The sequence below is a fragment of the Lysinibacillus sp. FSL R7-0073 genome (assembly GCF_038009065.1).
In the GTDB taxonomy this organism is placed as follows: Bacteria; Bacillota; Bacilli; order Bacillales_A; family Planococcaceae; genus Lysinibacillus; species Lysinibacillus fusiformis.
Genome location: NZ_JBBPAS010000001.1, coordinates 3,283,004 through 3,340,674 on the forward strand (window position 1 = coordinate 3,283,004; position 57,671 = coordinate 3,340,674).

A 57,671-nucleotide genomic window follows, 5' to 3' on the forward strand; every position below is an offset into this window, starting at 1 on the left:
ATGGACTTTTGGGCTAGCCTGGAACATAAAATTTATTATAAATATAATAAAGAAGTGCCCGAACATATTCGTGTTGAATTAAAAGAAGCCGCACTACAAGCTGCTGAGTTAGATCGAAAAATGGAGCGCCTCAATAAAGAGATTAATATATTAAAGGAAAATGAGGCCGAGCCCACTTTATTAGACAGTACACCTATATCACAGCTTGCTAAATATTTTGCACAACTTCCAAACCTGAATAATAATGATTAGACACTTTTAGATTTTGTTGAACAAAAAATCCACCTTGCTCCAGCAAAAATGTCTGCTTGGAAGCAAAGTGGATTTTCGTTCATATTTAAGCCTTGTCTTTTGATTTCGTCACAATAAAGAAAGATAAAATAAGGGCACAAATGGCAAAAACTAAAGTTGTTATATATACATAGCTTACACCATTAGCAATGGTCCCCTTTAAAAAGCTTATTTCTTCTAGACTAAAGCCACCTTTTGCAAATTCACCATTTAGCTGAATTTCTCCTTTACCTAATGAAGCCATTTTTTCACTCGTTGCAAGGTTAAAAACCATCCCAAATAGGGCTGCACCTACCGCTTGACTAAATGTATTAGTGAAGGAGTTGAGGCCAATTGAAATACCCAGTTGCTTGGGATTAGCCACCTTTTGAATGGAAATCATCAGCATTGGCATAATAAAGCCCATACCAAGCCCGATTAATGAAGAGCCAAGATACACGCTTATATCACTAGAGCCTGAAGATAGTTTAGCAAGCATAATCGTTCCCGTAACTAATAAAATCGTCCCCATTTGGATAATTCGTTTATTCGTAAAACGTCCGATTAAATAGCCTGCTGCAATAGAATTCATCGTCCAAAAAATAGACATGGGTGTTAGAAGTAGGCCTGCTTGTGTGGCATTTTTCCCTAGAACACTTTGCGCATATATCGGAATATAGACCGTCACACCAATGACAATTGACATGGTACTTAATGTTAGTGAATTAATCACCATGAGACGACCATTTTTAAACAATGTTAATGGAATAATCGGCTCTTCTGCACGTAGCTCTACCCATATAAAAACGCCTAAAAATACCGCTGCAACGGCATACATAATGAGCGATTGACTCGATAACCATGCTTGTGTTTTACTGTTTTCAATAATTACATATAATAGCGAAACCATTCCGATCGTAAATAGGCCTGCACCTAAATAATCAATTTTCCGCTTCACTGCTTCAATCTGTTCTTTGTAATGTTTAACAATTAGATAAATAGAAGCTAAACCAAATGGTACATTAATGAAAAATATAAAGTGCCATGACACCTGGTCAACAATAAAACCTCCAAATAGTGGACCAACTACGCCTGATACGCCCCATACCATACTTAAATAGCTTTGTCCTTTAGCACGTGCTTTTTCAGTCGTAAATAGTTCACCAACCATCGTTAATGTAATTGGTAAAATCGAGCCTGCACCAATCCCTTGGATCGCACGAAAGACAATTAATTGTTCCATCGATTGTGCTAATCCACATAACATGGAACCCATTAAAAAAATAATGATACCTGTAATAATCATCCGTTTACGCCCAAATAAATCGGCTAGCTTACCAAAAATAATCGCAGCGATAGCAGATGCTAATAAATAAGCGGAATAAATCCAACTTATTAAATCTACGCCTAATAAATCTGCTGTTATACTTGGAATAGCTGTACTAACAATCGTTCCTTCAATTGCCGCAAGCGCTGTTACAAGTAATAGTGCAATAAATACTTTATTCATCGTGTCACCTATTCCTTTCCTGCATGACATACACTAACAAATTTAACCTAAAAATAAAAGAGGATGGGATAATTTTTACAAAAAACATCGAATGATAATAAAAAATTGATCTATAATCTATCGACACCCTACTATAGAACTGCATAAAAAAGCAGCAAGTTCATCAAATCACACTTGCTGCTTTTATCTATTAGTTAAATCGTTGAGCAATCATATCATAAATAAAACGAGCTTGATCGTATTCTGGCTGTAAGGTAAAGGCTTGTTTTAAATGATACATCGCATCTTCTGTTTGCTCTGTAGACACGGCATACAATACACCTAAATTATAGTGGGCATCTGCATTGTTCCAGTCCTGTTCAATTAAAAGATCCAGTTCCTTCTTCCCTTGCTCAAACATCTCTAATGCACATAGCACAATTGCATAGGCTAAACGGATCTGTGTATCTTCGGGAGCAATTTCCACGGCTCTTTGTAAATAAGGCAATGCTAATTTTTGATTCTCCATACGCTCAAAGCATTTCCCCATCATATAGTACACATCTGCGCCTTCGATATGATGCTTAAGTGCTTGTTCATAAAGCTTGACAGCCTCAGCATAGCGTTCTGCATTGTAATAGAGGTTTGCTAAGCCATAATAAGCTGTTGCTGCTGTCTCATCCACCGTAATAGCCTTTTGGAAAAAACGCTCTGCACGTTCTGTATCCTCTAATACTGCTAATAAATTGCCGAAGTTTACATAACCAATAGCATTTTCAGGCTCAGCTTCTATTGCCTTTGTAAATAGTTGTGCAGCCTCTTCATATCGCTTATCTTGAAACGCTTGAATGCCCTGTTCATTATAATTCATTATTTCTTCACCTCTATGTAGCGAAAGACTGCTTCCATGAAGCCATGTGGCAATAAAAGCAGTCTTAGGCGCAAGTTATCCAACATATGTTAGTTTTTCATTACTTTTAAAGACTTCATCTATCGTTCCGCCACCAATACATTCTTCTCCATCATAGAGAACAACTGCTTGTCCTGGAGTGATAGCACGGACAGGCTCTGCAAATGTAATATGAGTACGACCATCTGCTAATACTTCAACTTCTACTGGTGTATCCGTTTGACGATAGCGGAATTTCGCAGTACAAGAAAATTTCCCAGGCAATTTTTTTGTCGAAGTATAGTTCATTTTTACAGCAGATAATGAAGTAGAATATAAATGCTCATTGTCAAAACCTTGTCCAACAAGTAGAACATTACGCTCTAAATCTTTCCCTAACACAAACCATGGCTCACCGTCTCCACCAATACCAAGACCATGTCGTTGCCCAAGTGTATAATACATTAAACCGTCATGTTTTCCCATGACAACGCCATCCATTGTTTCCATATTGCCCGGTTGAGCTGGCAAAAATTGACTCAAAAATTCTTTGAAATTACGTTCTCCAATAAAACAAATCCCTGTAGAATCTTTTTTCTTCGCTGTTGCCAATCCTGCTTCTTCAGCAATTTTACGCACTTCTTTTTTCTCAATATCGCCAATTGGGAACATCACATGAGCCAATTGCTCCTGTGATAGTTGATTTAAAAAGTATGTTTGGTCTTTGTTATTATCCACACCGCGTAACATTTTTACTTCTCCAACACCGCTACGATCAATACGTGCATAATGACCTGTTGCTAAGTAATCAGCGCCGAGGCTCATCGCATGCTCTAAAAACGCTTTAAATTTAATCTCTTTGTTGCACATTACATCAGGATTTGGTGTACGTCCTGCTTTATATTCTTCTAAAAAGTATGTGAAAACTTTATCCCAGTATTGTTTCTCAAAATTTACAGCATAGTAGGGGATGCCGATTTGATTACATACTTTTATGACATCATCATAATCTTCTGTTGCTGTACAAACACCATTTTCGTCAGTATCATCCCAGTTTTTCATAAAGATCCCGATTACTTCATAACCTTGTTGTTTTAACAAATATGCAGCCACCGACGAATCTACCCCACCAGACATGCCGACAACAACGCGAATTTGAGAGGGGTCACGTGTTTCTTTCATTGTGGTCACCTTTTCTTTTATCTATTTACAGTTAATGCTTCATAAATTTTAGAAACCTAACATGTTCTTCACAAATTATCTTTTAGCTAGTTTTTTCACTATTTGTGCTGTTTTTTCAGCTGCGTCACGTATATTTTTTTCCGTTAAATCCTGACCAAAGCTAAATCGTATAGAGTTTCGTAATTCCTCTGTTCCTTGTCCAAACATGGCTACTAACACATGAGATGGATCAATCGACCCAGCGGTACATGCAGAACCACTAGATACACAGATTCCTGCCATATCAAGATTTACTAAAAATGATTCTACTTCCATGCCCTCAAAGCTAATATTTAAAACATGTGGCAATGACTGCTCTTCATCACCATTAATATGGAACGCTATTTTTTCCTGTGAAAATACATCAAGCATAATTTGCTTAAAGTGATTGTATAGTGAACGCTTTTCTTCACGCAACTTATTTGCAACTTGCACAGCTGTCGCAAAGCCAATAATTGCTGGTATATTTTCAGTTCCTGCACGACGTTTTTTCTCTTGTGCACCGCCTAATGCATAATTAGCTAAAGGTGTTCCAGCCTTTTGGAAAAGGAACCCAATTCCCTTAGGCCCATTAATTTTATGAGCTGACACACTCAATAAATCTACTTTTAATTGACCCACATCAATTTGTTCTAAACCATATGCCTGAACTGCATCTGTATGGAAAGTAGCTTGATGTCCTTGTAATAGCTCACCAATTTCAGCAATAGGCTGAATAGTACCGACTTCATTATTCCCATACATAATTGTCACTAAAATCGTATCATCACGAAGTGCTTTTTGGACATCCCCAACAGCTACACGGCCAGCCTTATCCACTGGTAAATAAGTCACATCAAAGCCATCTCGTTCCAGTTTTTCACATGTATGTAACACCGCATGGTGCTCTACTTGTGTTGTAATGATATGCTTTCCCTCTTTAGCTCGTGCGTAGACAGTGCCCAAAATTGCTGTATTATCAGCTTCTGTACCACCACTTGTAAAGATTATTTCTCCCGCCTGAGCACCGATAGACTTGGCTAATATGTCGCGTGCATCATCAAGATATTTGCGCGCCTCTCGACCTGCCCCATGGATACTGGATGCGTTGCCAAATACGTGTTGCATAGCAGACGTCATCGCTTCTATAACTTGGCCATTCATCGGTGATGTGGCCGCATGATCGAGATAGATATATGAATTCATGTTGAAAACTCCTTTTTAATAAAAAACGCTGGAACCCACATTATTTATCATAAATTTATGAAAAACATTCAGCATGAAATTCAATTCAAACAGCTCTAAGTGTTTGATTTCACCGTTTATTTTTCAACTCAACTATGATACGAATGGGGAGCAGCGCTTTAGCTTAAACATTTTAAATATAGAACATATAGCCTTCCGCTACATTTTCTTCTGTGTATTGTGCTAAATCTTCAATTGTTGTTGTATCTAACACATTTTTTACTGCGTCACGGATGCGCAACCATAACTCACGTTGTGGTGCTTCCTCGTTTTCAATACCCTCTACTGGTTGAATTGGCCCTTCTAGTACACTAATAACATGGGCTGCAGAAATTTCGCTCGGTGGATTTGCTAGCATATAACCACCATAAGCGCCACGTACACTTTTTACTAAGCCTGAATTACGAAGCGGTGACACTAATTGCTCTAAATACGCCTCTGATAACTCCTTTTCGGCAGCAATTTTACGTAAAGGAATAGGACCCTCTCCGTAATGCTTTGCTAATTCAATCATAATCGTAAGCCCGTAACGGCCCTTTGTTGAAATTTTCATTTTATCACCCTCAATTAGTCTAGTCAAAATTACTACCAACAGTATATCATAATCTCCTCTTGATGAACTCGGAAATACACCTAGAAGGATATGATATACTAAATAATGCGATTCAACATTGTTTAACGATCCACTATTAGCGCTGTATGTTAGTGCAAAAAATGGATAAATAAAAAATGACAACGGCTGAAAGGGGGAATTATTTTGCACAATGAACCACTTGCTTTTCGAATGCGTCCTTTAACACTTGATGAAATTGTAGGTCATCAAGATTTTATTGGTCCAAACACAGCTCTATATAAAATGATTCAAAATGAACATGTCCCTTCCATGTTGCTCTACGGAGAACCCGGCATCGGCAAAACCTCTATTGCAAATGCGATTGCAGGAAGCTCTCAGCTCCCTTTCTTTGCACTCAACGCGACACGAGCTGGCAAAAAAGATGTAGAAGATATTGTCCAAGAAGCTAGAATCTCAGGAAAAGTTCTACTTTTTTTAGATGAAATTCATCGCTTCAATAAATTACAGCAAGACACTTTGCTACCACATGTGGAAAATGGCTCGATTGTCTTAATCGGTGCAACAACAGAAAATCCATACCACGATGTCAATCCAGCGATTCGATCTCGCTGTGGTGAGATTTATCAACTTAAACGATTAACCAAGGAAAATCTAATGGAGCTTGTAGAAAAAGCACTTGCAGATGAAAAACGGGGTCTAGGTAAATATCATTTTATCTTAACAGATTCACAAATTGAGCATATTGCAGAGGCAGCGAATGGAGATGCACGAAAGGCATTAACTTTACTTGAATCCATTTATTACGCAAGTGATGAAGTAGAGGGGCAAACGGTTGCAGCAGACCATATTATTGATCACCTCATTAGTCGAATTGGTGTTTATGGTGATAAAAAGGGCTCACATTTTTATAATTTACTTTCTGCCTTGCAGAAATCTGTCCGTGGCAGTGATACGAATGCTGCGCTATATTATTTAGCACATTTATTAGAAACTGGTGATTTAGTGGCTGTCAGCAGACGTTTACTTGTCATGGCGTATGAAGATATTGGCCTTGCCAACCCTGAGGTAGGTCCTCATATGCTCGCTGCGATACAGGCAGCAGAACGACTTGGATTACCAGAGGCACGTATCCCACTTGCAAGTGCAGTTATTGAAATGTGTTTAGCATCAAAATCTAATTCAGCTATCCTTGCAATCGATGACGCGATAAAAGCGATTCATGATGGCAAAACGGGTGATATACCTCATCATTTGCGTGATGCTCATTACGCTGGGGCAACAGATTTAGGTCATGTTGGGTATCAGTATCCTCATAACACACCCATCGGAACATTTGGTGGCTGGATAGATCAGCAATACTTACCTGATGAGCTAGTAGGAACTGAGTTTTATAAACCCGTTATTGCCGGCGAGGAAAAACGTATGGCTAGTATCTATGAAAAGCTTAAATCTTTTCATCAAAATAAAAAGTAGCTTTCCAAGAGCAAAGTCATTACTTCTACCGTTAGAAGCGACTTTGCTTTTTTAGCGATACACTAAAAAAAGAACCCACGAAACTTTAATGGTTAAATACATCCACTTTCCAACACGTACCAGTGTTGAAAACCTAGAAATAATTACAAAAGTTCACGTAGATTCTTGTCGTATAGTCTATTTTCAGAAAATAGAGTGTCTTCAATTGTCTAGCTATTTAATTCATGATCAACAAATAATTTAAACTGTTGAAGACATTGCTTCACATCACCCTTTTGTACAAGCACTTCATTGCGCAACGTAGTCAGTTTTTCTTTATCATCTACTACTTCAGCCATAAGGGCAAAAATATCTGTTAATAATTGCTCATTTTCCTCTTGATCGATACTAGGTAAAGATGAAGCAGCAATATGTAATAACTTCTCGACTTTTTCAGGCGTCTTTTGTAAAGCATTAGATGAATAGAACGTTGAAGCCGCTAAAAAATAACATAACTTGGCACTACAGTCGATAAACAAATGCCAATAGGTATTTGCACTAGGAATCTCCCCTGCCCGATGATCGATATATTCCTTATAAAAAGTTGTCACTTGTATATATAAAGGATTTAATTCTCGCATCGCTTTCGGATAATTATCAGAAGTGTCTAAGTAGTCAAATACAATGGCATTCATTTTCTCTTGAAGCTTGACAATATCTAGATGATCTCGAATAATTTGAATTTCCATTTTCCCACTCTCCCATTTGTCATTTGTTGATTTCGAACTTCATGGCTATTTTTGATTAGCTCAAAGCATCCCAAACAAACTGATCGATTATCTATTGGAATTATTCAAATTATAGCAATAAACCAATTAGAGTAGTGGGGACATGAAAAAAATAAGACAATTTCGTGAATTAATAGCATTTTATGCACATAAGAAGAACTATTTTGGTAAAATTATAACCTTTGTACATATTCATCAAATAACGCTTGTTCTATTGTTCGATCAACAATTTCCACAATACTTCCCTGGACATATTTTTTAATACGTTTATTGGGGATATAAAAATAAGCATTGTTTTTTATTAACCATTCACTTAATGTTAGGTCGCTATCAGCTTGTTGATTCGTTAAAATTTTCTTATGCCGCAAAATATCGGCCATTTTATAAAAGCCATCTGACAACTCATAGGCAGATACATCAAAATTAAAAATGGGGCTTACAACCTGTCCAATATCATAAATATGTATCGTTTGCTTTTCTTCATCTATAGCTAACTCGACAGTGCTTATTTCATCGAAAAGATTTAAACCTCTATACTCCATTTGATAAATTTTTTCCATCCGTATACGCCTCCTTTTTATAACGGTCTTATTGTAACATAGAAAAAGTAGCCCCCTAAAAACAATAAAAGAGGCTACTTCTATGAAATTGATTCATTATGCTATTTTTTGAAATTCTATAGACTATTAACCTTGTACGCGTGTGATTTTCACATCTTTTAAGATCGTATTAACGACCCAGCTTGCTGCAATTAAACCAGCTACTGATGGCACGAAGGCATTGGAAGAAGGTGGCATCTTCGCTTTGCGAATGGCAGCATCCGGCTTCCCTACATGTTCAACAACATCTGGACGTACGACAATCGGACTTTCATCTGAAAATACAACGGTCACACCTTTATGAATTCCTTCTTTACGTAACTTTGTACGGATAATTTTTGCTAGTGGATCTGTATGTGTTTTTGAAATATCTGCAATTTGGAAGCGAGTTGGGTCCATCTTATTCGCTGCACCCATACTAGAAATAATAGGAATATTACGCTTTAAGCATTCTTTCATAATATGAATTTTATACATCACTGTATCACTTGCATCGATTACATAATCAATGCCTTGTGCGAAAAATTCTTCATACGTTTCTTCCGTATAAAACATATGCATATCAATGACTTCACATTCAGGATTGATATCTGCAATACGCTCTTTCATAATAGCTGATTTAGATTGTCCAACTGTAGATAGATACGCTACTAATTGTCTGTTTACATTGGTAATATCAACATTATCCTTATCGACTAATATAATTCGGCCGATACCACTTCGTGCACATGCTTCAGCAGCAAATGATCCAACGCCACCTACACCAAGAATAGCAACCGTTGTATTTTTTAATTTTTCGAGACCCTCTGTTCCTATAGCGAGCTCGTTACGTGAAAATTGATGTAACATCCTGACACTCTCCATCTATGAATTTTTATTAGTAAACCTAGTCATATACTAAGATAAAATCAAAACCTATATTACATTCTATCATGTTATTCATCAAGTGAAAATTATAAAGAAAAAAAGAGCAATTGAATCGATCCAATTGCTCTATGCTTTATTATACATAATTTTTTTGAAAGGTCTCTACAAAAGAACTACTAAACTGGACATTAATTTGTTGAAGGGCCGCAATAACAGCTCCTCCTATTGGAGGTAATGCAGGGGTTTTAAAACGAAACGGTAATGTTTCCTCCATTGCCATCGCTTGTAGTCTTGGAACAAAATAATTTTCATTCGTAAACACTCCCCCACATAGGACGACAGGTACTTTTTCTTGCCCCCATACCATCCGAAAATAGCATGCTTTAATGGCCTTAAAATAGTTTTGACAGGCTTCTTCAATGATTCTCTTGGCTACTAGATCACCATCATCAGCCGCTACAACAATATAGGCACTCAATGGCGCGATAACTGTGCGCGGATGCTCATCTCCATAAATACAGCCGATTAATTGTGGCACATAATCTACAGCGAAATGTTTCAGCACAGCTTCGGTCAATGCAGTACTTGGAGCTCTACCATCATAGCTTTGTAGCACAGCCTTTAGTAATTGGACGCCTAAATCATAGCCACTTCCTTCATCATCAAAAAGATACCCCCAGCCACCTACTCGATGAAAATGCTGCTCCTTATCATATCCCATCGTTATAGCGCCTGTCCCCGCGATTTGAACAATTCCTGCCTTTCCAAGTGTACCCGCATAAAGAGCGATCAAAGCATCATTGTCTACCGTAATGGAAGCGGAGCTACACACATATTGCCGTAATATTGATTCCACAACGCCCTCGGCTTGAAGCTCCTTGACACCCGCCATCCCCGCAAAGCAGCTAGTAACCTCTATCACTATTTGAGGATTTTGTTGCTGCAAACTTTGCATGATTGAATGGATGGTTGCTTCGAAATATGCTAGATCCATAGCAGTAGGGTTACTGCGAGTCGTCTCTATTTGGGCAAAGCATTGACCTTTTTCATCACAAATAACCGCCGCCGTTTTTGTGCCACCACCATCAATGGCTAAAACATACATAACATCATTTCCTTTCCCATAAAGAAAAGAGATTGATGACTCAATCCCTTCCTCTCTTATTTTCATTTCGTAAAACCAAATGACGACCACGGTTGAATGTGTGCTAGTAAAAACTGTTCTTCTTCGACAACACTTGCAACAACATTACTTGACCCAGCATTCGGAATTTCCTTTAGTACGATTTGTAGCTCACCTTTATAACGAACATCCAAATTATTATCGATCGTGACATCGCCCACCTTTAATGGTCGTGTATCATGTACAGGGAAGTCCCCATTTTTATATTTCACGCGAGATTGTGTACTCCGAATCACATATTCAGATACATCCCCTCGATTAAAATGCGGTTCCTTATAAAGGATTGTTTCCTCTAATATACTTGTGTCTGCTGACTGAACAAGCTTTAATTCAAGCTTCTGGCGGTTTAATTGTCCTAAAGCTCGTATTTCTTCTTCAGATGCATACATATTACCAATGATGCAATCGTCAATTAACCCCGTGTGCCATAAATCTTTTGCTTGTACCGTAACAGGAAGGTGACGGTGCTCCTCCAATGTTGGTAAACCTTGTTCCGTTACTTCCCATGGCCCAAACTTACCATGCTGAGAGGAAATCATCGCAGCGGTTCGAATATTATTTGCTTTAAACTGTTGAGAGGTTTGTAAAAAATGCTGACGAGATAAACCTGTAAATTGTCTTGGATAAAAATTATGACAGCCGATAATATTTTCTTTATTCGGACGGTAGGATAAAATGTTGTCTACATACTTCGTACCATTACTTATATTTAATTCAATTTTTAGATTGCTTTCATTAAGTGACATGAATGCTTCTTCCTGACCTGAGAAACCCATGTCTAAACGTAATGCTGCCAAATGATAATGCTCTTTCAAATAACCTATATCTCTATAGGTTAAATTTAGCTCTTGAAAAACGGCTGGGGCTATATCTGCAGAAATGTCAAAACCCAATTGCTGTGCAAATTGATTAATTTGCTGTAATTTCTGCCGTTCTTCTTCCTGCTTTAATGACATCAAACATGTAAAAATACGATCAAAACCGTTGTCATGAGCGAGCTGAACATAGCGCTTCATTTCATCTAATGTACTATGCTGTGGATATAGCGAAATACCTAATCTCTTCACTTCAAACCCTCCGTTAGTAAACGCTTATACTTCTACCTTTTGACCTTCTGATTGGGCTACAGTTGATTGTTCACTCTGCGCCGCTAAAGCAGCTTTTTGCTCGTTTTGCTTCGCCATGCGATTTGCCATTGAAAGGAATGGCAGGTAAATGCATATAGCTACAACGATTAATACGATACTCAATACGGCTCCACGCCAAGATTGTGTTACTAAGAAACCATTAATAATCGGTGGTGTCGTCCATGGAACCGCAATGGTTGCTGCAGGCACAAACCCCCATTTTGTTGCAAAGAATGCAATCGTCACATTGACCATTGGTGTTAAAATAAATGGTACAAATAAGACTGGATTTAATACAATTGGTAAACCAAATAATAATGGTTCATTAATATTAAATAATCCAGGAGCAGCTGATAGCTTACCTACTGTATTATATTGTTTGTTTTTACGAGCAATAATGAAGATGGCAATAATTAAGGCAATCGTTGTACCTGAACCACCCATATTAATAAATGCGTCAAAGAACGGTTTATTAATAATATACGGTGCTACTTTGCCAGCAGAAATAGCTGCAACGTTCGCATCGATTGCTTGTAGGTTAATGGATTGCATAAATGGCTCGATAATATTCGCCCCATGTATACCAAATGACCATAAAAACGTAGGAATGAAAGCTAAAATAAGACCAGCTACCCATGTATTTGTTAAGCCCATAAAAGGCTCTTGAATTGATGAATAAAACGATCCAATAATATCTGGTACATCAAAACCAGCCGAAATAATCGTCCGAACTAATGCAAATAATCCAATTGTAATAATTGCAGGCAGTAATGCAGCAAAAGATTTGGATACAGCCGATGGTACACCTGCAGGCATTTTAATCAATAGTTTAGAGTTACCAGATAATCGAGAGAACAGCTCTGCGGATATTAAGGCCGTTATGAGGGCAACAAATATTCCTCCCGTACCTGTCGTTAATCCCGTTAAACCACCTTCCCCAAATGTACCAAATGTCATATAACCTGCAAGACCGATAACCCCTCCGGATAATGCATCCTTGTCATAGCTTTTTGTCAAATGGTAGGCAACAGAAAAGGCTAATAATAGTGAGATGATTCCAAATGTTGCGCCCCAGACATTGCCTCCAAACTGTGTCCATGTCTCATGTTTCCAAATGGCATCGAGTGCATTTTGATAAAATTTGATAGGCAAATTGTTAATAAGTACAGCCAGTGATCCTACAATCGTCAAAGGCATGATCGTAATAAATCCATCACGAATGGCAACTAAATGACGCTGATTCCCAACCCTAGCAGCAACCGGTACAAATTTTTCTTCTAAAAAACGGAACATTCTCATACACTCCCTTTGCTTTTTATTGTGACATCAAAATTTGATGTTACTCCCCTTTGATTCGTTCATATAATTCAATCATTTCCTGTGCTAGATCACGAAATGTAATAGCGTTCATTAAATGATCTTGGGCATGAATTAATAACATCGATACTTCGACTTTTTCTCCCCTTGCTTCTTGTGATAATAAACCTGTTTGAGAATGGTGCGCTTCGATCAATGCCTCATTCGCTAATTTAATTTTTTCCTTTGCTGCGTCTATCTGTCCCTTTTTTGCCAATTGTAGAGCTTCCATGCATTCACTTTTTGTATGACCACTATGAACAATTAGCCCCATAATGGATTCCAATAATGCTGTTTCTTCCATCCCCCTTGACCCTCCTTTAACCTATTAATTGTAATGCTTGCTGCAAGACCTTTTCTCCATTCATCATGCCATAATCCGCCATATTAATAACATCGATTGGGAAATCCATGTCCTTGAATTTTTTTTCAAATGAGCCCTTTAAATAGCGTACTTGAGGACCTAATAACAGCACATCAGCTTTTTTAGTCGCTAGTACTTTTTCAACCTCGCCTTCTGCAATTGCATAAATATCTGCCTCAATATTTTGCTCCTGTGCAGCTTTTTGCATCTTGGATACTAATAAACTAGTACTCATACCAGCTACACACACTAACATAATATTTTTCATTTGAAACACTCCTTTTTTCATTTTTCAACAGTGTAATCGCTTACTTAATCTGAGAATAGCACCTATTGGTATATACCACAATATATTTTTTACATTAATTTTCTCTTTATGAAAGTGTTTACAAAATTGGGCTATTGCACTTTTATAGAAAAATAAACGATTCTACTTAACTGGTATAGTCCACAAAAGAATTCAAAAAATTTTTAATTTTCCCGACTATTCATTGCTTAAAAATACTCATAAAACGCTGGTTTTTCAGTAGGTAATGCCCACTGCCATTGCTGAATAATCTTCTTTTCTATAGGTTGATTGGCATACATAACAGCATCGTTTACTGATAGATAGCCAACCATCATTGCAGAAAAAAGATTAATAGGTAATGTTAACATATGCATGTCAATGATCGAATTTGTCTCAATTATTGAGACATGACCACTTTTATTTATTTGATAGATCTGTTCATTCCAATGACAATACTTATCTTCAATACGGACATACAATGTTTCATGAATATCCTTCCATGGATATTGCTTCATAAATGCATAAACATCTACTACTCTGACCATCACATCCTGTTTAACTTCCTTTTTAAATTGTGGCTCTTCGAAATAAAAGCCAAATGGCCTATGATTGGAAGTAACCCCTTTCATACTACTGACACTCGCTGCATGAGATGTCATGTAACGCCACATAGCTTGTTCTGCTGAATAATTTGCTACGATAAAATCTTGAATTTCAAACGTACCCTGCTGGATCGTATAACGGATATATCCCTCTAAATGATCCTCGTTAAAATAGGCAGCAAAATGACTATCCGGGCTCCTTCTTTCAATTCTTTTCCACCATGCATCATCACGGATCATACCACCATTTTGAGAAATAGCCATTGCCTGATGAAAATCCTTTATCTTCTCAAAAAGCTCGGAGTCTGGCCATTCAAAGCTCATCCGTTTGACGACATCTAGTTGCTTCCCAAATGAAGGGAACATCGATTGTGGTATTGTGTAATATAATTTCTCGAAGAACAACTCCCACCCGAAATGACGATAGAAGGACACAGAAAAAGGTGCTAACACAGAAATGGATTGCCCATTTTCACGCATATTTTGCAGGGCTTCTGTCATCAGTCTTTTTATAATTCCCTGCTGACGATACTCAGGATAGGTAGCGACAAATCCTATGCCCCCCATCTTGTAGCTGATACCGTGCACAGTCATATTGAGTGGCAGAATTAATAGCTGCCCCACTACCTTTTTGGCATCATAGGCACCTAGTGTAGAACTATGCTCAATCCAATAGTGAAAATCCTCTCTACGTGGCCCTGTATATTTATTTGGAAAACAATAATCTCGTAATTGATGGATCTGCCCATAATCGTTCGGTGAGACGATACGAATGTCCATATAACCACCCCTTTTAGTACTGAATATTCTTATAATTAAATAGCTATGAATCTGTTAAAGGAGATTCGTCTGCAGTGGCTCGTAAATCAACCACTGCTTGAATCCTTAAAGCATTTCCCCTATTTCCTTCGATATCATAATGTCTGTTATTGTTTGAAATAATTTTTCAACATCTGGTCCATCCGCTGATATTTCCACTACACTTCCTGGTTTTACACCTAATGACATAACACCCATAATAGACTTTAAATTTACTGCCTTCTCTTGAAAAGTTAAGGTAATATCACTTTCGAATGGTGTAACCGCAGTGACTAGTAATGCAGCGGGTCTTGCATGTATTCCTTCGGGTGTAGTAATTTTATACATTTTCTTCATTCACAATGCCTCCTTTTTCATGTAAAATCTATTCGATCTTGATAATTGGCAATCATTATCTCATTATGTGACCAATCGGAGTCTACATTATTGCTAACAAAAATGGGTAGCTCGGTTGAAGTCTTTGCAATTTCCTCAATAACTTCGCTGAATAAAGCATTTAATAGCAGCGAACCAATAACTGTCGATGCAGGTGCATATTGCATGTTTTGAGCATGTGCATGTAGAACACCATCACCAATAGGTATATGGGTGTTAATAACGAGATCTACCACTTCTTCCAGTCGTAGTCCACAATGATGACGTGTTGCCTGCTCTCTATAATCAAGTGATTGGAGAGATAGGACATAAACGTTTGCATTTTTGGCTAATAAAGCTGCATCAATCGGTGCTGAATTTCTTCCAGAAGTTGAAATCACAATGCAAATATCATTTTCACGAAAGTCAAATTGCTCTTTATGTTGTTCAATAATTGCTGGGTCCTTTTCGTTAATAGAAGAGGCCATGGCTCCTGCATGTAATGCTAGAGGTTCAATAAAAATCGGACGTACAGGTACTAAACCTCCCGCACGATAAAAGGCCTCCTGTGCTAATAGCTGTGAATGACCACAACCGAACAATTGGATAATTCCACCTTTTTGAAGGCGTTGCACAATAATTTGTGCCGCTTCCTTTATACAAGCAGACTCCTGCTCCTTCACAACCTGGATCAGCTTTTCAATTTCAGAAAAATATGCATCCATATAATCACCTTTTTATTTCACTTATAAATTTGTAACGATCCGCACGATACGTACTACGTACAAGCTCAAATGGCCGACCGTCAGATAGATAACTCGTACGTTTAATAATTAAAACAGGCGCTGTTTGATTAATTTGTAAAAATTTTCCATCTTCTTTAGACACAATTGCTGCTTCCATCTGTTGGACAGCATTACCAATTTTTTGATGGAATTTTGCTTCGATTAATGCATATAACGAGCCCATTATTTGCTTCTCATCCAACTCTGGATATACTTTCACAGGTATATACGTTTTTTCAATCGCCATTGGCTTTGAATCAGCATTTCTTATTCGCACGACAAAAAATACTTCTTCTCCGGGCTCCATCATTAAATCCCTTGCAATATCCACTGGCGGTATAATTTTTTCAAAACGTAATACTTTACTACTCGGTTCCATTCCTCTTGCTCGCATATCCTCAGTAAAACTTGTTAAACCTTTTAACGGTTGCTCTAATTTTGGATTGGCAACATAGGTACCTCTTCCTTTTTCACGATATAACAAACCGCTATTTACTAGGTTGGTAATGGATTGACGGACAGTCATTCTACTAACATCAAACTGTGCAGAAAGCTCTCGTTCTGAAGGTATTGTTTCACCAATTTTGTACTCTTCTAAATAAATTCGTTGTTTAATAATCTCTTCTATTTGTATATAGATAGGTATATGAGAATTTTTCTCTAACAATTCTTGCACCGTCCTTATCGCCTCATTTATGATTTCTCAAATACAACTTTACCTCGACAAATAGTTTTTTGCACATTTAATTTTTGATCAAGCAATACAAAATCTGCATCAAAACCTTCTTTAATTCGTCCCTTCTTGGACAACCTTAACTGCTCCGCGGCATTTGTAGAGGACATGGCGACTATTTCTTGAAGTGAACAATTTGTAACAGCCTTCATATTTTTTACTGCCTGTTCCATTGTTAAAGTACTGCCAGCTAATGCACCATTTGCTAAATGAGCACCTTTTTCACTCACAGACACTGTTTGCCCGCCTAAATCATATTCGCCATACTGTAACCCTTTCGCGCGCATCGCATCCGTAATAAGAATAATGCCCTTTGCACCTTTCAAACGATAAGCTAACATGACTGATTGAGGATGACTATGGACAAAATCGACAATGAGTTCAACTTTAATCTTGTCATCTAGTAAAGCTCCACCGACAACACCAGGGTCACGATGATGAAAAGGCCGCATTTGATTATATAAATGAGTGGCCTGATTTACCCCTAAAGCTACTGCCTTTTGGACTTCATCTATTGAAGCGTCAGAGTGACCAATAGATGGGATGACCTGAAAGTCCCTTAGTGCTTCAAGAAATGTAAAGCCACCCTCTATTTCTGGTGCCATCGTAATTTGTCTTATTTGATGGTTACTAATGTTTTGCCAATGGGCAAATTGCTCAATCGTAGGACTAATCATGTAAGCTACTGGCTGAGCACCAGCGCGAATTTTCGAAACAAATGGCCCCTCCACATGTATACCCAATACATTGGCTTCACCTTCATTACGTTGGAATTCTGCTACATTCAATAAAGCGCTTTCAATTTTTTCGACGGTTTGTGTCATCGTTGTAGCAAGAAAACTTGTAACACCATCTTGGACTAAAGAGCGAGCCATCGCATGTAAAGACTGTTGAGTAGCATCCATCGTATCATGGCCAGCTGAACCATGAATATGCATATCAATATAACCTGGGAGCAGAAGCCAATCCTGATCTGTACCATCTATATATTGAGCTGCCTCGATATTTAAGCTACGGCCTATTTGAGCAATTTTACCGTCCTGAATATAGAGATCACCCTCAAATGATCTCCCCTCAGGATTAATTATTGTGACATGAGAAATTAATAGCGTATCCTTCAAAATTTCACCTCCAGCTAAATTTTAAAAGCTTTGAGGAATTTTCATCATACCTTATAAGGTATAGTTGTCTATACCAATTATATGCTCATTCACCAAAAATAAAAAGCTATTTTTTCTATTTTCTAAATTTTTCATACATTGTTTTGTCCTTTGAAATAGTTCAGAATAAAAAGCTAATACACGTGAGGGTTGGTATATGTTCATTTGCACATAAAAAAGGAGCTTTTTTATAAGCTCCTTTTCAATCCTATGTATAGGACGAATCCCAATTGTGCCGTAATGCCAAGAAACATTCGTTTTGAACCCGCAATTTGCAGGGGGGTGCCTGCTTTGCAGCTTTAAACGTCCCGCTCCGCTAGGGGCATGTTTGCGACTACAAAATGAAGGCTCCCGATTCGATAGTGTTCGGTCAAAACTGTGAAGTAGAATTAGCAGTTAGACAAACACATCAGGATTCGTATTACAGTTATCATAGCACCACTTTTCTGATAATTCAAACTATTTTATCTAATAATCTATAATTTCTTGAGAAAACGCAAAAAATACCTAGATTCCCAACAATTTTTGCTAGGAAATCCAGGTATTTTGCATTATAAATTATTTTCTAAAAGGTTTAATTGCCAAGCTTAATTCGCTAAGTTGCTCAGAAGATACTTCACTTGGTGCTTCTGTCATTAAGCAGCTTGCACTTGCTGTTTTCGGAAATGCAATTGTATCACGTAAATTGTGACGGCCTGCTAATAGCATCACAAAGCGATCAAGACCAAATGCAAGTCCAGCATGTGGTGGCACACCATATTCAAATGCTTCTAATAAGAAACCAAATTGAGCTTGAGCTTCTTCTTCGGAGAAACCAAGTAATTCAAACATTTTTTCTTGTAGGTCACGTTCATAAATACGTAGTGAACCACCACCAAGCTCATAGCCGTTTAATACGATATCATATGCCTGTGCACGAACAGCTGCTGGATCTGTATCCATTAACGGAATATCCTCGTCAAACGGACGTGTAAATGGATGGTGAGCTGCATAATAACGACCGTCCTCCTCAGAGTATTCAAATAATGGCCAGTCTGTAATCCATAGGAATGCAAATTGTGATTCGTCGATTAATTCTAAGTCTTGACCTAATTTCGTACGAAGTGCCCCTAAAGAAGCCGCTACAACAGATGCTTTATCCGCAACGAATACTAGAATATCGCCAACTTCTGCACCCATTCGTTCAATTAATGCTGCCGCTAACGCCTCATCGAAGAATTTTGCGATTGGGCCATTTAAGCCTTCCTCTGTTACCTTTAACCAAGCAAGACCTTTAGCGCCGTAAATACCAACGAACTTAGTTAGTTCATCCATGTCTTTACGAGAGTATTTATCAGCCGCACCTTTAATATTGATACTTTTAACTTGTTTTCCTTGTGCCACTGTATCAGCAAACACTTTGAAACCGCAGCCTTCAAAAACATCATTTAACGCTACTAATTCTAATCCAAAGCGTACATCTGGTTTATCAGAACCATAACGATCCATTGCTTCTTGGTACTTCATGCGTTGGAATGGTGCAGGGATATCAATCCCTTTTACTTCTTTCATGACTGCTTGGATTAATCGCTCATTCATTTCTAAAACTTCTTCTTGTGTTAAGAAGCTTGTTTCAATGTCCACCTGTGTAAACTCCGGTTGACGGTCAGCACGTAAGTCCTCGTCACGGAAGCAACGTGCAATTTGGAAATACTTCTCAAAGCCAGCAACCATTAATAATTGTTTAAATAGCTGAGGTGATTGTGGTAAAGCATAAAATTCACCTTCATGGACACGTGACGGTACTAAATAGTCACGAGCACCCTCTGGCGTTGATTTTGTTAAAATTGGAGTTTCAACCTCTAGGAAGCCTTCGTTTTGCAAGAAGTTACGGATTGTACGCGTAACGTCAGAGCGCATTTTGAAAGTATCGAACATCACTGGACGACGTAGGTCAAGATAACGGTATTTTAAACGTAGATCTTCTGATACGTCAGTGCGATCTTCAATTTGGAATGGTGTAGTTTTTGCTGTATTAATGACGACTAATTTTGTCGCTTCCACCTCGATTTTACCGTTTGGTACATTCGGGTTGATTTGGTCCTCTGTACGTAGGATAACTGTTCCTTCTATTTCAATTACATACTCACTACGCACCTTATCCGCTAATGCATGCGCTTCTGCAACGTCTGGACTAAAGACTACTTGTGTAATACCTGTACGGTCACGTAAATCAATGAAAATTAATCCACCTAGGTCACGACGACGCTGTACCCATCCTTTTAATACGACTTTTTCGCCTTGTAACGTTTCTGAAAGCTCGTTACTAGCATGTGTTCTTGTAGCCATTGTTAAATTCCTCCAAAATATATTCAATTTATGTAGCATTCAACGAGAAATGCCATATCTTTGTTTAGGATTGTTGTAATAAATAATTGACTAACTCTGAAAATGCAACCTTGTGCTGCTCACCAGATTCCATATGCTTTACGGCAGCTGCTTGCTCTTCAAGCTCTGTTTCACCAAGGACAATTGTATACTTTGCCCCTAGACGGTCGGCTGATTTCATTTGGGCTTTCATTTTACGATCTAAGTAATCCATCTCTGTTGCAAGGCCCTTTGCACGGAAAGTACTAGTTAACTCTACCGCCTTTTGCTTTGCATCATCGTCCATGGCAATAATATAAACGTCTAATCCAGAAGCCGTATCTAATTCAACACCTTCTGCTTCAAGCGCTAATAACAAACGTTCAATACTTAAAGCGAAACCTATACCAGGTACATCTGGACCGCCAATTTCTTGCACTAGACCATTGTATCGTCCACCACCACAAAGTGTTGTAATAGCTCCGAAGCCAGATGCCGTTGACATAATTTCGAATGTCGTATGGTTGTAATAATCCAGTCCTCTTACAAGATTTGGATCAACCACATAGGTAATGCCTAGAGTATCTAAATATGATTTCACTTGAGCAAAATAAGCAGCCGATTCCTCTGTAAGGAACTCTGTTAATGCAGGAGCTGTTTTCATTAATGGGTGTTCACGATCCACCTTACAATCTAAAATACGCAATGGGTTCTTTTGTAAACGATTTTGGCAATCTGAGCAAAACTCAGGAATATGTGGCTCAAAATGTTGTAATAAAGCTGTACGGTGCGTATCACGCGTTTCTTTATCACCTAGTGAATTGATCACTAATTTTAAATCCTTTAAGCCAGCTGATTCATAGACATCCATTGCAAGAGCAATGACTTCTGCATCAATTGCAGGATCTGCTGAACCAATTGCCTCTACACCAAATTGAACAAATTGGCGATAGCGACCAGCTTGTTGACGCTCATAGCGGAACATGGGTCCTAAATATGACAGCTTAACAGGTTGATCTGGTGCGCCAAACATTTTATGTTCAACATACGCACGTACAACACCAGCTGTATTTTCAGGACGTAATGTTAGTGAGCGACCTCCACGGTCCTCAAATGTATACATTTCTTTTTGGACAACATCCGTTGTTTCACCTACACCACGTGCAAATAAATCAGTCTGCTCGAAAATCGGTGTACGAATTTCGTTGTAGCGATAAACGCGACAAATATCACGAATGATTGCTTCAACCTTCTGCCATTTTTCAGATTGACCTGGCAAAATATCTTGTGTCCCTCTTGGCACTTTAAAACTCATGTAATTCCCTCCTATATTGATTGCCTATGATTGAGCTATTTTCTCTCCATTTTTGGAAGAGATCACTCCACATTTGAGCCATTTCCATCGAGACTAAGCGGATTCCAGTTATGCTGAGCGAGGCTCCATCTGTCCCTCCTCCAACGTAAGTGGCGGACATTCTCATATTGAGTAAACTGCCTCAATAAAAGCATTCATGTTTTTGGACAACACAAAAAGCTCCCGTCACCTTGCCTATGCAAGGGACGAGAGCTATATAAGCTTCCGCGGTTCCACCCTAGTTGACACAATTTTATACATGTGTCCTCCTCGTAATCGGATAACGGCCGATTCCGTTTTTTCCTACTAAGCACTGCTTTTCAGAAAAAAGCCTCTCAAGTGTTATTCACGTCATACATTTTTGTAGGAAAGATTGCAGCCTAAGTCTTTCCTTCTCTGTTCCAATAGAGGTACACGCTACTTGCTTGGTCATAAGCGATTAATCATTTTTCGATTACCCTTTATGTTAGTCACTAGCTAACCCAATGTCAACTATTTTTGTATTTTTCATAAGACAGTAACGAAAATAACAAATTCCATTACAATTTTACCACGAATTTTTATACAAAAGCATGGTAAAATAGCACAAGGAATAGGAGGAATCTGATGAGGACAAAAATTTTACATAGTATTATCATCTTCGTACTAATAGTAACAATTGCGATTCCAAATAAGAACTTTATTCAAAATGCTTCCGCTGATACGAGTGACCTAAAAGTATCAGGTACGATTCTTCATTTACGTGAGGGTCCTGGATTGTCTTATCCAATTATTACGACTTTAGATGAAGGTGATCCTTTAACTTCGATTGCTCGTGAAGGTGATTGGATACAGGTAAAGGCAGGTAGCTATGAAGGCTGGGTAGCATCCTGGTTAACAACCTCTACAAGCACTCAAAAAACCATTGATAAAACTGTTATTTCACAGGTTGACCGTTTAAATATTCGCACTGATCCAGATATTTCTTCAGCTGTTCTTGGACAGCTTTCTACGGGCAACCAAGCAAACCTCATTGAGGAAAATAATGAATGGGCAAAAATTGATTGGAATGGACTATCTGGTTGGGTTTCTAAGGATTATGTGACGATTAACGACAGTCCTAAAAAAGAAAACGAGCCAAAAGAGGATTCTGTAGAAGTATCTACAACAACTACACCTGTTAATAAAGATACAACCTTTACTATTTTAGTGGATGCACTGAATGTTCGTAAAAAACCTGATTTGAATGCAAAAAAAATTGGCACAGTTACCAAGGGACAGGCTTATAAAGTACTTGCACATGAGCACAATTGGGTACAAATTCAGTACAATGATAAAAAAGCTGGATGGGTCTATAGTTTTTACGGTACTTTTTCAAATAAAGTAAAGAGTACCTCTAAATCGTCCTCTTCAAAAGATTTAGAATCCGTTACTATAATTTATAATGGGACAAACTTACGAACTGATGCATCAACTGCTGCTGAAGTTGTGGAGCGAGTAGATGCTGGTAAAACCTATCCTATCGTCGGCGTAAAAAATGATTTTTACGAAATTCAATTAGACAAAGAAACAGCGTTTGTTGCGAATTGGGTTGTTACAACGAGCTCCAATAAAACTTCTATCTCACAAAAGGATCAACAAGAGCCTCGTAAAAAGGGAACGTTAAATGGATTAACCATTGTTGTAGATGCTGGACATGGAGGCAACGATCATGGAACAACAGGTCAACGTGGAACAGAAGAAAAAGGGATTACTTTGAAGACAGCTACTCTCCTTGCTTCTAAGCTAAGTGCAGCGGGTGCAAATGTTGTTATGACAAGAGAGTCTGACGAATATGTGGCATTGCGGAAGCGTGTCTCGATTGCCCATCAGTATGAGGCAGATGCCTTTATTAGTCTTCATTATGATGCAACCGATGATAGCTCTATTAACGGCTTCACGTCCTATTATATGAATAGTAATCAAAAAGGGCTTGCGGAGGCAATACACGATGGACTTTCGAGTAAAATTGATTTGAGAGATCGTGGAACCCAACAAGGCAACTATTTAGTACTACGTGAGAATCGACAAAAAGCCGTGCTTATTGAGCTAGGTTACTTAAGTAATGCTAGTGAAGAGCGAGCCATCACCACGGCTAAATTCCGTGAACAGGCTACTCTTGGTATTTATCAAGGCATCTTAAATTACTTTAATGCGAATGAAGAATAATACAAAAAAGCTGTGGAATGAATCATTTTCCACAGCTCTTTTCATGTTTTAAGAAATACCTAATGCTACTGCAGCTATTAATGCTAAACATGCAATTAATGCCCAGCCAAGAATCATCTTCCAAATGAATTTAATCCACTTTTCATATGGAATACCCGCTACCGCTAAGTACGCCATTAATGCAGATGAAGTGGGAATAATTGAGTTTGTTAATGAATCTCCGTACTGGAATGCTAAGACTGCTACTTGTCGTTCTAATCCTAGTAAATCAGTAATCGGAATCATAATCGGCATTGTTGCTGCCGCCTGCCCACTACCAGATGAAATAAATAAATTTAAAAGGGCTTGAATAAACAACATACCGATTGCACTAATAGCATGCGGTAAATGCCCGATTGTCTCAGATGCTGCATAAACAATTGTATCAATGATTTTCCCTTGTTCTAAAACGACTGTAATAGCACGTGCAAAACCTACGATGAGAGCACCGAATGTTACAGCCTTTGCCCCATCAATAAAGGAGTCGAAAATAGTGCCAGGCTTTAAACCGCCAATTAGGCCTGCAATTAAGCCCATAATTAAAAATGAAGCCGTTAATTGTGTTAAAAACCAATCCCAATTAAAAACACCATAAATATTAAATCCAATGCCACACGCCATTACAATAAATACTAGCTTATGTTTCCCTGTTAATGAAGGAATGTCAATCGCAGACACATTGGACTTAGCCTGTTGTTCAATCTCATAAATCACACTTGCCTGAGGGTTCTTTTTCACCTTAAAAGCATAGCGAGATACATAGAAAATAGCAAAACTTAATACAAAAATATAGACAACTGCACGGAAACCAATCCCCGAGAATAAAGGAACATCTGCTAATGATTGCGCAACGCCAACCGTAAAGGGATTAAGCATTCCACCAAAAAATCCACTGGCTGCTCCTAATGTAATCATGGCAGTTCCTGTTACCGCGTCAAAGCCCATTGCACGAGCGATTGCTACGCCAATAGGTACGAAAATAATCGTTTCTTCCGCCATTCCCATTGTAAAACCGCCCACAGAGAATAGAATCATCGATAAAGGAATTAATAGCTTTTCTCTACCCTCTAATGCTTTTACACCTTTATAAACACCCGCTTCGATAGCACCTGTCGAACGAATAATGCCAAATACACCACTAACTAAGAAAATATAGAAGATAATTTGGGCACCTTTTTCAAGGCCCATCGGTACTGCTGTAAACATTTCAAAAATGGAAACTGGATTACTGTCAATATGATGATAGCTACCATCCACAACGAGCATACGTCCTTCTGGATCTTCTACTCGGTCAAACTCACCTGCTGGAATAATATAGCTTGCAATACCTGCTAGAAAAATAATAGCAAAAATAATCGTATATGTATGAGGTACTTTTAGCCAACTCTTCTTTTTTACACGTTGTTCATTTTCCAAAATATCACCAACCTATTGATAGATTTAGACACTAGCAAACTCTCAAAGCACCCCTTTCTAATTTGTCGCTATATGTCGTTAATTGAAAATAAATATACAATAGTTCAAATTTATTGTAAAGTATTAATTTTCTATTATTTCAGGTTTCCCATTTTGTCGTTGCCTTATAAAGCTTTCTCGGACGTCCCTGTTGATAAGGGTGCTCCTCTCCTGCAAACGTAAAATAGTTCTGTTCAATTAAACGAATAATAATGCGCTCAGCAGATCTACGTGACAGATTCATATAGTCTGCTAATTCAGCAGCGGAAAAGGGGCGATTATTTGTTACCAACATGAATTGCTTCATAACATTAATATTTTTAGCACTCATTTTCACTTTTTTAGCAATTTCTAAAATATGTTTACTATTGTTACTCAAAGCTACTTTATTATTATTTTCGAATAATGGTCCATGTAATCGATTCTGTTCATCCACCAAGCACATTACCGTAGAAGTCTCGCTATATTTTGTTGTAAAAAACAAAGCCTGAGATGAATGTGCTTCCGCCTCATGTAAAGAATAACCATAGCCAACACCCACTCTGAAAATAGTGCCAAATTGCTGTTCATACTGTTCTTTTAGCGAACGTAAATAAGAAGGTTCAAGCTTTTCAATTACCCCTCTAGTTGAAATAATTAAATAAGGCTCCTGCTGTGCTGGCATGACCTTTGCATGTAAACGATCGCTTAATGTTTCTAAAGTTTTTAGAAATACTGGTTGAAGGTGTGATAAATTTTCTTGGCAATAAATAGAGACAACGGCAATTTGCGAGGACGCCAATAATTTATGATGATAGGCATCTAAGGCTCTAGTAACCGCCGCTGTAAACGTTTGTTTGCTTTCAACCATATACTTCGCAGGTATCCCTAATTGTTGTAGCTCTATAAAAACAGCGTGAAGGCTAGTAAGAGCTAATTTAGTCTTTCCTGCTTCATACAACTCCTTATGATAATGGACATAATCAGCCATATTTAAATTTGCTATTTTTTCAGGTTTTTCATGGACAAATGCATAATCTTTTACATACACTTCTATGGATGCAATTCCTGCCTCCTTCATCACTTGATAAAAGCTATCTTTTTTAGGCAAATCTATCGATAATTTGCTCAGTTCCACTCGTTCATGATGGTGTAGAGATAATAGCGAAAGTGCCAATGTCAATTCATCAAAAGGGAGGTATGTCGCTTGTATAGAAGTTGCTTTTATTTTTTCATAGCAATAGTAATAGGGAATAGAACCAGCAAATAATACAATATCCGATTGCGATGCAGCTTCGTCAATAAAATCCACACATTGTTCAGGATGCGTGTAAGGAAAATGAATAAATTGTACTTGAGGAAATGCTGTGAAATGCTCCTTTATATTATTCCAAAAAAACAAAGAACCTAAAATCGCTATTGTTTGCATAATTTTCAACCTCTCCAATAAATCAAATATTCTAATAATTAAGTTCATTTATTATAACGTAAATAAATAAAAAAAGAACCTTCCATCATCGAAGGTTCACACAAACTCATTTTTTGGTTGTTTCCAATGTAACCCACACAATTTCCTCCAACTGTATGAAGAATGGTGTACGACTAATCTCTAAAATAATATGGTCAGGTAATATTGATAATAAAATACCCTGCTGAATATTTTTTTCTGTTTGCACTACAATAGCCTGACCAACCATCATTTTAAGAGTTTCGTATAAATATGGATTGGATATACTTCCTATCTGCGCCATGTTCTTGACACTCCCTCCTATAAAACTAACCATACTCTTTAGTATATGAAGGAATGATAGGAAATGTACCATTATTTTGACTCTAGAAGTATTGTTACTGGACCATCATTAATGAGTGCAACATCCATCATTGCACCAAAAATGCCTGTCTCCACATGTAAACCGTGTTCACGTAATGCTTGGTTAAAAGCTTCCCACAGCGGTTTTGCTACTTCTGGTCTTGCAGCACTTGTGAAACTTGGACGATTCCCTTTTTTAGCATCCCCATATAACGTAAATTGCGAGACGGATAAAATAGCGCCACCATGCTCCAAAATAGAATGATTCATTTTTCCATCGGCATCTTCCCAAAGGCGTAAATTGGCTATTTTTTTCGCTAAGTACGCGACATCTTCCTGCGTATCTTCCTGTGTAATACCAACTAGAAGAACATAGCCACTATCGATGGCTCCTGTGACAGTTCCGTCAACTGTTACAGAAGCTGTTTTACTACGCTGTAATACTACCTTCATACCTCAATAACCCCAATTCTAACTGTTGCTTAATTGATAACTCGTTGCACTGAATAAATATCAGGCGTTTGTTTAATTCGCTCCACAACCTTATGCAAATGCGAAATATTTGAAATAGAGATTGTTAAATGAATTGTGGCCATTTTATCACGATCAGCCCGGCCACTTACCGCTAAAATATTTGTTTTAGTTTCACTAACAATTTGCATAATCTCATTTAATATACCAGGTCGATCAAAAGCAGAAACTTCAATATCAACTGGGTATTCCTTTTTCTCAGGGATGACACCATGCTCCCACTCGACCTCAATTAAACGCTCCTGTTCATCCTCAATTTGAATATTAGGACAGTCTGCACGATGCACTGATACACCACGACCTTTTGTAATAAAGCCAACAATGTCATCTCCTGGAACAGGTGTACAGCAGCGCGAAAGTCGAATGAGCATATTATCAATGCCCTTCACAATAACACCTGATTCCGTACGTTTTTGCGGGATCGGATTTTTCATTTTTTGTTCAATTTTTTCTAAGGCTTCTTCCTGTTCACGCTCTTTTCGGCGTTTTTCAGCTAAACGATTCACTACCTGTTGTGCCGTTATTCCGCTTACACCAACAGCTGCATATAAGTCCTCTTCATTCGTATAATTAAACTTATCGCATACTCGTTTTAGATTTTCTGCTGACATTGTTTCCTTTAAATCGAAATCCTGGGCACGGATTTCTTTTTCAATCATCTCTTTGCCTTTGACAATATTCTCCTCACGTAAATGACGTTTGAAAAATTGCTTTATTTTATTTTTTGCCTGTGAGGATTGTGCTATTTTCAGCCAATCTCGGCTTGGCCCAAAGGATTGCTTAGATGTTAAAATTTCAATGATGTCGCCCGTTTTCAGCGGTGTATCAAGAGGAACCATTTTGCCATTAATTTTTGCCCCTATTGTACGATTTCCGACCTCAGAATGGACACGATAGGCGAAATCGATTGGTACTGAACCAGCAGGTAATTCAATGACGTCACCTTCAGGAGTAAAGACATAAACCATATCAGAAAATAGATCAAATTTTAAGGATTCCATGAACTCTTCAGCGTTGGAAGACTCATTTTGGAATTCTAATATTTCACGGAACCATGTTAATTTTTGGTCGACATTTTGCTTTTGATGGTCAACCTTTCTGCCCTCTTTATACGCCCAGTGTGCCGCAATCCCGTACTCAGCAATTTTATGCATTTCCTTTGTACGAATCTGTACCTCTAATGGATCTCCATACGGACCAATAACGGTTGTGTGTAAAGATTGGTATAGATTTTGTTTTGGCATAGCAATATAATCTTTAAAACGTCCTGGCATTGGCTTCCACAACGTATGCACGATCCCTAATACGGCATAGCAATCTTTAATACTATCGACCAATACACGAATGGCTAATAAGTCATAAATTTCATTAAATTGTTTCTTTTGCAGCACCATTTTTCGATAAATACTGTAAATATGCTTTGGACGTCCATATACATCTGCATCAATTTCAACTTCATTCAGCTGTGATTTCATTTCAGCCATAACATTGTCTAAATAAGCCTCACGCTCATCTCGCTTTTTCTTCATCAAACTAACAATACGATAATATTGCTGTGGGTTTAAATAGCGAAGAGCTGTATCTTCAAGCTCCCATTTGACAGTCGATATTCCAAGACGATGAGCAAGCGGTGCAAAAATTTCTAATGTTTCTTTCGAAATACGTCTCTGCTTTTCGGCCGGCAAATGCTTTAATGTACGCATATTATGAAGACGGTCTGCTAGCTTTATTAAAATGACACGGATGTCCTGCGCCATGGCTACAAACATTTTTCGATGATTTTCTGCTTGCTGCGCCTCTTTTGATAAATATTTAATTTTCCCTAATTTTGTAACTCCGTCCACAAGTACTGCAACTTCTTCGCCAAATTCCCGTACCAAATCATCCCGCGTAAAATCTGTATCTTCGACAACATCATGTAAAAAACCTGCCGCTACAGTTTCTGGGTCCATTTGTAATTCAGCTAGAATACCCGCTACTTGTACTGGGTGAATAATATACGGTTCACCAGAGCTACGGAATTGCTCAATATGGGCATCCCTTGCTAATTCATATGCTTTTTTCACGAATGCGACATTTTCATCATTCATGTAGGATTTGACTAACTCAAAAACGTCCTCAGGAGTCAAAATTTGCTCTTTCGCCATAACATGTCCACCTTGCTCGTCAAATTTTTCAGATTAGATATAAACTTAATTGTATAAAATTTTGTAGCCCATTGTAAAGAGACTGTGTCATTTAGTTTAGTTAATCTCGTGAACAGCATTAAAAATGGAAAAAATATTCTCCTTTTTAATAAAAAAGACCCTCTGCGACGTTATGTCACAAAGAGTCTTTGTTTCGACAAGAGAATTAATGTAATTGATTGAAAGCTACAGCAATTTTCGCGCCAACTACTGCATTGTTTTTCACTAATGCAATGTTCGCATCAAGACTTTTACCTTCTGTTAATTCTTTTACTTTACCTAGTAAGAATGGTGTCACATTTTTACCTTGAATACCATTTTCTTCAGCTTCAGCTAAAGCTTTTTCAATTATATTCGTAATAAACGCATGCTCTAAAGCTTCAGCTTCAGGGATTGGGTTAGCAATAACAGCTCCACCTTTTAAACCTAATGCCCATTTCGCACTTAGCATTTCTGCAATTTCGTCTGGTGTATCAAGCTGGAAGTTTACATCGAATCCACTTTGACGTGTGTAGAATGCTGGTAATTCATCTGTACCATAACCAACTACAGGTACACCTTTTGTTTCAAGATATTCTAATGTAAGACCGATATCTAAAATAGATTTTGCACCAGCACAAATGACAGCAACATTTGTTTGTGCTAATTCTTCTAAGTCAGCAGAGACATCCATTGTCGTTTCAGCACCACGGTGAACACCACCAATACCACCTGTTACAAAGATTTCAATACCCGCTAGCTCCGCACAGATCATTGTAGCTGCAACTGTTGTCGCTCCAAGTTTTTTTGTAGCAAGTAAGTAGCCTAGGTCACGGCGTGAAGCTTTAGCAACACCTTGTGCATTACCGAACATTTCAAGCTCTTCATCTGATAAACCAATTTTAATTTTCCCATCAATTAATGCAATTGTTGCAGGTACGGCACCATTATCGCGAATAATTTGTTCTACCTCGCGAGCAGTTTGTACGTTTTGTGGGTATGGCATGCCGTGTGAAATAATTGTTGATTCTAAAGCTACGATTGGTAAGCCCTTTGCTTGTCCTGCTTTTACTTCTTCTGATAATACGATGAATTCTTTCATGTTGTTATTCCTCCATTTCACTTTTTAACAAATCTACTGATAATTCAGGTCTTACTGTATAAGGAGATGCTAAGGTATTTTTGGCATTGGTTAACCCTGCATCAAGACATGTCGCAAAGGATTGTCCTGTCAGCCAGCCGTGAATAACAGCACTGACAAAGGCATCACCAGCACCTGTCACATCTTCAATCTTATCAATTACTTTGGCAGCAAAATGACAAGGCGCAATTGTTGTTGAAGCCGCATATACGCCCTTACTGCCAGCCGTGATAATTACATGCTCAGCACCTAATTGTAGGAGCTGTTCTAATGCTTTTTCATAATGACTCACGTTTTCAATTGTATGTCCTACAATTGTTTCTGCTTCATCCGTGTTACAAATAAACCATGTTACGCCTTGTAATGTTTCAGGTAGTCGATTCATTTTAGGCGAGGATACTGGCACAATGACCAGTGGAATGTCACGAGCAATAGCTACTTGCTGGATATATGCCACTGTTTCTTTCGGACAATTTAAGTCCAAAATAAAGCAGCCAGCATTCACAAGCATCGTTTCATGCTTTTTTAACAAGTTAGGCAATAATAAGTCATATACTTCCATGTTGGCTACAGCTAGTGCTAGCTCGCCTTGCTCATCCATAATGGCCGTATAAGAACCAGTTGAAGCTTCTGGTAACTGCTCCACATATCGTAGATTCATAAACGATTCTGAAGCATCTTGGATTACTTGCCAATCCGCATCTTTACCAGCGGTTGTGAGCAATGTCACTTGATGGTTTAATCGGCCTAAATTTTCAGCAATGTTTCGACCAACACCACCTACACTAAAGGAAGAACTAGCAGGGTTAGATGTTCCAAATTGAACATTGCCCTTCACGTGGAATTTTCGGTCTAAGTTAGCTCCACCGATACAAATAATTTCATTTGCCTCGGGTAAAATATAAGCTCGACCTACTATTTTTCCTTCCTTCGTTAAACTAGACACTAAATTAGCAAGTACGGGACGAGATAAATTCATGGCATCCGCCATCTCTTGCTGAGACATAAACGGATTTTGGCGAATTAAAGCAAGCACCGCCTGTTCTCTTTCATTCATAGCATCACCTTTTATTATATTTGTTTACATTATAAACTTTTGTTTGATTTTTGTCAAAAAAAAGTTGAACCTATCATACGGAGGTTCAACTTTTCATGTTTAGTTCGTTTGTGCTTGCTGAGAAGTTTGTTTTTTGACTATGATAACGAATAGGCTCGCCAATGCACAAAAAGCCCCTGCAAGAAAAAAAGCCCATGTATAGGAATTGAAAAATTTATAAATCAACCCACCACCATATGCAGCGACTGCCGCTCCCGCTTGATGAGAGGCAAAAATCCATCCGTAAATAATACTACTCTTTTGTACGCCAAAAGTTTGTCGGGCAATACTAATCGTAGGTGGCACTGTTGCAATCCAATCAAGTCCATAAAAGATAGTAAAAATAGTTAATAAAACAAAGGATCCCTGTGCCAAAGCATATGGGAGTAACAGGAGTGAAGCTCCTCTTAACAGATAATACCAAAATAATAACCAACGATTATCAAAGCGATCTGATAGCCAACCAGATGCAGTAGTACCTAGTAAATTAAACACACCCATAAAAGAAAGGAGCGATGCAGCGGTTACTAATGGAATACCAAAGCTAATGCAATAAGAGACAAAATGAGTACCGATTAAACCACTCGTTGAAAGACCGCAAATGAAAAAGCTCCCTGCTAACAGCCAAAATGTTTTGACTTTAACCGCTTCTAATAAGCCATTGAAGGCCATACTAATTGGATTTTTCTTGAGCTGCACATGGGGATTTTCAAATATCTCATCCTGTCCATAAGGTGTTAAGCCCAAATCCTGCGGTTTGTTTTTGATAAAAATAGCAATCATGATTAACATCACTATACTCAAAAGTAGAATAAAGCCGATTGCCCATCTCCATGAATAGTGGTCAATGATAATAGCAAGCACTGGCAATAAAATAAGCTGACCCGTGGCTGTACTAGCCGTTAAAATCCCTACTGCCAACCCTCTTCTTTTGACAAACCAATGATTGGCTACATAAGGGCTGAGCACCGTTAAAAAGAGGCTTGCGCCCAGACCAATGATCCCACCCCAAATAATGATTAATTGCCATGATTGATTCATGAAAAATGTTAAAGACATGCCTAGCACTAATGTAGACATAGCACTTATCATCATCCTTTTTAAACCTATCACTTCAAGCAAAGCTGCCATGAATGGTCCAGAGATGCCATATAAAAATAAGCTGACGGCAAATGCTAGCGCAATCGTCGACCGATCCCATTGAAATTCCCTTTCTAAAGGATCAATAAACACACCAGATGATGACAACGTAATTCCAGCAACAATAATGGAGAAAAACGTGACCACTAAAATAAACCAACTGTAATGAATCCGCTTCATTATTCCACCTACTTTTCTTGTCAGAATCAACCTAAAAACATGTATATACATGCTTTAGAGTATATTCGTTCATTTATATGTATATACATGTATAATGATAGTAACCATTCCATTAGATAGCTGTCAATAAGTATTTTTTAGCTCTTAGGTGTATACTTAAAATTAGTAGAATCCCCTTAAAGGAGTACTGACCATGAAAAATCAACAGAATACTATCGATTACACACAAATATGTGTTTGTGCGAACCTTCGAAAAAAAACAAGGGTCGTGACGCAGTTATATGATAAATTACTTCAGCCTACTGGTTTAAAAGTGACTCAATATTCTATGCTGGCACACATCGACCTTCAACAAGCTGTTTCCATTAGTCGTTTAGGTGAAATTTTATTGCTCGATCAAACCACCGTGACACGTAATATCAATCTATTAAAGCAATATGGCTACGTCGAGTTAAAGCGTGATCCACATGACGCTCGAACTAAAAATATTATGCTCACTGAAAAAGGATTAGACAAACTGCATGAGGCTGCACCCATTTGGCAAACGATTCAAGATAAAATAATTGATGATATTGGTGTCGAAAAATATGCTGATTTCTACGATACTTTGCGAACAATGCAAAAGATCATTCAGTCCTACGAAGAACAATAAAAAAAAAGCGCCCATTGCAATGGCGCTTTTTTCAATGCTCTTAATATTGAATAAGAGTTTTAATATTTAAGTCGCCAAGCTTGTCACGACCATTTAATTCTAAAAGTTCAATTAAGAAGGCACAACCAACTACTTGACCACCTAATTGTTCCACTAGACGAACAGTGGCTTCTACTGTACCGCCAGTTGCTAGTAAATCATCACAGATTAGTACCTTTTGACCAGGCTTAATCGCATCATTATGCATTGTTAATGTATCTTTGCCATATTCAAGACCATAGTCTGCACTTATAACCTCGCGTGGTAATTTACCCGGTTTGCGAACAGGCGCAAAGCCGATTTCAAGGGCATAGGCAACTGGGCATCCAATAATAAAACCACGTGCTTCAGGACCCACTACAATTTCTGCGCCTAGTTCTTTTGCATATTCTACAATTTGATCTGTCGCATATTTGTATGCTGGTCCATGATCCATAATTGTAGTAATATCTCTGAATGTAATACCCTCTTTCGGCCAGTTTTCAACCGTTGTAACGTATTGCTTTAAATCCATTTGATTGCTCCTCCTACGAAACGTTTTCGTCTAGTCATGTATTCGTTCATCAAACCATTGTTTTAATTCTATATAAGGAGCATAGACAAGCATTTGCTCCATTTCAATCTGTTCTGAACGTTGTTTGTACGACGGTGCCTCGGTCAATGCTTGTTTTGGGGCATCCACGTTGACAGTCGTCAGTCCACTCTCCATTTTAACAAAATCAAGCTCAAAAAACACCTGTGTCATAAATTTTAATGTTTCTAATGGCCATCCAGTATGCTTAGCTAAGTCTGCTACATGCATATCAAGTGGAAATGCTGGTCGATTTTTCAAGAATTTATAATACCATGCAAATTGCTCACGGGTAGGTAAAACATTAAAGTATTGTGAATCGGGCATATAAAAGTGCGCATAAATGCGTGAAGGGGCTGTCTTCTGTAAAACCTCTTCTAGCCTTTGAATATTTTCAGGCAAATCTAAAAGGACAATATATTCACTTTGTCCAATGTTTGAAAAAGTAGGATCAACTACTGTTATAGGAACATCAATTAACGATTGATAATAGGTCATTGTTGCTGGATGAAAGGCTATAAATGTCGCCTCTTCCTTTGGCACTGTATTTAGCCAGCGAGCCGTTTGACGAATACCACGAATATCAAAAAGCTGCCATTCAGTGGTTTGAACATCTTCAATCATAAATTGAGCTTTTTTACGACCCTGCCACTCGTTAATTTGCAAATCACCAATAAAGGACACTTTTATGCCATAGGTTAATTCATCATGTAAATGGCCCTTATGGAAACCGACACTATCTAATTTGTCATAGCCATTCGTTAGTTCCATTTTTATATGATTCTCAGCTGCTCCAATTTTTCGCATCGAAGATATTTCAACATCCTCAAGCACATAAACTGGCTTCGGAAAATCCGTGCCAAACGGTCCAAGAGTTGATATTTCTTCAATAGCATCTGCAGAAATTTCATCTAGGCTTAGAGGAATATCAATGTGTACCACTGGTGTTAACTGCTCTTCTGTTAAACATGCTCTTGCCTGTGTATCCAAGCGTGACCTTAGTTCATCCACATGCTCAATTGATAAAGTCATCCCCGCTGCCATCGGATGCCCCCCAAAATGAGATAAAATATCACGGTTTTTGGCTAATTCATTATATAAATGGAAGCCTTCAATACTTCGTGCAGAGCCTTTTGCTGTGCCTTTATCAGGGTCAAGTGAAAGGACAATCGTCGGACGATAATATTGTTCAACAAGACGTGATGCAACGATTCCTACAACCCCTGCATTCCAGCCTTCTCCTGCTACAACAAGGACTAAAGAATCGCTAATTTTCTTCTCTGCTTCAATTAGGGCAATGGCTTCATCCGTTATACTTTTGACAATATCCTTACGCTCGGTATTGCAGGCATTTAGCTGTTTGGCCAAGGCTGTTGCCTTTGCACTATCCTCTGCCATTAATAATTCGACACCTGGCGATGCATCACCGAGTCGACCCACTGCATTAAAGCGTGGACCAAAATAAAAGCCAATCGTTTCCTCATTAATTTTTGCTTGCTCTGTACTTGCAATATCACACATGGCTTGTACCCACGGGCTAAGAGAACAACGCATTTCCTCTATGCCTCGTTTAACGAGATAACGATTTTCATCCACTAATGGCACTAAATCAGCCACCGTGCCAATCGCAACATATTCTAATAAATGAGTTGGTAGTTCTCCGTATAGAGCATGTGCAAGTTTAAAAGCTACACCTACACCAGCAAGTTCTCCAAAAGGATAATGCCCTTCAGGTAAACGTGGGTGTAAAATGATATCTGCTGGTGGTAATTCCTCCCCAGCTTCATGGTGATCGGTCACAATGACATCCAGACCAAGCTCCTTCGCTACACGAATAGGTTCGATCCCCGAAATCCCATTATCCACAGTGATAATTAACTGCACACCCTCATTATACGCTTCCCGGAAAAGGGCCTCGTTTGGCCCATAACCATGAATAAAACGGTTCGGTATTTTAAAAGATACATCAGCACCAAGATCCAATAGAACATTTAGCATAACCGTCGTACTTGTCACACCATCGGCATCATAATCGCCATAGACTAAAATTTTTTCTCCATTATCAAGAGCTTGCTCAATTCGTGCCACCGCTTCCGCCATACCGTGCATGAGAAAAGGGTCATGAACATTCGCTTCTGTCATATTTAATAAGCTTTCTGCATCAGCTGTTGTTTCACAGCCTCTTGCTGCTAAAATTTTTGCTGCAATCGCAGAAAGTTGTAAGTCATTTTGTAATGCTTGTACAAGTTTTACGTCTGGGCGCTCCACTTGCCATCTTTTTTTCGATAGAATCATCTTCTCACTTCCTTACGAAAGCTATTATACCGAAATTCTACACGATACGCACTATCCGTAAGATTGATAGTTTTATCCAAGTAGGGCTATCTGCCAGTTTCGGCATGCCGCCACTTTCCCTACACTATCCGTCACTCTGCCTACGCTATCCATCACTTCCACCACTCTATCCACCACACAGAAAAAAAGCCTACTCTAGTAAAGAGTAGACTTTTCATACATGCCTTTTGAAGCGGCTATTAATGCTTCTACTGTTGCCATCCTGCCTTCATGTAAAGCCGTTACAACGGCACTTCCAACGATGACTCCATCTCCCAACATTCCCATACTATTTACTTGCTCAGGCGTTGAAATGCCAAATCCTGCTAGTACGGGGATTGGACTTACGTGACGCAAGCGTGCAAAATGTTGTTCTAAATTAGTAGCAAAATTAGACCGTTCTCCTGTAATCCCATTTACAGTCACTGCATAAACAAATCCTTGGCTTGCAGCAGCAATTCGAGCAATGCGTTCAGGAGGACTTGTTAATGATACAAGCTGGATGACATCAATGCTATGTGGATTTAAGGCCTCTCGTAAAATCCCGCTTTCCTCTAATGGCACATCGGGTACGATAATTCCTTTAACTCCTCCAGCTACACAAGCTTGAGCAAAAGCCTCCAAGCCATATGCTAATACTGGATTAAAATAAGTCATTATGACTAAAGGGACAGTTATTTCCTCTCTAAATGAAGCGAGAGTTTGTAATACTTTCCTCAACGTTACGCCAGCTGCCAATGCCCGTTCTCCAGCCCGTTCAATTGTTGGACCATCTGCAACTGGGTCTGTAAAGGGAATACCTACTTCAACAGCTGTTACACCAAGCTGCTGTAGTTTTAAGACCGTTGGCTTGATTGTTTCTAATCCTCCATCGCCTGCCATCATATAAGGAATAAAAGCCTTATGTCCTGCAAGCTTTGTCTGGTCAATCGCCTGTTGTAAAGTCGTCATTTCAGATCCCCTCCTAGTGCCGCACGAACTGTGTGTACATCTTTATCCCCTCGGCCAGATAAGCACACCACAATCATGCTGTCACTCGGCATAGTTTTAGCAAGTTTTGCTGTATAAGCAATAGCGTGGGAACTTTCAAGTGCGGGAAGTATACCCTCTGTTCGACTTAATAATTGTAAGCCTTCTAATGCTTCAGCATCTGTGATAGAGTCAAATTGTGCTCGACCAATTTCATGTAAATAACAATGTTCTGGCCCTTTCCCTGGATAGTCTAACCCCGCTGAAATAGAGTGCGCTTCTTGAACAAAACCATTTTCATCTTGTAGTAAATACATGTAAGCGCCATGTAATACACCCAATTGTCCACCTGCAATGGCTGCAGCATGCCGCCCAGTTTCTAGACCACTTCCTGCTGCCTCTACACCGTATAAGGCAACTGATTCATCGTCAACGAATGGATGAAACATACCAATTGCATTACTACCGCCACCAATACAAGCTACAACTGCATCTGGTAAACGACCTTCCTTTTGCAGAATTTGTGTCCTTGTTTCTACCCCGATAATACGCTGAAAGTCCCGGACAATTTTTGGAAATGGATGTGGGCCTAACGCAGAGCCTAAAATATAATGCGTATCATCCACATTTGTCACCCAATAACGCAAAGCAGCATTTACAGCATCCTTTAAAGTTTTTGATCCACTTTCCACCGACTGAACCTTCGTGCCAAGTAGTTCCATACGGAAAACATTTAACTGCTGACGTTTGATATCTTCTGCGCCCATAAAAACAACACATTCAAGATTTAATAAGGCACATGCGGTAGCCGTTGCTACACCATGTTGCCCAGCTCCTGTCTCCGCAACAATTTTCTTTTTTCCCATCCGTTTAGCAAGAAGTGCCTGGCCGATCGCGTTATTGATTTTATGAGCACCTGTATGATTTAAGTCTTCACGCTTTAAATAGATTTTCGCTCCACCAAGCTTCCTTGTTAAATTTTCTGCGAAATAAAGCGGGGTTTCACGTCCAACATAGTACTTTAAATAATAAGATAGCTCCTCTGTAAATGCTGCATCTTTTATTGCTTCCTCGTAGGCAGTCTCTAATTCTAGCAAGGCCGTCATTAATGTTTCAGGTACAAACCGCCCGCCAAATTGACCGAAACGCCCTTCCTTTGTTGGTACACTATTGGCTATCGAAATTGTCATTATCTATGCCCCCTCTTTGCCATTTGTAAAAATGTCCGTATTTTTTTATGATCCTTTATGCCTTCTGTTTCTACACCACTGGATACATCCACCATGTGAGGGTCTACATCTGTAATGGCTCCTTCAATATTCTCCGCCTTCAATCCACCAGCTAGTATTAATCTTTCCCGTGGAATTCCCACTTCATCGAGTAAAGTCCAGTCAAAAGTTCGACCACTTCCACCTTTAAAATCAGTTCCAGGGGCATCGAATAAATAATAGTCCACCTGATAATTAGCAGCGGCTTGCACATCCTCTTTTGTCCGTATAGATAATGCTTTTATAGCCGGATAACCTTGTTCTGCAATAAAGGCTGCTGTTTCCTCTCCATGGTATTGCACGTAATCTAAAGGCACTCGCTCAACCGCTTCCTGTAATTCAGCAGGAGTTGGATTGACAAAGACACCAATTTTCAAAATACCTTGTGGCACTTGCTTTGCTAACAGCTGTGCTTGTTCAATGGATACACGGCGTTTACTTGGTGCAAAAACAAAGCCCACAGCATCTGCTCCAGCATGAATTGCTGTTTGAATATGTTCTAATTCTTGTAATCCACAAATTTTAACTTTTGTCATACGGAAGTCTCCTCGGTTTGAACTTGTAAACGTCTGAGTGCTTGCCCTGCATCTCCGCTCCGCATTAATGCTTCTCCAACAAGAACGCCACTAGCACCCATAGCTGCCACTTGTTTCGCATCGTCCTGCGACCAAATACCACTTTCGCTAATTAATAGATGTTTCTCATCAAACGGAAAGGCTTCTGCAATCTCCTTTGTTCGCTGTAAATTGACTTCAAAAGTACGTAAATCTCGATTATTAACGCCAATCAATTTCGCATCGACTGCAAGGGCACGTTCGAGCTCCTCACTATCATGCACTTCCACTAAAATCTCTAAGCCTAAGCTCGTTGCATACCTATATAAATCACGTAAAGCTTCATCCGTTAATGCTGCTACGATCAATAAAATTATTGATGCGCCTGCTGCCTTCGCAAATCGAATTTGCACTCGATCCACCATAAAATCTTTACAAAGAAGTGGCGTATCCACAGCACGAGCAACTGCAGCTAAATCTTCAAAGGAACCTTTAAAAAATTCCTTGTCCGTTAATACAGAAATAGCGGCTGCTCCTGCCTGAGCATAAACTTTTGCTTGGGCAACTGGATCTGCCCCACCAGCAATTAACCCTTTGGAAGGCGAAGCACGTTTCATTTCTGCAATCACCTGCAATGTGTTTGCTTGCCGTAATGATTGGAATAACGAAGGGCGTTGCTGATTTGTAAAATTTGCTAAAGGATCAGGCTGCTCTAATAATGCTCCTACCTCTATTCTCTTTTGCTGAAGTATTTTTTGAAGAATATTCATTGTCCAACCTCCACTCCTTTTAATTGCTCACTATAAGCTACAACCGTTGCTAATTTTTGTAGGGCTCGCCCACTACTAATACTGTCTTTCGCCATAGCCACACCCTCTTTAATCGTTTCTGCCTGACCATGACCGAATAATCCAATTCCGACATTTAACAATACCGTATCTAAGTAGGCACTCTGCTCCCCAGCCAATAAATTTTTCATAATTACCGCATTTTCATCAGCATTGCCACCGCGAATGGCCTCTAATGGTGCCGAGCGAAGACCGACATCCTCTGCGGTCAATGAGAATGGAATCAAATCTCCTTTATCTAGTAAAACCAATGTATTTTGCCCTGCTAAGGAAGCCTCATCTAGCCCTTGAGGACCTGATACTACAATGGCACGTTCCCGTCCTAGCATTTGAAGTACAGAAGCATATTCCATGACAAAATGGGGACGATTAATGCCTGTAAATTGTGTTGAAAGGGTTACAGGATTTGTTAAAGGACCAACTAGATTAAAGATGGTTGGTCGACCTAGTGAACGTCGCACCTCCCCAATCCTCCTTAGTTTAGGATGGACATTCGGTGCATATAAAAAAGCAACTCCTTCTTTCTCCAAAAGATTTACAGTTTGTGGAATTGTCATATCTGTATGAATACCTAATGCCTCTAAAACGTCTGAGCTGCCAGAGGAAGACGAAATTTTACGATTTCCATGCTTGGCGATTTTAACACCAGCTCCTGCTAGCACGAATGCAGAGGCAGTGCTGATATTAAATGTATGAAGACCATCACCACCAGTGCCGCAATTATCCATATAACTCCCTTCTTTTACAGGGACATGACGGGCAAATGACCGCATGATTGTTGCTAATGCCGCTACTTCATGAGCAGTTTCCCCCTTTATAGATAGGGCTGTTAAAAAGCTTGCGATTTCAGCTTTAGGGGTGTCATCCTGAAATATCCATTGCGCCACCTCCAGCATTTCTTCATACATCAAATGCTCCCCTTGCAACACTTTCTGCTGTAAATATTTCATTCGTTTTGCCCTCCATTATTATCCAATAACTGTAAATACGCTCGTTCTTCCTCTTCCACCTGTTGTAAAACGCTTAATATGTCCGTATATTTTGTAACCTCAATGGTCGATTGCATATGCATTATTGCCTGTTTCACCACAATGGATTGCCCTGTTAAAGCAAAATCCAAATGCCCATTAAAACCAATGAAGCCGAGAGCTCCGCCAAAAATACTCGCAGGTTGATGCCATTTTTCAAAATAATGGGTTGCCTGTTCCTTAGCTATCCCTGTAGTTGAATATGGTGGTAGCATTGCTGCTAATACATCAAGGGCATGAAGCATCGGCAAAAGCTGTCCCTCTATGCTAGAAGTCATGTGTAAGACTTGCTTCGATTTCACAATGCGCATAGCATCGATTACCTGGACGGAATCCCGAAAACAAACAGACTGTAACTCTTGTTGCACTGCGCTCACAAGGACGGCATGTGATTTTCTAATCTCTAGATGATTGTATAGTTTGCGTTCATTTTCTAAGTCGTCACTTTTCGTTCCTCCCCTTGGGTATGTTCCCTCTGTCGGGGTTGCAATCACTTGTTCTCCTTTTACTCGTATTAGACTTTCAGGAGAAGTACCTAAAACTACATAATCTTCAAATTCTACATAATACATATAGGCAGCCGGCTTTTTTTTACGGAGCTGTCTATATAACGAAAAAGTGTCTCCCTGAAACTTTGCCAAATAGCACTTCGGTAATACGGCTCTTGTCATTTCCCCGTTTAAATTACGTTGAATGTTCTGTAGAGCATTTGAAAATTGATCCTGTGTAGAAGTATCAAGCGTTTGATACATGTAAGTTGCTTCTTCACTTGCATGCCCCTGTAACAACTGTTGGGCTAAATCCTCCAAGTCAGGCTCTTGTTTTTCCACATTTATATTTGTATGAATCAACGTCACTTCATCTGTTACATGGTCAAAAATAATGATCGTTTCATATACATGAAAATGAATATCTGGGAGATCCTTTGCATCGGTTTGCAGCATCGATGTTCCTCCATGACCTATATAACCAACGGCACCTCCAGAGAACGGAAATTCAGTCGTATTGGAAATGCGTGGCATGAGTCTTTTCAGTAGAGCAAAGAGCTCACCTTTATGGACATAGGTTTTTCCTGTTTGATAGGAATACTCCTGAATTTCTTGCCCCACACCTTTATATGTTTTTCTTGGATTCGCACCAATAAATGAAAACCTTCCCGCTCCCTCATGCTGGGCTGAACTTTCCAGCAAAAATTTATACTTACCTTGTAAACGTCTAAAAATTAAAATCGGTGTTAAAGAATCGCCATTGATGGTTTTCATTTTTGTTCTTGAACTCGTTGTTTGCATAGCTTTCAATCTCCTTTTTCAAAGATTCCTTGAGCTAATGTCTAGACGAGTAAAGAAAAACTGCACTGTTGAATGAAAATAAAAAAATCCCCTGCAAAAAGGATTATTCCTAATTGCAGAGGACGATCATGACCGCGTTGCCACCTCATATTAGAGCATTTTGCTCTCACTTTAATGCCTGCACCTGCTACGGTTCATAGCTAATAATTTCGATAGCTAGGTCCCATATATCGTTCAAGCATTCCCTATAACGTGGGGATTCACGTTCGCTTTTTAAAGGCGACTCTCATAAGCCCATTCACATAAGGTACAAATCAGTTCTCACCAGCCACTGACTCTCTAAATTGCACACTTATGCTACTACTCTTATTCAACAATTTCTCAGCTATTCTCATCTAAACTCAGCTCATCTGTTCTTAGGCTGACCACGCTCCCGTAGCCTTCTACCTTGACCGAACAAAAAGTTAGCCTTAATTCTATGCCAAACAAATATAATTGTCAATCAATTTTGAAGAATCAAGTGGTTTACATGGATTTCAGAAGCTTTTTATATAGGTATATAAACCTTTAAAAATACTATAAAAAGGGAAATTTTACTCCTGCAGTTGAAAATTTTCTGAGTATTGACCTTGTAAAAATATCAAGTTATAGTAATTTCAGAACATTTATTTTTTCCATATAACAAAAGAAGGTAGGAACGTCTATGTCCGTTCGTAACAAACTAAATCTGGGCTTCATTTCATTAACATGTTTACTCTTCATTTCAAGCATTGTTAGCTTTCTTCAATTTAAAGCTACGCAAAATGATCTAGAAGAAGTGCTGCAACATCGTATTGTTCAAATGCAATTAACAGTGAAAATTCAGCAAGAACTCGCATCACAAGGTTTATTTTTACGTTCCTATATTTTAAATCAAAAGGATGAAACAGCTAAAGCTAATTTAGAGCGCTATGAAAAGCTTTTACCAGAATCGGTGAATGAACTTTCAACGCTTGTTCGTTCTGATTACACCAAAAATATCATGCAGCAAATCACAGCACTACAAAAAGATTTACTTACTCATTCCGAAGAGGCGATCCAAGCCTTCCATAATGGGAATGTAGATTTAGCACTCTCTTACATAAATAATGATGTGACAAAAGATAATAAAGAAATCTTCCAATTGACGAAGGAAATGTTAGAGTATCATAATGAACAGCTTCAAAAGGTTGATGCTGAAGTTAATCAAACGGTTGCACGAGCAATTATTATTTCCATCACGCTACTATTAGCTAGTATCGTTATTGGCGTATACTTTATGTATTTTGTTAAAAGGTCGATTGTTCAGCCATTGCGTCAGGCTATTGATGCGGCTGATACATTAGCACAAGGAGATTTAACGATTGATGAGCTGACTCACCAATCCAAAGATGAAATTGGTACACTAGCTGTGGCCGTCAATACTTTAAAGTACAATCTAACTGGATTAATGTCAAACATCCAAGATAGTGCCTCCCACCTATCAGCTGTCTCTGAAGAGCTGTCTGCTAGCACGGAGGAAGTGACGGCAACTTCTGATGATATTGCACAACGAATTCAAGAAAACTCAACACATATCTTTTCATCCGCCAGTGCTTCACAGCAAAGTGCCATAGCAATGGATGAAACAGCAGCCGGTGTCCAACGCATTGCAGAAGCGACACAAAGCCTTTATTCCAATGCAGAAAGTATGACTCAGCTCGCACAAACAGGAGGAACAACCATTTCCACAGCGAAAGAACAAATGTCTATCATTTCTGTGGCTACTTCTGAAATTGCTACATTAACCGAAAAATTAAGTAAACAATCAGAAGAAATTGGACAAATTACAGCCGTCATCACGGCCATTTCAGAGCAAACAAATTTACTTGCATTAAATGCGGCAATTGAAGCGGCAAGAGCTGGGGAACACGGTAAGGGCTTTGCGGTAGTAGCTGATGAAGTACGTAAACTTGCCGAGGAATCTAATCAATCTGCCAATCAAATAGTTGCCATTACAAAAGAAATTCTGACAGATACACGCAATGTTGCAGCTGCCGTCGATAATGGTCTAGCTTCTGTCAAAGACGGCGTAAACAAAATTCATGAGGCAGGAGATGCTTTCTACTCTATCACATCAGCCGTGACTGCATTTACTGAGCAAATTGAAGAAATCTCTGCTACATCCGAGGAAATTTCCGCCAGTGCTGAACAGGTTGCTGCCTCTGTCACGGAAATAGCTAGCGTATCAAATCAATCAGCCAGCAATTCACAAATAATTGGAGAGTCTGTTGATGAACAAGTCGCAACAATGCAGCAAGTGAACGCGGTCGCTGAGGAGTTAAGTCAACATGCTCAGCAACTACAAACATTGCTTCAACAATTTAAAATATAAAAAAAGAAAATCTGCTGCTTTTTAGAAAGCTAGCAGATTTTTTTGCATAATAAAAGCAGGGTATAGAAAACAATTTGTTTTCTACCCTGCCCATTTAAATTATACAGTAGGTTCGTCCGTACCCCATTGTTTTTTCTCTTTCTTGTGTAGCTGTCCATCTGATTTTTTCATTTCACGAATTTTTAATGAATACCAGATTTGAGCTGCGATACAGATGGAAGAATACATACCTGTAATTAAACCAATCAATAACGCGATCGAGAAGTTTTGAATAGATGGTGCACCAAAAATTAATAAAGCTATAACAACAATAATAACTGTTAAGACTGTATTAACAGAACGTCCCATTGTTTGGCGTAGTGATTTATTTACAATATTCGCCAATACTTCTCGATCATTGATAGTATCATAACGATCTAAGTTTTCACGCATACGGTCAAAGGTAACAATCGTATCATTGATGGAGTAACCAACAATTGTTAACACAGCCGCAATAAACGTAATATCTACTTCTAAACGCATGAAGCTAAAGACAGCAACAATTAAGAATACATCATGCAATAATGAAACAATTGCTCCAATACCCATACGCCATTCAAAGCGAATTGCTACATAAATGATGATTCCAAGTGCTGCAATAGACAATGCCTTAATGGCATTCTTTACAAGTTCCTTACCAACTGTTGGCGATACGGTACTTACAGCTGGTTCATGGCCATATTTTTCGCCAGCTTCTTTTTTGAATTTTAAAATTTCTGCTTGTGATAGGTCATCTTTATAGCGAATAACTGCTGTATTACTTTTCTCTCCAGAGAGTATGATATCTTCTGATGAAAAGTCGATGCTATCTAGATACGTGGATACTTCTTCTTTTGTTAAGGTTTGATCAGATTCAATTTGGACACGAGTACCGCTTGAGAAATCAATACCTAGATTTAGGCGGAAAATACCTATAACCACTAACCCAGCCACTAAAATGGCTAAGGAGAATGTATAAAATTTCTTACGGTTATGAACAAAATCGAAACGATCAAATTTCGTTGATAAATCAAGTGTACCAATATTTTCATCCAGACTGTGCTGTTTGGACTTTGCAATACCAAACCATGCTGGATTATTGAAATAACCACTATTAACAAGTAGCCCTAATAGGACGCGTGAACCCCAAACTGCTGTTAAGAAGCTCAGTAGGATACTAATAATTAATGTTGTAGCAAATCCTTTAACAGAGCTTGTTCCCCATTGAAACAGTACTGCAGCAGCTAATAAAGTTGTCAACTGTGCATCCACAATGGCTGATAAAGATTGTTTAGACCCAATTTGGAAGGCTTGCTTAGTAGAATAGCCTACTCGAAGTTCTTCACGAATACGTTCTGCTGCTAGAATGTTGGCGTCCACAGCCATCCCTATACCAAGCACAATGGCAGCAATACCTGGAAGCGTTAATACGGCATTAATCCAATCAAATACAACCAAGACTAAGAAAGTGAATACAACAAGTGTAATGATGGAAATAAAGCCTGGTAAACGATAGTAAAATAACATGAATAAGAAAATAATTACTACGCCGACAATACCCGCAAAAATAGTACTTTTCAGTGCTGCATCACCAAACTGAGCACCAACAGAAGTGGAATAAATTTCATCAAGCTTTACAGGTAGTGCCCCAGCATTTAAAATATCTGCTAAATTTTTAGTTTCTTCAACAGAGAAATTACCACTTATCATAACGTCTGTAGTATTTAATGTTTGACTAACAGTTGCTGCAGATGCATATCGTGGTTTTGCTTTTTGCGACTCTGCTTTATAGGAATCAACACCCTCTTCAAAGTCTAACCATACAACTAATAAATTTTGGCCTGCAGGTTTCGCCGCAATTTTACTTGTTATATCAGCAAATTTTTTCGCATCTTTTAATGTTAAAGAAACAATTGGACGATTTTGTTGGTCAAAGGAGTCTTTAGCACCATTTGCCTTTAAATCGTCTCCATCCAATAATAAATTATCATCGACATCGCGGAATGTTAAATTTGCAGACGTAGACAATAATTTACGTGCGGATTCCTGATCCTCAACACCTGCTAATTGAACACGAATACGATTCTTGTCCTCAACCTGAATGCTCGGTTCACTAACCCCCATAGTATTTACACGTTCACCAAGCGCAGTTGATGTTGCTGTAACAACTTCCGGTGTGATTTTTTGTCCTTCTTTTAATTCATTTACCTCGTAAAGCACCTCAAACCCGCCTTGTAAGTCAAGACCAAGCTTAATGTCCTTTAAGACGCCGTTTACAGTCGTACTAATTCCAGCTACCAAAAGCACAAGAATTAATAGGAATGCAACTATACGACTTTTTAGTTTCATTGAAAATCCTCCTCGAAATGGTGTAAGGGTTGTCCTTACACGCCAAACAAGTAACTAGCAATACCTTTTGAAACAATTAATCCTCCTTTTCATTAGAATCATGTTACCTGTGTCTCAAAAAGGTAGCTTCACTTATTTCATTCGTTCATAACGCGCAAGTTTATCTTTGTATTATTAGGTACTAGCCTTCCTAATGCAAGTAATATCGCATGGGAGGTTTATGTAAGTATACAGTATTTCAAAATAAAAAAAGCGCAACACACTTATTATGAAACAGGTTGCGCTTGGTGTCAATTCAACACATATAGGTTTCTTTGAATTCTTGCAAGATTTGACACATCGTAATTTATGTTTTGACTGGACCAAGCAGTAATTGTAATTCTTCTGTATTCAGTTCTTCAAACCAATTATCACTTTGTAAAAACTCTACTTGATTAAATGAGACGATATCAGATGGTGATACCGAGAATATGGTAGCAATCACCTCATATAAGCGTAGTTGATCTATTTTCTTTTTACGCCATTTTTTTTCAACACAGTACCGCCAAAGCTCTTCTGCCGTTATAGCATCGTAATGAAAATACTTGAACTCTGCTATCTTACTATCAATTGCAGGACGAATTTTTTCAAATAGTTGCTCATATTGCATACTCATTTTGAATCATCTCCAATCAAAGTCGTAACGTAAGACATGCTTGCATACAAATAGTGTAAATGAATTTTTGCGGCTTGAGAAGGGACGGATGGCATGAGTTCTTTTGTACGGGGTACATTATTTTTAATGTTTGTCATTTTTTTATCTAAACTTTTTGGCTTCTTTTATAGAATGCAATTTATGCGAATTGCTGGTGAAGAGGCAGTCGGCATTTATATGACCGTCTATCCAGCTTTTATTTTCTTCATCTCACTCATTCAACTTGGACTACCTATTGCTGTAGCTAAAATTGTGGCAGAATTACTAGCTAAAAATAAACGCGAAAGCATATTTGGCGTCATGCGTACTGCCATTCTTTGGTCATTTATTGGCATGATCGTTTTTATGCCACTCGTTGCACTTACCATACCATATATTTCTACGACACTTTTACATAATGAACATACAACCTTCACCTTATGGATTGCACTCTTTGCTGTACCTGTATCAGTAGGATCTGGTTTATTACGTGCTTATTTACAGGGAATCGCTAAAATTACACCGACCGCATGGTCACAAATGATTGAACAAGTTGTACGTATTAGCTTTATTACGCTAATGCTTCCATATGTGGCTAACTATAATAATGCTGCTGTGACGGCAGCTGCCGCAATGGGTATTACACTTGCTGCAGAGGTAGTAGCATTCCTCTATTTATGGCTGCATTATATAATTTCAAAAAAGAAACTGATTGCGCGCAAGACAAAAATCGAAGGTTATCCTTCATCGCCAATGCTCCGTATAGCACTACCTTCCGCAGGCAGTAAGCTTTTTGGTTCTTTCACTTGGTTTTTAGAACCAATCATCTTTTTGAAGGCTTTAACAGTGGCAGGATTAACTGCATCTGCAGCTACCATTCTTTACGGTGTCATCTCTGGTGTGTTGGTGCCATTACTGCTATTTCCTGCGTTTGTGTCAACAGCTTTATCGATTGTTCTTATTCCAGCTGTTAGTGATGCCGTCGCTCGTCAGCATACTCCTTTGTTACAGGAGCGGATTTCGGTTTCCCTACGATTATCTTCTTTAGTGGGCTGTTTTGCCGCTACATATTTCTTTGTACATGGTGATGAATTGGCTATGAAGCTTTTCCATTTAGAAGAAAATCGTGGTTACGTAAAAATTTTAGCACCCATTTTTTATTTTTATTATATTCAAAGCCCTTTGCACTCCATCCTTCAGGCGATTGGCGAAGCTCGGGCTGCGATGATGAACTCCATTTATGGTGGCCTAGGAAAATTATTTGTTATGTTTGTACTTGCCTCTCAGCCTGGTATCCAAGAAAAAGGAGCTGTGGTAGCTATTGGCTTTGGCGTTTTACTAACGTCTTTCTTGCATATCGCAACTGTTAGACAACGGAAAAACTTACGAGCAGGCTTTAGAATGTTTGTGGTACCTTATAGTTGCTTTATTGCCGTTTGTATCGCCCAGTACTTCCTTATGCCATTACTATCACTACCATTTATTTTAAATAGCTTTGTCACATTATTTTTACTATTTACGAGTTTATTATTTACAAATCAATTACGTATAACGGATTTCCGCTATATCCGTAAATTAGCAAAGAAAGTTTAGCTTTCTTTTAATTGGATATACAGTCGCTCGTCTTCCCAAATACAAAAAAACACTGTCTCACTATCTGTAATATTATTTTTAGCTAGTTCATTCTTCAACCATTCCACATCTTTATGCATAGTTAATAAATGTCTTTCTTGAATATCTCCGTCAATAATCAATGGATAAACAAATGGTTTTTCATCTTTTTTGTAAACGGAAAGATTACCCGAAGGTTCTAAATAAGCAAATGCAACATCGGAGACAGAGGCGATACCACTTTCTCGCAATTGCTGACATAAATCATCCAAATTATAACGGTGTTTTCGCATTTCGCTCTCTAATATCACACCGTCTTTCACTAGTAACGCTGGATCACCGTCAACTAAGTCACGAATTCTCTTGAACTTCAACGATAAATAAGCACTTAATATTTGTATGAAGAGCAAAATAATAATGGGTAGAATAGCATTAAATAGAGGATTTTTATAATCATCTAATGCAAAAGCAGCCACTTCTGCAATTAATACAAATACAACTAAATCAATGACAGATAGCTCACCCACTTCTCGTTTACCCATTAATCGAAAGACGATGATGATAAACACATATAAAAAACAGGTTCTAAAAATAATATGGAAATATTCTTCCATTAAAATACACCCCCATAATATCAAGGTGACCTTATTTTTATTTTTTATACAGATTAATGGTGAGATATTGCTGAAAAATGATTTTATTCAAGGAATAGTCCATAGTTGTTCGTACACAATATAATGAACGACATACTTAAGACTATAAACAGCAAAGGTGAGAAAATGATACGGAAAATAATTGCTTTTGTTGTTGTTTATATCGTTCTGTTCACGCATCCATTTCCTACTCATGGATATCAAGAACAAACTATACCCGTTCTTATGTACCACCATTTAGCGGACAATATAAACAATAATACGGTTATTTCACCCACTAATTTTGATAAACAGATGAGAGCACTGAAGGAAGAAGGTTATCATGCGATTTCAGTCAAAGAATTACATGATTACTTAACGAACCAAATCAAATTACCCGAAAAGCCTGTATTGATTACTTTTGATGATGGCTATCTCAGCAATTATGAAATGGCTTATCCGATTTTGAAAAAATATGAACTACATGCAGAAATCTTTGTTATTGCAAGTCGAATTACCGACACAAGCAAAGAAATTGCCTATCCACATGAAATTGCCAAAATGAACTGGGATCAATTAAAAGAAATGCAGGATTATATAACGATCCAAAGCCATACTTGGGACTCGCATTATAAATTACCTTCAAAATTCGGTAGAATGAATGGTGCCATTTACGGTCCAAGCTATTTGAATGGACAATTAGAAAGTCAAGAGCAGTACGAAGCAAGAGTCAAAAATGATTTTATTCACTCCAGAAACATAATTAAAGAAAAATTAGGCTATGAGCCCATCGCCATTAGCTATCCATACGGTATTCAATCTGCAACTACCATTAAAATAGCGCGGGAGGCTGGCTTTAAAATGGGCTTTGTCATTCAAAATAAAAATGTCAAAAAAGGTGATGGATTATTTACACTGAGTAGAATCATTGTAAATGGCAATGATTCAGGTGCCGAATTAATTCATAAAATAAATACAATGAAATAAGAAGCAGGAGGAAGTTATCCCTTCTGCTTCAACTTCATAAGAAAAGGCTTACAATATAGCTATGCCTATTGTAAGCCTTTTTCCTTTTAATGATTAAACGTCTTTCTCAATTCGGCCGATTGCTTGACGGTCAAATTTAACACGTACATTATCAGCGATCTTTAATGTTACTGCTGTGTCCTCGATTGCATCAATGACACCATGCATGCCACCAATTGTAATGACTTTATCTCCACGTTGCAAACTGCCTTGCATATTTTGTGTTTCCTGCTGTCTTTTTTTAGCTGGACGGATTAAGATAAACCACATAGCAACGAACATTAATAATATTGGTGCTAAGCCTAATAATTGATCCATAATACTTCTTGCCCCCTTTCCAAATCTCACTTTTTTAGTATAGACTATTCCACCATTAAAAAGCGATGGACAAGCCCAAAAATTTTCTCATTTACTAATATTTTTTCTATGATTGACAATATTTTGCTAGAAATATTCACTTTTTACAAAGTTTTGAATGAGTTGGCCATACTATGGCTAGTCATTTAGGACATTAGAGGATTGCTAATGTCCTTTTCATGGAAAAATACCTCACTTTATTATCCCTACAAAAGTAATTGGTTAAAAGTTTTTGGCATCTGGTCCATTAAAGCCATATTTCTCGAAAAACTCTTCTCGGAAATCACCTAGGCGATCTTGACGAATTGCCTCACGTACTTGTTCCATTAGCTTTAACAAGAAATGTAAATTATGATAAGACGTTAAACGAATACCGAATGTTTCTTCTGTGCGAATCAAGTGACGAATATAAGCACGTGAATAGTTTTTACATGTATAGCAATCACAGTTCGGATCAATCGGCCCAAAGTCACGAGCATATTTTGCATTCTTAACGACTAAACGACCTTCTGATGTCATCAGTGTACCATTACGGGCAATACGTGTTGGCAGAACACAGTCAAACATATCAACACCACGAATGGCACCATCGATTAATGAATCTGGTGAACCCACTCCCATTAAATATCGAGGTTTATTTGCTGGCATTAACGGTGTTGTGAACTCAAGTACACGGTTCATAATATCTTTTGGTTCTCCAACAGATAATCCTCCTATAGCGTAGCCTGGGAAATCTAACTCCACTAATGCTTCTGCAGAACGACGGCGTAAATCCTCGTACTCACCACCTTGAATGATTCCGAATAACCCTTGTTCTTCCGGACGATTATGAGCTTCTTTGCATCGTTTTGCCCAACGTGTTGTACGATCTACTGATTGCAGCATATATTCATGTGTTGCAGGATACGGTGGACATTCATCGAAGGCCATCATGATATCAGAGCCTAAGTCATTTTGAATTTCCATCGCTTTTTCGGGACTTAGGAATAATTTATCTCCATTAAGATGATTACGGAAATGAACGCCTTCCTCCTCAATTTTGCGGAACTTACTTAGCGAGAATACTTGGAAACCGCCTGAATCTGTTAAAATTGGTCGATCCCAGTTCATAAATTTATGCAGTCCGCCTGCTTCCTTGACGATATCATTGCCTGGACGAAGCCATAAATGATACGTGTTGGATAAGATAATACCGGCATTCATTTCTTTTAATTCCTCAGGAGACATCGTTTTAACCGTTGCTTGTGTCCCAACTGGCATAAATGCTGGCGTTTCAAAGGAGCCGTGTGGTGTATGCACGATACCAAGACGTGCTCCTGTTTGTTTACATGTATGAAGTAATTCATAGCGAATTGCTGGCTGTGTCATAAAAATAAAAATCCTCTCTGATCTGAAGTAAAAACAGTACTCCGATTATTTCTTTTCTTATTCTTTTGGTCGAATAAACATAGCATCACCAAAACTAAAGAAGCGATATTTTTCTTCTACAGCTTGCTGATATGCACTTAAAATTGTTTCTCTAGTGGCTAGCGTACTCACTAGCATAACAAGTGTTGACTTTGGTAAATGGAAGTTTGTAATTAAACCATCCACCACGGTAAACGTATAGCCTGGATAGATGAAAATAGACGTCCAACCTTGCTCTGGTCGTACTTCACCACCATATTTAGAGCCAATTGTCTCTAATGTACGTGTGGAGGTTGTCCCAACAGCAATTACCTTACCACCATTACGCTTTACGCGATTAATCGTGTCTGCCGCTTCGTCCGTCACACTATAAAATTCGGCATGCATTTCATGGTTTTCAATCGAATCCACACTAACAGGACGGAATGTACCAAGTCCGACATGAAGAGTAATAAAGACAACCTCTATCCCTTTTGCCTTTACTTGTTCTAATAATTCTTCTGTAAAATGTAGACCCGCTGTTGGAGCAGCAGCTGAGCCACGCTCTTTCGCATAGACCGTTTGATAGCGATCTTTGTCTTCTAACTTCTCTCGAATATAAGGCGGTAATGGCATTTCACCAAGCTGCTCTAATATTTCATAAAAAATTCCATCGAAATGAAATTCAAATGTTCGTCCACCATGGTCAAGCTCACCTGTACAAGTAGCTGTTAACAACCCATCCCCAAATGTGATCACTGTCCCTACTTTTACGCGTTTTGCTGGTTTTACAAGGGTTTCCCACTCATCTGTACCTGCCAATTGCTTCAGTAACAATACCTCGATATGGGCACCTGTCTCCTCTTTTACACCCATTAAGCGAGCAGGTAAGACCCTTGTATCGTTTAACACAAGACAATCTCCCTCACGTAGCTCATCTAAGACATGAGCAAAATGGTGATGCTCTACTTCATTTGAGCCGGGTGTCACGACCATTAATCGACTAGCTGTACGATCTACTAATGGTGTTTGGGCAATAAGCTCCTCTGGTAATTCAAAATCAAAATCTTCTACACGCATGAAAAAAACTTCCTTCTTTATGTTTGTTGGGGATACTCATATCCAAAATGTTCGTAGGCTAAATGTGTCGCCACTCTTCCTCGTGGTGTACGTTGAATAAGCCCAATTTGCATGAGATAGGGTTCATATACATCTTCTATCGTCACCCGTTCCTCACCAATCGATGCCGCAAGTGTATCTAAGCCCACAGGACCTCCTCGAAAGCGCTCAATCATGTTTGTGACAAGTTTATGGTCAATATGATCAAGCCCTCTTGGATCAACTTGTAACAGCTCTAAAGCCTGCTTTGCAAGACCCTCCGTTATCATACCATCTCCAAGCACTTGTGCATAATCTCGTACTCGTTTCAATAGGCGATTGGCAATTCGAGGTGTACCGCGGGAACGTCTTGCCATCTCCATTGCTGCTATTTGCTCAATTTCTACCTCAAATAAAAGGGCACTGCGAGCAACAATTTCAGCAAGAGAACTATCATCATAGTACTCTAAGCGTAATAATACACCAAAACGATCTCTCAGAGGAGCTGACAAGGCACCCGCTCTTGTTGTAGCGCCTATAAGGGTAAAGGGAGGTAAGTCAAGGCGGACAGAACGTGCTTCAGGACCTTTTCCCACCACAATATCTAAACAGAAGTCCTCCATTGCTGGATATAACACTTCTTCAATGGCACGAGGTAGTCGATGAATCTCATCAATGAATAAGACATCGCCAGGCTCTAGTGAACTTAATATCGCTGCTAAATCTCCTGGTCGTTCAATCGCAGGACCACTTGTCATGCGCACATTGACACTCATTTCATTTGCGATAACAGCAGCCAATGTCGTTTTACCAAGCCCTGGTGGTCCATATAACAACACATGATCTAAACTTTCCTGCCGAAGTTTTGCTGCCTCAATGAAAATTTGTAAATTTTCCTTTACTTTATGCTGCCCTATGTATTGGGCTAACCTTTGTGGGCGTAAAGATAATTCAAACTGTTCATCATAGCCACTTGCCTCACTAGCCATCATACGTTCAGACATGCCTCTTCCCTCCTTTCCTTATTTTAATTTTAATAATAGTTGTAACGCTTGTTTCATAAAGGCATCTGTCGTTTCAAGCTTGTCGTTATCCTCAAGCTGCGGACGAATTTTTTCGAGCTCCTTTTCAGAATAACCAAGTGCCATTAAAGCAAGAATCGCTTCTTCTAATTCGTGTTTATAAGGATTAACGCCAAACAGTGGCAGTTCATCTTCTGTACTCGGCAGTTCAATTGTCTCTAATAAAGAGCCTAGCTTACCTTTTAAATCTAATATCATCTGTCGTGCGGTTTTTTTACCTACTCCAGGGAACTTCACTAAAAACGCTTCATCTTCCCGTTCAATCGCACTAATAACCTGCTGTGGGTTGCCAGTCGCTAAAATAGCTAGTGCCCCCTTCGGACCTATTCCAGATACTAAAATTAACTTACGAAACAGCTCGCGTTGATCTAGATTCGGGAAACCGTAAAGCATTTGTGCGTCCTCTCGTACATGCAAATGAACATAAATTTGTTGTTCAAGCGCTGATGTTCGAAATGCAAACGGATTGGGTGTATTCAATTGCCAGCCAATCCCCTGTTGCTCTAGCACAATATATTCTGGTGTAATACGAGTAATTAGTCCTTTTAAATAATCATACATCTATATTCCCTCACAATCATCGTCTTCGATTATAGCATATAGCGAACGAATGCTCGACAGAAAGTAGTATCCAAAACGCTGTTCAAGACAAAAATGACCGCCAAATGACGGTCATTTCTTCACAAATCTATCAATATCGTACCACAGTTTTGGCCAATAGGTGAGGGCTCGTTTAGTAAATGGTACTAAATAATCTAAAAATACTAGTTGCTGATCAAGTGGTAAATCCACAGCAAAAAGCCATTCTCGCAATAGTTCATTCGGATATTTTAAACGATGAAGCTTTCTTTTATCAAGTCGTTTCAGCTCTGGTAATTCCGCAAAAACTTTAGCTAAATCATAATCGACTGCGGGTAGTACCCGATGCAACCATAAAATATATTCGTCATCGGCTTCTCCAAGATGCGCCAAATCAAAATCAATTAAACGCAATTGTCCGTCCGTGCACCATAAAAAATTATGATGTACAACATCCCCGTGCAATAGTGTAATTTCCTTTTCAGCTACATCCTCCAGGGCAATTAACTGCAACGATTTATCACTATAATGCAAAATTTGATCGATTTCTTCTTTCGTTAAGAAAGCCCGGAACTCATTTCTTCTGCTTTTAAAACGCAGATGACGCATTTGCCATTTTAAAAGTTGTGAATAGGTATGCAAGCCAGGCAAGCGTTGCCAAGCGATTTTTTTATATGTGTCATGTAAAGCTATTAGTAGTTCAAGAGATTCCTTCCGATCCTTTTTATGAGCAAAGTTGGCACCATGGCTTCCTTCTTGCCATTCTTGCACAATGAGCTGCTCATCATCACTCCGGACTAATGGTAGGATAAGGTTAGGTTCAATTCGACCTAGCTGGCGATGAATCGTTCTTACCTTCTCTGCAATCTCTAGTTGTTTTGCTCGTTTGACAAAATAAGTATTCGATCGATATCTATATTTCCAAATATTTGATTTTACCTCTTCGACAATATACGCTTTTTCACCATCGATAAGGCGTCATCCCGCCTGGGAAATAATGCGGTGACATCCAAGGTCCTACTGATGACGGGCACGGCGGTGGACAATGCGTTGGGCATGGTGGTGGTGGACAATGACATGGATCCATTTGCCATGCAGGCATTGGCATCGGCATTGGTTGTGATTGACAGCCACAAGGTTGTGCTTCACAGCCACATGATTTGCCCATGTTCATTTCAGGCATCATATTAAATTGTGGTTGCATTTGTTGATGATTAGGCGTGTGGAAAAATGGTGACGTAGACTCTAAGAAGTCTTCCATCTCGCCCATTTTATTTTCTGGCATCTCAAAGGACATCGGCTGCTGCGGCATCATATACTGCTCGGCCTGTGGCTGCATTGGCATTGG

Annotated in this window: 53 protein-coding genes, 1 other RNA gene and 2 other annotated features (2 of these 56 running past the window's edge); of the genes, 7 read left to right on the forward strand and 47 right to left on the reverse strand. The window is 38.7% G+C overall.

Annotation, left to right across the window (positions count from 1 at the left end):
- Nucleotides 1–252, forward strand: the 3' portion of a protein-coding gene (locus MKY88_RS16370; RefSeq protein WP_193832651.1) for a GTP pyrophosphokinase. Its footprint begins 480 nt before the window's first position; only the last 252 of its 732 coding nucleotides appear in the window; the start codon falls outside the window, past its left edge; it ends in the stop codon at nt 250–252.
- Nucleotides 253–337: 85 nt separating this feature from the next.
- Here MKY88_RS16370 and MKY88_RS16375 read toward each other — a convergent pair whose 3' ends face one another.
- The 5 genes from MKY88_RS16375 to cymR all read right to left on the reverse strand — a co-directional run bounded on the left by MKY88_RS16375 (nt 338) and on the right by cymR (nt 5,646).
- Nucleotides 338–1,780, reverse strand: a complete 1,443-nt coding sequence (locus tag MKY88_RS16375; RefSeq protein ID WP_328204258.1) for a DHA2 family efflux MFS transporter permease subunit — start codon at nt 1,778–1,780, stop codon at nt 338–340.
- 190 nt (nt 1,781–1,970) lie between these two features.
- Nucleotides 1,971–2,630 carry a tetratricopeptide repeat protein gene (locus MKY88_RS16380; RefSeq protein ID WP_340814168.1) on the reverse strand — a complete coding sequence of 220 codons (660 nt, stop codon included), beginning with the start codon at nt 2,628–2,630 and terminating at the stop codon, nt 1,971–1,973.
- A gap of 75 nt (nt 2,631–2,705) precedes the next feature.
- On the reverse strand, nt 2,706–3,830 hold the full coding sequence (gene mnmA / locus MKY88_RS16385) for a tRNA 2-thiouridine(34) synthase MnmA (RefSeq protein WP_328204255.1): 1,125 nt from the start codon (nt 3,828–3,830) through the stop codon (nt 2,706–2,708).
- Nucleotides 3,831–3,905: 75 nt separating this feature from the next.
- Nucleotides 3,906–5,054: a cysteine desulfurase family protein gene (locus tag MKY88_RS16390; protein ID WP_328204252.1), complete on the reverse strand. Its 1,149-nt coding sequence runs from the start codon at nt 5,052–5,054 to the stop codon at nt 3,906–3,908.
- Nucleotides 5,055–5,226: 172 nt separating this feature from the next.
- Entirely contained in the window at nt 5,227–5,646 is a 420-nt protein-coding gene (gene cymR / locus MKY88_RS16395) for a cysteine metabolism transcriptional regulator CymR (protein WP_008181126.1), read from the reverse strand.
- 204 nt (nt 5,647–5,850) lie between these two features.
- Here cymR and MKY88_RS16400 point away from each other — a divergent pair, with 204 nt between their 5' ends.
- The gene (locus tag MKY88_RS16400; protein ID WP_328204248.1) at nt 5,851–7,140 is read left to right on the forward strand and encodes a replication-associated recombination protein A; all 1,290 of its coding nucleotides are present in this window, start codon (nt 5,851–5,853) and stop codon (nt 7,138–7,140) included.
- Nucleotides 7,141–7,349: 209 nt separating this feature from the next.
- On the opposite strand, the gene MKY88_RS16405 is transcribed toward MKY88_RS16400, so the two are convergent.
- The 16 genes from MKY88_RS16405 to hisS all read right to left on the reverse strand — a co-directional run bounded on the left by MKY88_RS16405 (nt 7,350) and on the right by hisS (nt 21,806).
- Complete coding sequence (locus MKY88_RS16405) at nt 7,350–7,868, reverse strand: hypothetical protein (RefSeq protein WP_069482103.1); 519 nt, start codon at nt 7,866–7,868, stop codon at nt 7,350–7,352.
- Nucleotides 7,869–8,080: 212 nt separating this feature from the next.
- The gene (locus MKY88_RS16410) at nt 8,081–8,467 is read right to left on the reverse strand and encodes a hypothetical protein (RefSeq protein ID WP_258268864.1); all 387 of its coding nucleotides are present in this window, start codon (nt 8,465–8,467) and stop codon (nt 8,081–8,083) included.
- A 126-nt stretch (nt 8,468–8,593) separates the two neighbouring features.
- The gene (locus MKY88_RS16415) at nt 8,594–9,355 is read right to left on the reverse strand and encodes a tRNA threonylcarbamoyladenosine dehydratase (RefSeq protein ID WP_025114372.1); all 762 of its coding nucleotides are present in this window, start codon (nt 9,353–9,355) and stop codon (nt 8,594–8,596) included.
- 154 nt (nt 9,356–9,509) lie between these two features.
- Nucleotides 9,510–10,478: an N-acetylglucosamine kinase gene (locus MKY88_RS16420; protein ID WP_328204243.1), complete on the reverse strand. Its 969-nt coding sequence runs from the start codon at nt 10,476–10,478 to the stop codon at nt 9,510–9,512.
- 62 nt (nt 10,479–10,540) lie between these two features.
- Nucleotides 10,541–11,623, reverse strand: a complete 1,083-nt coding sequence (locus MKY88_RS16425; protein ID WP_258268862.1) for a DUF871 domain-containing protein — start codon at nt 11,621–11,623, stop codon at nt 10,541–10,543.
- Between the two features lie 24 nt (nt 11,624–11,647).
- Complete coding sequence (locus MKY88_RS16430) at nt 11,648–12,976, reverse strand: PTS sugar transporter subunit IIC (protein WP_193832658.1); 1,329 nt, start codon at nt 12,974–12,976, stop codon at nt 11,648–11,650.
- A 46-nt stretch (nt 12,977–13,022) separates the two neighbouring features.
- Nucleotides 13,023–13,343: a PTS lactose/cellobiose transporter subunit IIA gene (locus tag MKY88_RS16435; RefSeq protein ID WP_069482107.1), complete on the reverse strand. Its 321-nt coding sequence runs from the start codon at nt 13,341–13,343 to the stop codon at nt 13,023–13,025.
- A 16-nt stretch (nt 13,344–13,359) separates the two neighbouring features.
- Nucleotides 13,360–13,671 carry a PTS sugar transporter subunit IIB gene (locus MKY88_RS16440; RefSeq protein WP_069482108.1) on the reverse strand — a complete coding sequence of 104 codons (312 nt, stop codon included), beginning with the start codon at nt 13,669–13,671 and terminating at the stop codon, nt 13,360–13,362.
- 227 nt (nt 13,672–13,898) lie between these two features.
- Nucleotides 13,899–15,074, reverse strand: coding sequence for a GNAT family N-acetyltransferase (locus MKY88_RS16445; protein WP_340814171.1), 1,176 nt, complete (start codon nt 15,072–15,074; stop codon nt 13,899–13,901).
- A gap of 105 nt (nt 15,075–15,179) precedes the next feature.
- On the reverse strand, nt 15,180–15,449 hold the full coding sequence (locus MKY88_RS16450; RefSeq protein ID WP_069482110.1) for an HPr family phosphocarrier protein: 270 nt from the start codon (nt 15,447–15,449) through the stop codon (nt 15,180–15,182).
- Between the two features lie 17 nt (nt 15,450–15,466).
- Nucleotides 15,467–16,192, reverse strand: coding sequence for a sugar isomerase domain-containing protein (locus MKY88_RS16455; RefSeq protein WP_069482111.1), 726 nt, complete (start codon nt 16,190–16,192; stop codon nt 15,467–15,469).
- Nucleotides 16,193–16,196: 4 nt separating this feature from the next.
- Nucleotides 16,197–16,919 (reverse strand): GntR family transcriptional regulator, encoded by a 723-nt coding sequence (locus MKY88_RS16460; RefSeq protein WP_025114380.1) that lies wholly within the window; start codon nt 16,917–16,919, stop codon nt 16,197–16,199.
- Between the two features lie 26 nt (nt 16,920–16,945).
- The gene (nagA, locus tag MKY88_RS16465; RefSeq protein ID WP_328204237.1) at nt 16,946–18,106 is read right to left on the reverse strand and encodes an N-acetylglucosamine-6-phosphate deacetylase; all 1,161 of its coding nucleotides are present in this window, start codon (nt 18,104–18,106) and stop codon (nt 16,946–16,948) included.
- Nucleotides 18,107–18,364: 258 nt separating this feature from the next.
- A non-coding RNA gene (gene ssrS, locus MKY88_RS16470) (6S RNA) lies at nt 18,365–18,564 on the reverse strand.
- Between the two features lie 139 nt (nt 18,565–18,703).
- Nucleotides 18,704–20,473, reverse strand: coding sequence for an aspartate--tRNA ligase (aspS, locus tag MKY88_RS16475; protein ID WP_328204235.1), 1,770 nt, complete (start codon nt 20,471–20,473; stop codon nt 18,704–18,706).
- A 64-nt stretch (nt 20,474–20,537) separates the two neighbouring features.
- Nucleotides 20,538–21,806, reverse strand: a complete 1,269-nt coding sequence (hisS, locus tag MKY88_RS16480; RefSeq protein ID WP_340814172.1) for a histidine--tRNA ligase — start codon at nt 21,804–21,806, stop codon at nt 20,538–20,540.
- Between the two features lie 238 nt (nt 21,807–22,044).
- Nucleotides 22,045–22,287, reverse strand: a binding site (T-box leader).
- 164 nt (nt 22,288–22,451) lie between these two features.
- Between hisS and MKY88_RS16485 the strand changes: the two genes are divergently transcribed.
- Nucleotides 22,452–24,032 (forward strand): SH3 domain-containing protein, encoded by a 1,581-nt coding sequence (locus MKY88_RS16485; RefSeq protein ID WP_193832664.1) that lies wholly within the window; start codon nt 22,452–22,454, stop codon nt 24,030–24,032.
- Between the two features lie 48 nt (nt 24,033–24,080).
- Here MKY88_RS16485 and MKY88_RS16490 read toward each other — a convergent pair whose 3' ends face one another.
- The 8 genes from MKY88_RS16490 to MKY88_RS16525 all read right to left on the reverse strand — a co-directional run bounded on the left by MKY88_RS16490 (nt 24,081) and on the right by MKY88_RS16525 (nt 33,568).
- The gene (locus MKY88_RS16490) at nt 24,081–25,487 is read right to left on the reverse strand and encodes a YfcC family protein (protein WP_144789341.1); all 1,407 of its coding nucleotides are present in this window, start codon (nt 25,485–25,487) and stop codon (nt 24,081–24,083) included.
- A gap of 139 nt (nt 25,488–25,626) precedes the next feature.
- Nucleotides 25,627–26,934 carry a MarR family transcriptional regulator gene (locus tag MKY88_RS16495; RefSeq protein ID WP_340814174.1) on the reverse strand — a complete coding sequence of 436 codons (1,308 nt, stop codon included), beginning with the start codon at nt 26,932–26,934 and terminating at the stop codon, nt 25,627–25,629.
- Nucleotides 26,935–27,040: 106 nt separating this feature from the next.
- Nucleotides 27,041–27,256 (reverse strand): DUF2642 domain-containing protein, encoded by a 216-nt coding sequence (locus tag MKY88_RS16500; protein WP_036119154.1) that lies wholly within the window; start codon nt 27,254–27,256, stop codon nt 27,041–27,043.
- A 71-nt stretch (nt 27,257–27,327) separates the two neighbouring features.
- Nucleotides 27,328–27,768, reverse strand: a complete 441-nt coding sequence (gene dtd / locus MKY88_RS16505) for a D-aminoacyl-tRNA deacylase (RefSeq protein ID WP_328204227.1) — start codon at nt 27,766–27,768, stop codon at nt 27,328–27,330.
- 29 nt (nt 27,769–27,797) lie between these two features.
- Nucleotides 27,798–29,993 (reverse strand): RelA/SpoT family protein, encoded by a 2,196-nt coding sequence (locus MKY88_RS16510; protein ID WP_008181090.1) that lies wholly within the window; start codon nt 29,991–29,993, stop codon nt 27,798–27,800.
- 205 nt (nt 29,994–30,198) lie between these two features.
- A complete protein-coding gene (locus tag MKY88_RS16515; protein ID WP_069482119.1) occupies nt 30,199–31,113 on the reverse strand; it encodes a pseudouridine-5'-phosphate glycosidase in 915 nt (304 codons plus the stop codon).
- Between the two features lie 4 nt (nt 31,114–31,117).
- A complete protein-coding gene (locus MKY88_RS16520; RefSeq protein ID WP_193832668.1) occupies nt 31,118–32,209 on the reverse strand; it encodes a carbohydrate kinase in 1,092 nt (363 codons plus the stop codon).
- 99 nt (nt 32,210–32,308) lie between these two features.
- Nucleotides 32,309–33,568, reverse strand: a complete 1,260-nt coding sequence (locus MKY88_RS16525; protein WP_340814175.1) for an MFS transporter — start codon at nt 33,566–33,568, stop codon at nt 32,309–32,311.
- Nucleotides 33,569–33,761: 193 nt separating this feature from the next.
- Between MKY88_RS16525 and MKY88_RS16530 the strand changes: the two genes are divergently transcribed.
- Nucleotides 33,762–34,220: a MarR family winged helix-turn-helix transcriptional regulator gene (locus tag MKY88_RS16530; RefSeq protein WP_193832670.1), complete on the forward strand. Its 459-nt coding sequence runs from the start codon at nt 33,762–33,764 to the stop codon at nt 34,218–34,220.
- Nucleotides 34,221–34,260: 40 nt separating this feature from the next.
- Here the strand turns inward: MKY88_RS16530 and MKY88_RS16535 are convergent, their stop codons facing one another.
- The 8 genes from MKY88_RS16535 to MKY88_RS16570 form a co-directional block, all read right to left on the reverse strand.
- Complete coding sequence (locus tag MKY88_RS16535) at nt 34,261–34,773, reverse strand: adenine phosphoribosyltransferase (protein ID WP_008181098.1); 513 nt, start codon at nt 34,771–34,773, stop codon at nt 34,261–34,263.
- 30 nt (nt 34,774–34,803) lie between these two features.
- Nucleotides 34,804–37,125 carry a single-stranded-DNA-specific exonuclease RecJ gene (gene recJ, locus MKY88_RS16540; protein WP_340814176.1) on the reverse strand — a complete coding sequence of 774 codons (2,322 nt, stop codon included), beginning with the start codon at nt 37,123–37,125 and terminating at the stop codon, nt 34,804–34,806.
- A gap of 195 nt (nt 37,126–37,320) precedes the next feature.
- Entirely contained in the window at nt 37,321–38,115 is a 795-nt protein-coding gene (trpA, locus tag MKY88_RS16545) for a tryptophan synthase subunit alpha (protein WP_328204210.1), read from the reverse strand.
- Nucleotides 38,112–39,323 carry a tryptophan synthase subunit beta gene (gene trpB, locus MKY88_RS16550; RefSeq protein WP_340814177.1) on the reverse strand — a complete coding sequence of 404 codons (1,212 nt, stop codon included), beginning with the start codon at nt 39,321–39,323 and terminating at the stop codon, nt 38,112–38,114. Before trpB ends, trpA begins: the two co-directional genes overlap by 4 nt.
- The gene (locus MKY88_RS16555; protein WP_328204205.1) at nt 39,323–39,937 is read right to left on the reverse strand and encodes a phosphoribosylanthranilate isomerase; all 615 of its coding nucleotides are present in this window, start codon (nt 39,935–39,937) and stop codon (nt 39,323–39,325) included. The genes trpB and MKY88_RS16555 overlap by 1 nt, the downstream gene beginning before the upstream one ends.
- Nucleotides 39,934–40,725 (reverse strand): indole-3-glycerol phosphate synthase TrpC, encoded by a 792-nt coding sequence (gene trpC, locus MKY88_RS16560; RefSeq protein WP_340814178.1) that lies wholly within the window; start codon nt 40,723–40,725, stop codon nt 39,934–39,936. Before trpC ends, MKY88_RS16555 begins: the two co-directional genes overlap by 4 nt.
- Nucleotides 40,722–41,753, reverse strand: coding sequence for an anthranilate phosphoribosyltransferase (gene trpD / locus MKY88_RS16565; RefSeq protein WP_340814179.1), 1,032 nt, complete (start codon nt 41,751–41,753; stop codon nt 40,722–40,724). The genes trpC and trpD overlap by 4 nt, the downstream gene beginning before the upstream one ends.
- Nucleotides 41,750–43,120 (reverse strand): chorismate-binding protein, encoded by a 1,371-nt coding sequence (locus MKY88_RS16570; protein WP_340814180.1) that lies wholly within the window; start codon nt 43,118–43,120, stop codon nt 41,750–41,752. Before MKY88_RS16570 ends, trpD begins: the two co-directional genes overlap by 4 nt.
- Before the next feature lie 115 nt (nt 43,121–43,235).
- Nucleotides 43,236–43,503 (reverse strand) — a binding site (T-box leader).
- 320 nt (nt 43,504–43,823) lie between these two features.
- Here MKY88_RS16570 and MKY88_RS16575 point away from each other — a divergent pair.
- Nucleotides 43,824–45,512, forward strand: a complete 1,689-nt coding sequence (locus tag MKY88_RS16575) for a methyl-accepting chemotaxis protein (protein WP_340814181.1) — start codon at nt 43,824–43,826, stop codon at nt 45,510–45,512.
- A gap of 99 nt (nt 45,513–45,611) precedes the next feature.
- On the opposite strand, the gene secDF is transcribed toward MKY88_RS16575, so the two are convergent.
- Together secDF and MKY88_RS16585 are read right to left on the reverse strand one after the other, a co-directional pair.
- Nucleotides 45,612–47,879 (reverse strand): protein translocase subunit SecDF, encoded by a 2,268-nt coding sequence (secDF, locus tag MKY88_RS16580; RefSeq protein ID WP_069482138.1) that lies wholly within the window; start codon nt 47,877–47,879, stop codon nt 45,612–45,614.
- A gap of 346 nt (nt 47,880–48,225) precedes the next feature.
- Nucleotides 48,226–48,534: a post-transcriptional regulator gene (locus tag MKY88_RS16585; RefSeq protein WP_340814183.1), complete on the reverse strand. Its 309-nt coding sequence runs from the start codon at nt 48,532–48,534 to the stop codon at nt 48,226–48,228.
- 93 nt (nt 48,535–48,627) lie between these two features.
- On the opposite strand from MKY88_RS16585, the gene MKY88_RS16590 reads away from it, so the two are divergent.
- Entirely contained in the window at nt 48,628–50,145 is a 1,518-nt protein-coding gene (locus MKY88_RS16590; protein ID WP_193832680.1) for a putative polysaccharide biosynthesis protein, read from the forward strand.
- Here the strand turns inward: MKY88_RS16590 and MKY88_RS16595 are convergent.
- Nucleotides 50,142–50,777 (reverse strand): DUF421 domain-containing protein, encoded by a 636-nt coding sequence (locus MKY88_RS16595; RefSeq protein ID WP_069482140.1) that lies wholly within the window; start codon nt 50,775–50,777, stop codon nt 50,142–50,144. The two genes, MKY88_RS16590 and MKY88_RS16595, sit on opposite strands and share 4 nt — an antisense overlap.
- Nucleotides 50,778–50,942: 165 nt before the next feature.
- Between MKY88_RS16595 and MKY88_RS16600 the strand changes: the two genes are divergently transcribed.
- A complete protein-coding gene (locus tag MKY88_RS16600; protein WP_340814186.1) occupies nt 50,943–51,782 on the forward strand; it encodes a polysaccharide deacetylase family protein in 840 nt (279 codons plus the stop codon).
- Between the two features lie 93 nt (nt 51,783–51,875).
- Here MKY88_RS16600 and yajC read toward each other — a convergent pair whose 3' ends face one another.
- From yajC to MKY88_RS16635, 7 genes are all read right to left on the reverse strand, one after another.
- Nucleotides 51,876–52,139: a preprotein translocase subunit YajC gene (gene yajC / locus MKY88_RS16605; RefSeq protein ID WP_069482142.1), complete on the reverse strand. Its 264-nt coding sequence runs from the start codon at nt 52,137–52,139 to the stop codon at nt 51,876–51,878.
- A 261-nt stretch (nt 52,140–52,400) separates the two neighbouring features.
- Nucleotides 52,401–53,546, reverse strand: a complete 1,146-nt coding sequence (gene tgt / locus MKY88_RS16610) for a tRNA guanosine(34) transglycosylase Tgt (protein WP_069482143.1) — start codon at nt 53,544–53,546, stop codon at nt 52,401–52,403.
- Between the two features lie 57 nt (nt 53,547–53,603).
- A complete protein-coding gene (gene queA, locus MKY88_RS16615) occupies nt 53,604–54,644 on the reverse strand; it encodes a tRNA preQ1(34) S-adenosylmethionine ribosyltransferase-isomerase QueA (RefSeq protein WP_328204186.1) in 1,041 nt (346 codons plus the stop codon).
- A gap of 17 nt (nt 54,645–54,661) precedes the next feature.
- Entirely contained in the window at nt 54,662–55,666 is a 1,005-nt protein-coding gene (gene ruvB, locus MKY88_RS16620; protein WP_258268840.1) for a Holliday junction branch migration DNA helicase RuvB, read from the reverse strand.
- Nucleotides 55,667–55,684: 18 nt separating this feature from the next.
- Entirely contained in the window at nt 55,685–56,305 is a 621-nt protein-coding gene (ruvA, locus tag MKY88_RS16625; RefSeq protein WP_258268839.1) for a Holliday junction branch migration protein RuvA, read from the reverse strand.
- A 111-nt stretch (nt 56,306–56,416) separates the two neighbouring features.
- Entirely contained in the window at nt 56,417–57,295 is an 879-nt protein-coding gene (locus MKY88_RS16630) for a phosphotransferase (RefSeq protein ID WP_332838560.1), read from the reverse strand.
- A protein-coding gene (locus tag MKY88_RS16635; protein WP_340814187.1) for a LysM peptidoglycan-binding domain-containing protein crosses the window boundary here: on the reverse strand, nt 57,285–57,671 show its final stretch. 621 nt of this gene lie beyond the right edge of the window; the window shows 387 of its 1,008 coding nt (coding positions 622–1,008); its start codon lies off the right edge, out of view; the stop codon is at nt 57,285–57,287. Before MKY88_RS16635 ends, MKY88_RS16630 begins: the two co-directional genes overlap by 11 nt.

What these genes read in the sequence shown, in the direction of transcription:
- MKY88_RS16375 (WP_328204258.1), bottom strand. Translation starts at nt 1,780, where the DNA reads ATGAATAAAGTATTTATTGCACTATTACTTGTAACAGCGCTTGCGGCA.
- MKY88_RS16380 (WP_340814168.1), bottom strand. Translation starts at nt 2,630, where the DNA reads ATGAATTATAATGAACAGGGCATTCAAGCGTTTCAAGATAAGCGATAT.
- mnmA (WP_328204255.1), bottom strand. Translation starts at nt 3,830, where the DNA reads ATGAAAGAAACACGTGACCCCTCTCAAATTCGCGTTGTTGTCGGCATG.
- MKY88_RS16390 (WP_328204252.1), bottom strand. Translation starts at nt 5,054, where the DNA reads ATGAATTCATATATCTATCTCGATCATGCGGCCACATCACCGATGAAT.
- cymR (WP_008181126.1), bottom strand. Translation starts at nt 5,646, where the DNA reads ATGAAAATTTCAACAAAGGGCCGTTACGGGCTTACGATTATGATTGAA.
- MKY88_RS16405 (WP_069482103.1), bottom strand. Translation starts at nt 7,868, where the DNA reads ATGGAAATTCAAATTATTCGAGATCATCTAGATATTGTCAAGCTTCAA.
- MKY88_RS16410 (WP_258268864.1), bottom strand. Translation starts at nt 8,467, where the DNA reads ATGGAAAAAATTTATCAAATGGAGTATAGAGGTTTAAATCTTTTCGAT.
- MKY88_RS16415 (WP_025114372.1), bottom strand. Translation starts at nt 9,355, where the DNA reads ATGTTACATCAATTTTCACGTAACGAGCTCGCTATAGGAACAGAGGGT.
- MKY88_RS16420 (WP_328204243.1), bottom strand. Translation starts at nt 10,478, where the DNA reads ATGTATGTTTTAGCCATTGATGGTGGTGGCACAAAAACGGCGGCGGTT.
- MKY88_RS16430 (WP_193832658.1), bottom strand. Translation starts at nt 12,976, where the DNA reads ATGTTCCGTTTTTTAGAAGAAAAATTTGTACCGGTTGCTGCTAGGGTT.
- MKY88_RS16435 (WP_069482107.1), bottom strand. Translation starts at nt 13,343, where the DNA reads ATGGAAGAAACAGCATTATTGGAATCCATTATGGGGCTAATTGTTCAT.
- MKY88_RS16440 (WP_069482108.1), bottom strand. Translation starts at nt 13,671, where the DNA reads ATGAAAAATATTATGTTAGTGTGTGTAGCTGGTATGAGTACTAGTTTA.
- MKY88_RS16445 (WP_340814171.1), bottom strand. Translation starts at nt 15,074, where the DNA reads ATGGACATTCGTATCGTCTCACCGAACGATTATGGGCAGATCCATCAA.
- MKY88_RS16450 (WP_069482110.1), bottom strand. Translation starts at nt 15,449, where the DNA reads ATGAAGAAAATGTATAAAATTACTACACCCGAAGGAATACATGCAAGA.
- MKY88_RS16455 (WP_069482111.1), bottom strand. Translation starts at nt 16,192, where the DNA reads ATGGATGCATATTTTTCTGAAATTGAAAAGCTGATCCAGGTTGTGAAG.
- aspS (WP_328204235.1), bottom strand. Translation starts at nt 20,473, where the DNA reads ATGGCTACAAGAACACATGCTAGTAACGAGCTTTCAGAAACGTTACAA.
- hisS (WP_340814172.1), bottom strand. Translation starts at nt 21,806, where the DNA reads ATGAGTTTTAAAGTGCCAAGAGGGACACAAGATATTTTGCCAGGTCAA.
- MKY88_RS16485 (WP_193832664.1), top strand. Translation starts at nt 22,452, where the DNA reads ATGAGGACAAAAATTTTACATAGTATTATCATCTTCGTACTAATAGTA.
- MKY88_RS16495 (WP_340814174.1), bottom strand. Translation starts at nt 26,934, where the DNA reads ATGCAAACAATAGCGATTTTAGGTTCTTTGTTTTTTTGGAATAATATA.
- MKY88_RS16500 (WP_036119154.1), bottom strand. Translation starts at nt 27,256, where the DNA reads ATGGCGCAGATAGGAAGTATATCCAATCCATATTTATACGAAACTCTT.
- dtd (WP_328204227.1), bottom strand. Translation starts at nt 27,768, where the DNA reads ATGAAGGTAGTATTACAGCGTAGTAAAACAGCTTCTGTAACAGTTGAC.
- MKY88_RS16510 (WP_008181090.1), bottom strand. Translation starts at nt 29,993, where the DNA reads ATGGCGAAAGAGCAAATTTTGACTCCTGAGGACGTTTTTGAGTTAGTC.
- MKY88_RS16515 (WP_069482119.1), bottom strand. Translation starts at nt 31,113, where the DNA reads ATGAAAGAATTCATCGTATTATCAGAAGAAGTAAAAGCAGGACAAGCA.
- MKY88_RS16520 (WP_193832668.1), bottom strand. Translation starts at nt 32,209, where the DNA reads ATGAATGAAAGAGAACAGGCGGTGCTTGCTTTAATTCGCCAAAATCCG.
- MKY88_RS16525 (WP_340814175.1), bottom strand. Translation starts at nt 33,568, where the DNA reads ATGAAGCGGATTCATTACAGTTGGTTTATTTTAGTGGTCACGTTTTTC.
- MKY88_RS16530 (WP_193832670.1), top strand. Translation starts at nt 33,762, where the DNA reads ATGAAAAATCAACAGAATACTATCGATTACACACAAATATGTGTTTGT.
- MKY88_RS16535 (WP_008181098.1), bottom strand. Translation starts at nt 34,773, where the DNA reads ATGGATTTAAAGCAATACGTTACAACGGTTGAAAACTGGCCGAAAGAG.
- recJ (WP_340814176.1), bottom strand. Translation starts at nt 37,125, where the DNA reads ATGATTCTATCGAAAAAAAGATGGCAAGTGGAGCGCCCAGACGTAAAA.
- trpA (WP_328204210.1), bottom strand. Translation starts at nt 38,115, where the DNA reads ATGACGACTTTACAACAGGCGATTGACCAGACAAAGCTTGCAGGACAT.
- trpB (WP_340814177.1), bottom strand. Translation starts at nt 39,323, where the DNA reads ATGACAATTTCGATAGCCAATAGTGTACCAACAAAGGAAGGGCGTTTC.
- MKY88_RS16555 (WP_328204205.1), bottom strand. Translation starts at nt 39,937, where the DNA reads ATGACAAAAGTTAAAATTTGTGGATTACAAGAATTAGAACATATTCAA.
- trpC (WP_340814178.1), bottom strand. Translation starts at nt 40,725, where the DNA reads ATGAATATTCTTCAAAAAATACTTCAGCAAAAGAGAATAGAGGTAGGA.
- trpD (WP_340814179.1), bottom strand. Translation starts at nt 41,753, where the DNA reads ATGAAATATTTACAGCAGAAAGTGTTGCAAGGGGAGCATTTGATGTAT.
- MKY88_RS16570 (WP_340814180.1), bottom strand. Translation starts at nt 43,120, where the DNA reads ATGCAAACAACGAGTTCAAGAACAAAAATGAAAACCATCAATGGCGAT.
- MKY88_RS16575 (WP_340814181.1), top strand. Translation starts at nt 43,824, where the DNA reads ATGTCCGTTCGTAACAAACTAAATCTGGGCTTCATTTCATTAACATGT.
- secDF (WP_069482138.1), bottom strand. Translation starts at nt 47,879, where the DNA reads ATGAAACTAAAAAGTCGTATAGTTGCATTCCTATTAATTCTTGTGCTT.
- MKY88_RS16585 (WP_340814183.1), bottom strand. Translation starts at nt 48,534, where the DNA reads ATGAGTATGCAATATGAGCAACTATTTGAAAAAATTCGTCCTGCAATT.
- MKY88_RS16590 (WP_193832680.1), top strand. Translation starts at nt 48,628, where the DNA reads ATGAGTTCTTTTGTACGGGGTACATTATTTTTAATGTTTGTCATTTTT.
- MKY88_RS16595 (WP_069482140.1), bottom strand. Translation starts at nt 50,777, where the DNA reads ATGGAAGAATATTTCCATATTATTTTTAGAACCTGTTTTTTATATGTG.
- MKY88_RS16600 (WP_340814186.1), top strand. Translation starts at nt 50,943, where the DNA reads ATGATACGGAAAATAATTGCTTTTGTTGTTGTTTATATCGTTCTGTTC.
- yajC (WP_069482142.1), bottom strand. Translation starts at nt 52,139, where the DNA reads ATGGATCAATTATTAGGCTTAGCACCAATATTATTAATGTTCGTTGCT.
- tgt (WP_069482143.1), bottom strand. Translation starts at nt 53,546, where the DNA reads ATGACACAGCCAGCAATTCGCTATGAATTACTTCATACATGTAAACAA.
- queA (WP_328204186.1), bottom strand. Translation starts at nt 54,644, where the DNA reads ATGCGTGTAGAAGATTTTGATTTTGAATTACCAGAGGAGCTTATTGCC.
- ruvB (WP_258268840.1), bottom strand. Translation starts at nt 55,666, where the DNA reads ATGTCTGAACGTATGATGGCTAGTGAGGCAAGTGGCTATGATGAACAG.
- ruvA (WP_258268839.1), bottom strand. Translation starts at nt 56,305, where the DNA reads ATGTATGATTATTTAAAAGGACTAATTACTCGTATTACACCAGAATAT.